Here is a 56,501-nt window from a genome sequence, read left to right on the forward strand (position 1 = left end):
TCGCTTCGGCACCAAACAGGTTTTCCGTACACTTAGTGGGATGCTCATGACCCAGGCCGACGCGAAGGCATCTCGCCGACGCGGATTCCACGCGTACCTTGATGTTGCGGTCGTCGTTCTGGTGCTCGTCGGTACCAACCTGATCGCGCACTTCACCACGGTGTGGGCCAGCATCGCAACGGTACCCATCGCGGCCGTCGTCCTCGTCGCACTGACCCGACGCCGCGGACTCGGCTGGGCCGAACTGGGCCTGTCACCGAAGCAATGGAAGACTGGTTCGATCTACGCTCTCGGTGCCGTCGGACTCGTCGTCACCGTCGTTGCGATCGGAGCTCTGCTGCCGATGACCAGGCCGTTCTTCATGGCGGATCGGTACGCCACCATCTCGGCCGCGCTCGTCGCGTCGATGATCGTCATCCCGTTGCAAACGGTCATCCCCGAGGAGTTGGCCTTCCGCGGCGTACTGCACGGCACGCTCGGACGCATCTATGGTGCCCGTGGCATCTTCGCCGCCGGATCACTGCTCTTCGGCCTCTGGCATATCGCGTCGTCACTCGGACTGACCGCGGGCAATGCGGGGCTGAGCAATTTCCTCGGCGGCGGGGTGTTCGGTCAGATCGCAGGCATCGTGGCCGCGGTCATCGCGACAGCCGCCGCAGGCTTCGTCTTCACCTGGCTGCGACGCCGCAGCGGCAGTCTGATCGCCCCGATCGCGTTGCACTGGTCACTCAACGGCATCGGCGCACTCGCCGCTGCGTTGGTGTGGCAAGCGTCGATGTCCTGAAATCAGCGCACTGCGGCCACTCCGGTCGCACGTATCCCATCCAGCGGAAATTCGACTCGACCACACCCCAGAGCCTGGCACCGTGGACCGATATGACGATCAACGCGAGCGACGCACTCGACAAACTGCTGGCGATCGAGAAGATCAAGCAGCTCTTCGCCGCCCGCCTGCGATGCATGGACAACAAGGAATGGGACCGCTACGCGGGCTTCCATACCGACGACGTAGTCAGCGATTCATGGGCAAGTCCCGACGCTGCCCCGCAGACCGACGCCTCCAAAATCGGCCAACAGGTGACCGGTTCGCAGGCGTTGGCCGCGGCTATTCGGAGCACGCTCGACGGCGCGGTCACGGTCACCAGCGTGCACCACGGCCACACCCCGGAGATCACGCTGACTTCGCCGACCACCGCCACGGGTATCTGGGCGATGGAGGACAAACTGTGGTGGATCAACACGGCCACCGGCACGACCGAGCACCTTCATGGATACGGCCACTACCACGAGGAATACCGTCTGGAGGACGGTCGGTGGCTGATCAGCTACCGGAATCTGACCCGCCTACGCGTCGATTCGACCCCAGGGTTCCACGACCGCTAGAGCCGAAAGACAGCGCCTGACGGCATGTGCGCGGGTCAGCGCACATGCCGCAGGTAGCGTGCTCAGGCTCTACTTGGACTTCTTCGCTTCCCGCGCAGCATTTCTCGCTGCAAGATCCTCGGCATCGAGCTTGTCTGCCTGCTCCAACGTGGGCGCACTACCTCCGAGACGAGCCGGAACCCAATACTCGCCCGGCTCGTGGTCGTAGTCTTCCTGCAAAGCCAGCAGCATCTCCTGCATCACCGAATGGAGCTTCTCGGTGAGCTCACTCGGTGGACCGACCGGCTCGATCGGCTTGCCGACCGCAATCGAGATGGGAGTGTTGGTGCGTCCCAATCGCTTCGGGAAGCCTTTGGTCCAGACTCGCTGCGCACCCCAGATGACCGTCGGAATGATCGGCACGCCGGCCTCGATCGCCATTCTCGCTGCTCCGGACTTGAATTCCTTGATTTCGAAGCTGCGACTGATGGTGGCCTCCGGGTACACCCCGACCAGCTCGCCATTGCGCAGATCCGCCACGGCGGCCTTATAGGAATCCGCACCTGCTCCACGATCCACCGGAATGTGCTTCAGCGATCGCATGATCGGACCCGAAATCTTGTTGTCGAACACTTCCTTCTTGGCCATGAAGCGGATGTACCGCTTCACCCTGCGCGGCGGTATTCCGGCGTAGGTGAAGTCCAGGTATCCGGTGTGGTTGACGGCTATGACCGCGCCACCGGTGGCAGGGATGTTCTCCTCACCCACAACCTTGAATTTCAGGCCCTCCAGCGCGAAGACCACACGAGCAATGCCGATGACAGATCGATAGACGGGTTCCACAGTCGGCTAGCGTAGTCGCTGGAAGACCCAGGGGAGAAGACGCAGTCGGAAGGTCAGCTGTAGATGAGTTCGCGTAGAGGCATCGTTTTCGCAAGTGTGGGACTGTTCGGGGCAGTTCTCACGCTCACCGCATGTGGGGGTGACGGCCAACAGGGCATTCCCACCGAGACACGCTCGGCAACGGCTACGACAACGCCGCCCGCCACCACACCACCCTCGACCACACCTTCACCGGTGGGCCCGGCCGTCGGCGAAGTTTCCACGAACCCCGAGGCCGCCGGAGCCTTACGGGCATTCCTCACCGACCTCGATGCAGGCGGCGTCCCTGCGGTAACGGCGAAGTGCTGGACTGTCCCGCCGTCAGAGGTCCCAGCCCGCTACAGCGACGTCGCATCGATCCTCGACGCCGCCGCAGTCCCCGGCGTCGACGGGCAATACGCGGTCACCTGGAGTAGCCCAGCCATCACACTCAGCGTCAAACGCAGCGAGATCGCCTCCGGGTATGCGTGTCCGGCGGTATTTCCGGGGGGCTCGTCCGGCGCTTACACGGACACCGAAGCCGAATACACCGTCGAGCGGTATCTCGGCCGCTTCACGGGCACCCCGGTGAACCCCGCCGACCTAGAAGGCGACTACCCGCTCGTATGCGACACCCGGGCCATTTGGGACCCGCAGCGCACGGGCGCGGCGACCACTGCGCCATTGGCAAACAATCCCGGCCGGCTGACCGGATCGGCGTCGTACAAACCGGACAGCGTCTATGTTGCCGCCAACGACGGCGAGTACACCACGGTCTATGCCGACGTCACCGACGTTTCCGGAGTCGAACAGAACCGGATCTTCACCCTGACGGTCGGGTCCAACGGGTACTGCATCGGTGACGTCGTGTGAGGGTATTGCCGCCCGCCCGTGCCCTCGCCCGCCCGCTTGAATGGTCCATTCATACGATCAGATAGTTTCAGGGCGCCGTTCATGCGGTCGGATGCACGCATATCTGCGCGACGGGGAGGAAATCTGTGACAACTCTGGGCATCGACACCAAGGTTCTGCTGCTGCTTTCGGGACTGATTCTGCTCTGGGCGTTGGCGCTGGGGGTCTGGAAATTCCGGCAGATGGCGACATCGCCGACGGCTCTGGCACACCCGTACGTCGACATCGCGCACCGTGCGGCACTGATGTACTCGTTCGCGACGCTCGTCCTCGCCGCACTCACCGAATTCAGCTCGTTCCCGACGGCGGTGAACCTCACGGCCGGCCTCGTCGCCGTCTTCTTCTTCGTCGCGGCCATCGGAAGCTACATGGTGCACGGATTTTTGAAGGACACCGACAATCAGTTCGAACATCCGGTCCGCGGGACGCACGCATTCATGTGGGCGCTGATCGGTGGCGAAATCGGCGGTACGACCGTTCTGCTCGCCGGTTTCGTTGTGGGACAGTTTTTCTGACCGCTTCAATGGTCCATTCATACGATCAGATAATTTGAAAGCACCATTCAAGCGCACGACGCAACTACTGTGGAACCCATGACACACGTGGTGGTCGCTGGTGCCGGTCTGGGCGGGATTGCCTGCGCACACGAACTGGCGCACAAAGGTGTTTCCGTCACCATCGTCGACCGCAACGATTACCACCAGTTCCAACCGTTGCTCTATCAGGTTGCGACGGCGCAGTTGCCTGCCGCCGACGTCGCACGACCGCTCGCAGCGATCTTCGAAGGCTTCGAGAACGTCCGAGTGGTTCAGGCAGAGATCAGCACCCTGGATTTTGCCTCACTGTCACTCACCGCCGCAGGCGAAAAGATCTCGGGCGACTATCTCGTCGTCGCGGCTGGAGCACGCGCCAACTTCTTCGGAACGCCCGGCGCAGAGGAATTTTCGTTCCCGCTGTACTCCGTTGCCGACGCCGAGAAGCTTCGTCACCACGTCAGCGAGGTGTTGCGTGGTGAACACGATCCACTCGACGTCGTCATTGTCGGAGGCGGCCCGACCGGCGTCGAGACCGCGGGCGCATTCGCCGAACTGTTCATGGCCCTGCGCAAGATGAATCATCCAGGCGGTCGCGGGGAGGCCTGGCTCATCAACCACGGGCCGGCGTTGCTGGCGCCGTTCAGTGAACGCTCGCATGTCTACGCACACGACAAGCTGGTCGAACACGGCGCGAAAGTTCGCCTCGGGGTCGGCGTCACCGCAGTCGATGCCGGCGGCGTCGTGCTCAGTGACTCCACCCGTATCGACTCGCGGACAGTCATCTGGGCCGGTGGCGAATCGGCGTCGCCGGTGGCCGCGACCGGCGACGCGAAACCCGGTCCCGGCGGGCGACTGGACGTGCTGGCCGATCTCACGGTCCCGAAATTCGACAATGTCTACGCCGTCGGCGACGTGGCAAACATTACCGACGTAGATGGAAAGACGTTGCCCCAGTTGGGTTCGGTCGCTCAGCAAGCAGGAACCTGGGCGGCCCACAACATCGAGCTCACCATCGCTGGAAAACGTCGGAAGGTCTTCCAGTACAAGGACAAGGGCATCATGGCGATGATCGGTCGCGGGGCCGCCGTCGCAGAGGTCGGCGCGCACCGACATCAAGTCGAGGGACCGCTCGCTTTCGCGGCGTGGCTCGGCGTCCATGCCGCACTACTGAGCGGCGCGCACAGCAAAGTCGACGCTTTCCTGTCCTGGGCGTGGGACTACTTCGACAGCGATCACGCCGCGATCGTCGAGTGCCACGGCAATCCGAAGCGGATCGCCTGGGCCGACGACGTGAAGCCGACCATCTGACACGTCTCTAGCGCAGAACATCCGTTCCGACGAACGGCACCAAAGCTTCCGGCACCCGAACGGTCCCGTCTGCCTGCTGGTGATTCTCGAGGATCGCGACGATCCACCGCGTCGTGGCCAATGTTCCGTTCAGCGTCGCAGCAATCTGCGGCTTGCCGTTGTCGTCGCGGTACCGAACACCCAGGCGTCGAGCCTGGAAGGTCGTGCAGTTTGAGGTCGAGGTCAGCTCGCGGTAGGCATTCTGCGTCGGCACCCAAGCCTCGCAGTCGAACTTGCGCGCCGCCGAGGACCCGAGATCGCCACCGGCGACGTCGATGATTCGGTACGGAAGTTCCACTGCCGCAAGCATTTCGCGCTCGAATTCGAGAAGCTTGCGATGCTCGGCCGCTGCGTCCTCTGGCTTGATGTAGGAAAACATCTCGATCTTGTCGAACTGGTGGACGCGGATGATCCCGCGAGTGTCCTTGCCATACGAACCCGCTTCGCGACGAAAGCACGTCGACCAGCCGGCATAGCGCTTCGGGCCGTCGGACAGGTCGAGGATCTCGCCTGCGTGGTACCCGGCCAGCGCAACTTCCGACGTGCCGACGAGATACAGATCGTCGGCTTCGAGTCGGTAGATCTCATCGGCGTGCGCCCCCAGGAATCCGGTTCCCGCCATGATCTCCGGCCGCACCACCACCGGCGGGATCATCATGGTGAACCCGTTCTTGACGGCCTTCTGCGCCGCCAGCTGCAACATCCCCTGCTGCAGCAGCGCACCGTACCCGGTCATGAAGTAGAACCGCGAACCCGACACCTTCGCGCCGCGTTCCATGTCGATCAGCTTCAGTGACTCACCGAGCTCGAGGTGGTCCTTCGGCTCGAAGTCGAATGTCGGGATTTCACCGACGGTTTCCATCAACACGAAGTCGTCTTCGCCGCCGGCGGGAGCTCCCTCTTCGACGACGTTCGACAAGGCACGTTGCGCGCTGTCCACCGCGGCATCTGCCTCGTTCTGACGCGCCTCCGCAGCCTTGACCTTCGCCGCGAGCTCGGACGACCCTGCCAGTAACGCAGGACGCTCCTCCGCTGACGCCTTCCCGACGCGTTTGCCGAGGGCCTTCTGCTCGGCGCGGAGCTGATCGCCGGCAAGCACTGCGGCCCGTCGGGATGCATCGGCGCCGAGTAGCACGTCGACTAGCGCGGGATCTTCTCCACGGGTGCGCTGTGAGGCACGGACGACATCGGGATTCTCACGAAGAAACTTCAGGTCGATCACGAGGAAAACCTTACTTGCCGAGCAAGTCCAGGTAGTCCTCGCGTCCGAACATGCGCGCCGCGTCGATCGCCGACGGATGACCACCATGCGGATCCGCTCCGCCCTCGACCAGCTCTCGCACCACCTCGTCCTCCCCCTTGAAGACCGCGCCTGCGAGGGGAGTCTGGCCCTTCTCGTTCGGCCGATTCACATCGGCACCCTTGCCTACCAGCATGCGAACAGTGCGCGCGTGACCGTGATAGGCCGCCAACATGACCAGGGTGTCCCCCGCCTCGTTGTTGAGGTCGACCGGTACACCGGCGTCCAAATATGCCTTCAAGGACTCGGCATCACCGTCGCGGGCCATCGTGAACAGTCGGCCCGCAAGCTCGGCGATGTCAGCACTGGTCTCCTCGGGGTCTGTCATAGGAACCGAAGGTACTCGGGCATGATGGAGTTGATGTCCATCAGCGATCCGGCCCGGCCGGGGAAACCCACAACGACACGCAACCCGCGCACAGTCTCGGCGCACGTTGCGCGTCGAGGACTCGTCTTTGTCGCTGTGGGGGCTGTCGCGGCTGCTGCGATCACGCTCTCCGTGTCCGGCGGCTTCTCGCAACCGGAGAAGATCGCCACCCACTCGGCCAGCAGTCCTGCGACGTCAGGTGCCGTCACGGCCAAGACGTTCGGCTCGGCCGATCCAGGCACGTGCCTGCAGTGGACGCCGACCGATGACCCCGCGACCGACCGACAGGACCTCGCCGAAGTTTCCTGCGCCGATCCGCATCGATTCGAAGTAGCAGCCGACGTCGATCTGAGTGCCTATCCCGGGCTCGAGTTCGCTCCGAACTCGATGTATCCGGGTGCACAACGCTTCGGGCAGCTACGCGACGAACATTGCGTCGATGCCGTCGACGACTACCTGGGCGCCAAGTTCGATCCGAGCGGCAAGTTCAGTGTCGGGCTGATGTTCCCCAGCGAAGCAGGATGGGCATCGGGCGAACGGACGTTGCGGTGTGGAATCCAGAAGTCCACCAACACGGGAATTCCGCAGGAGATGACCGGCTCGGTACTCGACCTGGATCAGTCGAACGTGTGGGAGCCCGGCACCTGCATCGGCATCCTGCAGAACGTGCCCGCCGATCCGGTCGACTGCAGCGCGCCCCATGCCTTCGAGGTGGTCTCGGTCGCAGACCTGAGCCAACAGTTTCCGACCGGAATCCCCAACGAGGCCGACCAGGACGCCTACCTCACGACGGTCTGCACCGACGCCGTGAATGCATACCTCGGCTCCCCAACCGCGCTGCGGGACAAGACGCTGACGCTGTTCTGGGACAACATCGACGTCACCAGTTGGCTGGCCGGTAGCCGTCAGGTCAGCTGCTCGATAGGCAGTGAGCTCGACACGGGTGGCTTCGCGACGCTCGTCGGATCCGCACAGGGCGACATCCTCATCAACGGTCAACCGCCGGCACCGCCGCCGTCGGCACCGGACGGTCGGGCACTCCCCACGCCGCTGCCCGGTGCGGCCCCGATCACGTCGGGAGGATGACATCCCTACCGATATGAGCCGCGCCGACTTCGAAAACGCCGTCGGCGACGCCCTGGACACGCTTCCGCCGGACATCACCGACCGCATGGACAACGTCGTCATTCTCGTCGAGGAAGAGCACCCCACCGAGGACATCCTCGGCCTGTACGAGGGGGTCGCGCTCACCGACCGCTACGAGTACAGCGGACACCTACCGGACGTGATCACCATTTACCGTCGTCCGATTCTCGACATGGTCGACGACGCCGAAACTGCCCGACGCGAGATCGCGATCACCGTCGCCCACGAGGTGGGGCATCATTTCGGCATCGACGACGAGCGCTTGCACGAACTGGGTTTCGGGTAGTTGCCCGCCGCTTGAATGGTCGATTTCAAGACATCTGATCGTATGAATGGACCATTCAAGCGGGCCGGGGTGGGCCATAACCAACTGGGCGCTGAAGCGGGCCGGGGTGAGCTGAACACGACGCCTACGCCGCGACCGACTCCCGAGCCTTGCTGACGGCCCGATCGGTGAGGAACGCGAACGCCAGGCCGAGCGCGATCCACAGCGTTGCCTGCGTCGCCAGTGAGGACAGTCGGAACTCCCACAGCAGCGTTGCCGGGAAATCCACGCCGACTTCGTTGATCGTGGGCAGCAGTACGTATCCCAGGCCTACCACGACGAGGAACGCCGCCAGCGGAGCCGCGATCCGAACAGCAAGCGAACTGTGCGACGCCACTGTTTTGGCGACATACAGTCCGATTGCTACCGCCAACAACCCGAGAACGACCGAAGCGAGCCACAGCCAGGTGCGCTGGTTGATTGTGTCGGGGTCGCCCACGGCAGGTGGATTGGCCGGATATTTGAAGAACGGCACAGCTTCGATTGCCAGCCAACCGAGCGCGCCTGCAGCGATAGCGAGCGTCGACCCGGACAGTGAGGTGAACCGTCGTGCGTAGTGCAACACCGTCGCGAAGATCGCACCGAGCGCGAGTCCTGCAAGACCGGTTGCCAGGAACAGCCCCGCACGCTGGCCGTCCCGGCTGACGAGCGCATCTTCCTCGTCGTGCGAATGTGCGCCCGGGGTGGCTTCGACGTGCCCGGCTACACCTGCCGCCTCCTCGATGGCGATGGCCGAATCCACGTGCGGCTCACCGATGACGAACGCGACGGTACCCGCGAGCAGACCCGCGATGAGACCCGCCAGGAGTCCGCGGACGAGCAACTGGAGATAGGTCCCCTGCAAGGTGGTCACACGCGGGGACGACGTGGTCAGTGACACGGGAGACCCAGCAGGTGGCGTCCGTCGTGCATCAGTTCGTGCATGTACATTCCACTACGTGAAATGGCGCCCTGGTCGAAACCGACCAGGTAGAGCACGACGAATGCGAGGAGCACCACCGCCGCGACGACGACTGCGAGGGCAGCCGACTCCGTGGCGCTGCTGGGATTGTGAACGATGGCCATGATGGAATGCCTCCTGGGATTGTGCGTCCCCTTCGAACCGAAGCGATGTGTCAGTTTTCTGGCTCTCGGAACCGCTGAGGTCCGATCACAGTGGCGCAACCGCTCCGGATTCACACCGGAATTGCCTGCACACATCGCGCTTACCCGCGAACTCTGGCACCGATCTCAGCCCGGTGTCAATCGGAACCAGGGTGCGATGAGCCCATGATTGGAGAGGAGCGCTCGATGCCGTCGACAGTGACGCGGCTCTCGCTGGTCAGCCATGGCACGACCGAGGCGATGCGTCGCGCCAGGTTCCATTCGGACGAACCGGTCGATTCGGGCGGACTGAAGCGGCTGGAGGGACTCACGTTCGACTCGGATGCCGAGATGATCATGATCGCCCCGGAGCGGCGAACTCGACAGACTGCGGCGATACTCGGCCTACAGGGAGCCATCGTCGCCGACCTCGCCGACCTCGATATCGGCGAGTGGACCGGCCGAACGATGGATGACCTCGACGAGTCAGAGCTGGTGGGGTGGCTCACCGACACCTCCACCGTCCCACCGGGTGGTGAATCGATCGACGCACTGTTCGACCGCGTCGGGCAATGGATGAACAGGGTGGCGACCGAGCGGCGTCGACTGCTGGCGGTCACGCATCCTGCTGTCGTCCGCGCCGTCGTCGTCAGAGCACTCGACGCGCCGTCGGCCTCGTTCTGGCGTGTGGACATCCCACCCGCGACGGTGACGAATCTGAACTTCCGAGGTGGGCGATGGACCCTTCGGTCTGCGGCAGAAAAAATCACCTGAGCTTTTTTGCGCGGAGTGGAACCGATTGCGCAGTGCCGTCGTCAAAGTTCTACGAGAGCGAAATTTTCGCTGCGTGACGAAGGAGTGGGGTTATGCCAGGAAATGTGCGCGTCGACCCGGTTGCCCTCGAGACCGCCGCTGCCGAGTTGGATGCCCTGGCAGCTCGGCTCCAGACGAGTCTGACGGCCGTGTCGGTGCCCATCGAGATCACACCTGCCGGCAGCGAGGAAGTCTCACTGCTCGCCAATCGCTACTTCCTTCGCGCTGCGGGTTCGTTCACTCCGGCCGCCACCGACGCGATCAGCGAACTGATCGAGGCCGCTTCCGCACTGCGAGCACAGGCGTCCGCGTACCGAGATGTCGACTTCGAACACGGTCGGGCACTGACAATCTGAAGAGCTGACTATCCACGAGCACTGACGGGGCTGGGTAAATGACGGGGGAGATGTTGTGACACTGGGAGTAACGGGGGTCGTGTGGCTACCACGCACCGCGACAGTCAATTCAGCGGCGTTGCTGCTGGGAACCGGTCCGGCCCCACTGATCGGTGCCGCGGGCGCGTGGGGGTCGGTTGCGGCTGCCTATACCGACGCATCGATCACAGTGGGTCGGGTCATGGCTGTTCTCGCGGCCGGCTGGGAAGGCGAGGCGGCCAATGCCGCCCAGGCTCGCTTCGGCGGATTTTTGGCGTGGACGCAAGGTACTGCCACGCGTGCCACCGAGATCAGCGGACACGCTCTCGCCGAGGCTGCGGCCTATACGACTGCGGTCGCTGCGATGCCGAATCCGGTCGAGATAGCTGCTGTGAAATCCGCCAAGGTTGCCGCGTACAGCTCTGGTGGCGCATTGAACGGCAGCGCCGAAGCGCTCGAGATGACGGACCGCACGCTCGACGTTCGGGCTGCGCTCGTCATGGACGCCTACGAAGCTGCGACGACGCCGCTGGCCATGACGGTCTCGTTCGATCGGCCGCCCGAGATCGTCAATGACACTTCTGGTGGTTCCTCCGGGCCCGACGGCAGTATCGCCAGGGGCACCTCGTACGAGGAAACGACAGCCTTCGGGTTCAGCGCCCACACCTCACCCGCGCAGGCGGTCATCGCAGCAGCCACAGCAGCAGTTCAGAATCCTGCGTTGGCGGCTGCCGCGGGTCAGGTGGCCAGCTCTGCAGGCTCGATCGCCGGCTCGAGTGTCACCACCGTTGCTTCCGCGGCCACAAACGTCGGCGGATCCGCGGTGTCGACGTTCATGAACTCACAGAACCCTTCGCAGGGCTCGGCGGGATCACCGCTCGCGGCTGCAGGCAGAGCCGATGCTGGAGCACTGGGTTCGGCGGCAACGCGAGCAATGTCCTTCGGGTCCATCGGTTCCACCGGATCAGCGGGCACCGGCGGGGTCGGTTTCGGCCGGGTGTCGGGCGGTCTCGGTAGCACCGCTTTCGGGGCTCCCAACGGACCGGGGGGCGCGTCCTCGGTGGCAGGCAGTGAGCGCGTTCTGGCAGGCGCCAATGGCTCGGGTGTGTTCGGGGCGGGCGCGAACGATGCTGCAGCCACGGCCCGTGGTGCCGGTGGGCCGGCATCGACGGCCGGGGCCCAGGGTGACGAAGACGAAGAGCACCGGACGCCTGGTTATCTGAAGCAATTCGAGCACTTCGGTGACGGCCGCACGGTTGCACCGTCGGTCATCGGCGCGGAACCGACATGGAACGATCGTTGATCGACTTGGGGACTCGACCTCTCGGCCACACCGTTCCCTCCGCCGAGCTCGATGCCGATCGGATGGACTACCTCGTCGAGGCCCTCGGAATCGTCGAGCTACCGGTAGTGCTGGACGTATTCCCGCGGTTCGATGGGGCTGCTGAGCGAGCGGCCGCACTTCGGCGTGGGTTCGACTGCCTCGATCACGACGGATTGTTGCCCGACGGGCGCGTTCATCCCGACCTCGAGATGTGGTTGCGTGTTCTGGATCGGCCGCGGTGGTTCATCGCTGCGCGACTGATCAACAGACCCTTCACCAGCGATTCTTCGATGACCCGGATCGCTTTGGCGTCCAACGAGAGCGGTTCGGTTCTCGCTGTGGCTTCGGGTGGGTGGCTCCGCCTACGTGCTTCGGTCGGGGATCCGGCGCAGGAACTGCTCAATGCACTCGGAGTGAGAAGGCCGTTCGAGTTTCACGGAATCGCCGCGGAGACAGATCTTCTGGCGGAGGCGCTCGACGGCGCACCGACCGATCGCGTCGCCACCTCGGCGAGACTCTCCCACATCGGAATCGAGGACTCGGCAGCTGCCGACGTCGCCGCAGCCATGAGCACATGCTCGGCCCACGCCGAGATCACCTCGGTCACAGTCGGTTCCGGAACCCGGACCGTCGGGAAGAATCCGGTCGCATTCTTCGACACTCGGCGTGGCCGGATCGTGGCAACATCGTCCATGGCGGCAGACGGTCGACAGTGGACGTCGTTGTCGCCTGGTTCGGATGGACGCGTGCGATCTGCGATCGAGGAGCTCATCACAGGCGCGGCCGGCTGATCGGCGCGGTCAGCTGATCGGATCGTCGAGCGTGTGGCTGCCTTTGCCTTGAAATGGCAGAACGAAGGTCCCCCAGCGGACACATGCCCAGCCGCCGCTGGCAAGTGGTACGAGCTCGACGGTCCCGGTGTTGTCGAGGTGGTTGTCCGCGGCGAATGCGCCGTCCACGCCGCCCAATACGCCACCGACCAGCCTGATGGCGGCACCGTGACCGACCACCACCACATCGCGTGGATCATCCTCGAACAGGTACTGCTCGCGTAGTTGCTCGAGGACCGGCACGTAGCGGTCGAGAACGCTGCGGCCGGTCTCGCCGCCCGGCACCTGTGCGTCGAGATCGCCGCGGTGCCATGCGCCGTAGACGGCGGTGAACCCGTCGTGCGCTTCCTTGTCGGTGCGATCTTCCCAATCGCCTGCGGACGCTTCCTGCAGGCCATCACGCTCGAGCATCATCGAAGACGTGGCAAGCGCTATATGTTCGGCGGTTTGCCGTGCGCGAAGCGCAACAGAGGACACGAGCACCGCGGGCGGCCTCCCGGCTATGGACTGCCCGTATTTCCTCGCCTGCTCATGACCGACATCAGTGAGGGCGGCCCCGGGCGGCCGCGTGTCCAACCTCTTGGCTACGTTGCCGAAGGTCTGGCCATGTCGGACGAGGATCAGCTTGCCCGTCATCTGTCCCCTTTTCCGGCGCGCAATCCCGCCAACCACTCGATCTCTCTATCCAACGACGGGGGCGTCCTTCCTGTTCCCGTCGCGACAGGCCAAGATCCGAGGTATCGAAGTTCCATCTTGCGATGCAGCGCTCCGAGAGCTTCGGACACGGCAGGATCGTCGATGTGACCGACGCAATCGACGTAGAACCGGTAGGTCCCGAATTCGGTTCGGGTGGGCCGTGATTCGATTCTTGTGAGGTCGATGTCGCGGATCCCGAACTCGGACAGTGCACCGAGCAGAGCACCAGGCTGATTGTCCGGCATCAACACCACCGCGGTGCGGTCCGCTCCGGTGGGGGCGAGCGCAGGACGTGGGGCTCCGACGAGGACGAACCGAGTGCGCGCATTGCCGACATCGGCGACACCGTGGGCCAATGCCGGAAGTCCGAGGCGCTCACCCGCGAGGACCGTCGACACTGCGGCATCCGCGAGTCCTGCAGCGACGTCCTCGGCGGCGCCGGCGTTGGACGAGGCGAAGTGCACCTCCACGCCAGGGAGGTTCGCGTCGAGCCATTGCCGAATCTGGTTTGCAGCAATGGGATACGCGCGGATTGTTCGAACCTCGGCCAGCGTCATGCCGGGTGCACCGAGGATCGAGAAGGCTACCTCGATCTCGGTCTCGGCGAGAATCTGCAATCTCGTTCCGACGGCGAGGGCGTCCAGAGTCGGCGGAACCGACCCCTCGACCGAGCTCTCGATCGGCACGACGGCTGCCACCACACCGCCGTCGCGAACCGCCTGCAACGTCGATGGCGGGCTCGTCATCGGAACTCGTTGGACCTCTCCGGTGAGTCCGAGTTCGTCGAGAACGCCGAGTGATGTGAATTGACCGAGGGCCATCTCGGTGAATGTTCCCGATGGACCGAAGTACGCGATTGCAGGCACGGTCCGAGGCTACTGGGTCCGCTGAAACGCGTCAGACCAATCAGTCTGCAAGAAGGCCGGCGGCGAGAAGGACTGCGTGCGCGCCGACCGCGTCGTCCACTTCGATGCCGAGCAACACCGTTCGCACTGCTTCGGCCGCCTCCGGTCGTAGCGCGATCAGAGCACCGACGTCGGGTTCGGCCAGAGCTCGCAGTATGTCGTCGCCCCGAAGTGCGGCGACGGTGGCCGCGAGGATCGCGAGCACCTCTTCGCCCGATTGTGCGCGAGCGGAGAATCCGACTTCGGCGTGCGCGACCACCGCCAGGACATCCGCGATCCGACGCGGAGATTCCCACGCTCCGAACCCAGGAGTGCGATGCGCGTCGACGATTGCTGTCACCGTCTCCATGACGTCGCCCTCGGTCACATCAGGAAACACCACCAGCGGCGACGGCAGCCGCAGCGACGTGGCTTCCGCGAGCGTGTCCTCGCGCACGTTCACGTGGTACCTGACCACCTCGTACGACGCATGTCGGTTCTTCCGAAGATCGTCCGGATCGATGTCGAGTTCGACGACGATCCGACCGAAGTTCTGCTCGGTTCGCACCGAAGCCAGGACCGAGGCGTCGATGACCGGGGGTCCGGTGGTGACGGCGTCGGGACAGCCCGAGGCTTCAGCGGCGGTGCGGCATCGCTGCTGCAGCAGCCCGGCGACGAGCGCCTGCGGATCGGGCCGGTGGGGCGCACCCAGGGTGAGTGGAATGGACACCGTTACACGGTAGACCGGGGAAATTCGCGCCGAACACTTGCGATCAAGGCAAGCGTCAACTAACTTAGGTTTGCCTCACCTACTAGGCATCGCATCGGAGGAAGTCATGATCGGCGCAACCACCACCGGACCGTCTACCGCTGAACGAGTCCGCAGCGCCTGCGCGCGTGCGGAAGGTGCAAGGCTGGCGATCGAGGGAAGCGAACCTGTAGTCACCCTGCTTCATCACTTGCGCTCGAACGGCGAAGTGATAGTTGCGGTAACGGAGGATTCGGAAGTAGCCACACTCGCCTGCCGACCTTCCGGCGCCGGAGTGCCCGCAGTCCTCGAGCTGACCGATCATGCACCGCTGGAGCTCCGCGAATCGGTCCGGTCACTGGTGTGGCTACGCGGGGAGCTTCGACCCGTGCCCGCCTCGCTCATGCGGCCGATGGCCGGCGCCGTAGCCGCCGAACACCCGCACCCGGCCTTGCTCGACATCGGCCACGGAACGATCCTTCTCCGCCTGATCCTGTCGTCTTCGGTGGTCGCCGACAACACCGGTGCCGAACCCGTCGACGTCGAACACCTCCTCGCCGCCGAGCCCGACCCCTTCTGGGAGATGGAGACGAGCTGGCTGCAGCACCTCGACATCGACCATCCCGAGCTCATCGATCAGCTGGCCAGAAGACTGCCGCCATCGCTCCGTCGGGGCCGAATCCGGCCGCTCGGGATCGATCGGTACGGGATCAGCCTGCGCATCGAGAGCGACCACGGCGACAACGACGTTCGGTTGCCTTTCGGCCAGCCCGTCGACGACAGCATGGCGTTGAGCCGTGCTCTCCGAGTACTCGCCGGATGCCCATTTCTGAACGGGCTGCGAGCTCGTAGCTGAGAACACCGGTCGGCAGGGCACACTCGTTATGTGATCGCCCTCAAAGGCTGGCTGTCGCCACCCACGCCTGACACCGGCCCACCACCGGACCCGACCGAGCGACGAGCAATCAAGATCGAGATTGCGATCGTTCTACTGGTCACGTTCGGGCTCAGCGGACTGAGCAGCATCCTCTCGCTCGTCGAGGACGCAATGGTCGCGGGCAGCCTGTCGGAACAAACCGTCGCGCTGAACACCTCGAGTTCGAGCCTCGGGATCATCGATCTGCTCTACCAGCTTCTACGTATCCTCCGGCTCTGTGCCTGGGGCGCTCTCGGGATGTATCTGCTGTGGCGTGCGGGCCTGGGGCCTCGGCTCATCGGACTTGCGAAGCCACGGTGGAAAAGCGATGCCTTACCCGGCCTCGGTCTGGCCGCGCTGATCGGCATCCCCGGACTGCTGCTCTACCTCGTCGCCAACGCCCTCGGGCTCAATCTCACTGTCGTGCCGAGCACCATAGACGATCATTGGTGGCGAATCCCCGCTCTCGTCGCTTACGCATTCGCCAACTCGGCCGCCGAAGAAATCATCGTGGTCGCGTATCTGATCTCCCGGCTGCGACGCCTCGGATTCAGCGAGAATTCGTCATTGCTCGCATCGGCGCTACTACGCGGGTCCTATCACCTCTACCAGGGCCTCGGGGGCGGCATCGGCAACCTGGCCATGGGCCTCGTCTTCGGAAGGTACTGGCAGAAGACCAGCCGACTATGGCCGCTGCTCATCGCGCATGCACTCATCGACATCGTCGCGTTCGTCGGTTACACCGCCTTGCGTGGCCACCTCACGTGGCTGCCGTAGGTAGAGTCGATCCGTGAACGACGACCAGCGAAACAGAGGGGCCCCTCGACAAGGCCCCCCTCCCGGCCACCGGCCGCCTCCCCCTGGTTATCGGCCACCACCCCAGAACCGGCAGCCGCCGCCCCAGAAGCGGCAGCCGCCACCGCCTCCACCCGAGGGCACGCAAGTCATCCGCCGGGACGGTCGGAAACAACAGCAGGCCTGGTCCCAGGCGCCCGAGCCCGGCACGGCGTCACGCCCACCGAATCCGACGCAGCATTCTCCGCGCGATCCAGGCTGGGCACCTCGCCAGACTCCACAGCCCTATACCGAACAGGGCTACGGCGCGGAACCACCACGACGAAGGACCCCGCCTCCCCCACAACGCTCACCCCGGCGTCCGGAGCCGGCAAAACCTCCACGTGTGCGCAAGAAGCGTCACCGGGGTCGACGGTTCGGCCTTGTCTTTCTCGTGTTGGCACTGCTGCTCGGCGGACTCGTCCACTTCGTCGACAGCTCACTGACCCGCGTGGACGCCCTGAGCAATTACGACGGCCGCGTCGCCGATACCCCAGGAACCAATTGGCTGCTCGTCGGGTCCGACAGCCGCGCCGGCATGACGCCCGAGCAGGAAGCTGCATTGGCGACGGGCGGTGAAGTAGGGCCGAGTCGGACCGACACGATCATTCTGATTCATATTTCCGAAGGCAGCGGCGCCACCACGATGGTCAGCTTGCCCCGTGACTCCTACGTCTCGGTACCGGGCAATGGACAGGACAAGCTCAACGCATCGTTCGCTTTGGGGGGCCCTCCGCTGCTGGTTCAGACCGTCGAGGGTGCCACCGGGGTACGCATCGACCACTACGCGGAGATCGGGTTCGGTGGTTTTGCTGGGATCGTCGACGCACTCGGCGGTGTCGACGTCTGTCTCCAGTCCGCCATCGACGATCCTCTGGCCGGCATCAGCCTGTCTGCAGGCTGCCAGGAGTTGGCCGGATCCGACGCTCTCGGCTTCGTGCGTTCACGCGCAACCGCACTCGCCGACATCGATCGAATGAACAATCAGCGTCAGTTCATGTCGGCGCTGCTCGCGAAGGCCACCAGTCCAGCTACCTATCTCAATCCACTGCGCATCTGGCCGTTGATGAAGGACACCGCCTCCTCGCTCAGCGTGGACGAGGGCGACCATTTCTGGAATCTGGCGTCGTTGGCATGGGCCATGCGCGGCGATCTCGTCACTACGACAGTTCCCGTCGCCGGGTTCGAAGACTCCGACGTCGGCAACGTCCTACTGTGGGACAACGATCGCGCATCCCAATTCTTCGACGCACTGGCACAGGACCGTCAGATCCCGCAGGACTTGCTGACAAGCGGTCCCTGACCACCTGGATCGACGGCGTACGCACGCCGACAAATCCCCGAAAAACCTCGAAAATCATGCAGTCGAAAGTAAAGAGTTAGGTAAATCTAATGTAGGCAACCGTGGCCTCAATAAGGCTGAGCTTGCATGACAATGCCCTCTGACCAGCCTATTCTCTACGACATGAGCGCTGACATCAAAGACACCACACATTCGAAATTCCACGCACTTCTGCGTGACCAGATCCGCAACGAATTCAACGCCTCGCACCAATACATTGCCACGGCAGTGTATTTCGACAATGCTGATCTCCCGCAGTTGGCCAAACACTTTTACGCACAGGCCGTAGAAGAGCGTAACCACGCGATGATGATCGTCCAGTACTTCCTCGACCGCGACATCACCGTCGAGCTCACCGGCGTGGATCCGTCGAAGTCCGTCTTCACCGATGCACGCGAGCCCATCGCGCTGGCCCTCGCACAGGAGGAGACCGTCACCGAGCAGATCATCCAGCTCGCGAGTACGGCCCGCGAAGAGGGCGACTACGTGGGCGAGCAGTTCATGCAGTGGTTCCTCAAGGAGCAGGTCGAAGAGGTTGCGAGCATGAAGACGCTGCTCAACATCGCTGACCGCGCAGGCCATAACCTGTTCGATCTGGAAGAATTCGTCGCCCGCGAGATGAGCAGTCCAACAGGACCGGACACCAGCGCGCCGCGATCTGCAGGCGGCTCGCTATAGAAACCTTCGACGCGCTCGACTGAATGTGGAAGCTATGCCCAACGGCATAGCTTCCACATTCAGTTTCAGCGCAATGGTTCGAGCGCGAAGTCAGCGCAGAGTTACCTGACGGCCACGAAGCCCATCGCGCGAGCGCAGCTGCTCGGACGTCAGAGGGCCGTCCACCGTGAGAGCCTCGTTCAACTTCTCACCGAATGTCACGGCCGGCAAAGACCACTCGGTCGGATGCATTTCAGGATCGAGATCGAACACCGGAACCAACAGGCCGTGCGCACGGAACGAACCGGCGTACCGCGAGCCTTCACCCAACGTGAGATCCCCTGCCGCATGCAGGCGGGCGAGCGCTAGCATCAGATCGTCCTCGCTCTCCGGACGAACCCACCGCAGATGCGCCTTGGCTCCCGCATCGACCCACCACGCAGCGACGAGACCGTCGCCCTCCAGACGCGCAGAAGGCATGATCGCCTGATTGGCGCGTTCCACCGTCGCAGCCACATCGGGCGCAGGCTCGAGGCCCTCCGGCAGCCACCAATTGAAATCCTGATACACGGTGATGTCCAGCTGCGCCGACGGGTCGAGAACCTCGGAGAGTGCAGGCGTGTTGCCGTCCGGTATCGACGCATCCAACGACTCACCCGGTGCGGCCTGCCGTGCCCACTCCAGAGCGCTCGCCAAATCGGCCGCAATATTGGGCGAATGTGCCTGTACCTGCAGTCCGACGAAACCATTCACCGCCGAATCCGATTCCCGGACCAACGCAGCAACCGCACCGGGGAGCACGGTCGCAATGGTGATCGTCCGACCGGACGCATCCACCGGCGCCACCGCCGTCGCAGACGGAACGAACTCACGCATCGCGACGAGATCGCACTCCGCGGCCACACCCTGGAACGGCCGAACCGGCGCCGCCTCCAGACTTGCGCGCTCGGCTTCGCGTGCAGCTATCAGCGCTGCACGATTACTGCCCTGTTTCGGGCCACTGTTTCTTTTGCTCTTACCCACGCCCGAAACCTACACGCCGAACCACTCTCGAGGTCACTCCGCAGGCTCCGCTCCTGAGCCATCGGGTCACTCCGCAGGCTCCGCTCCTGTTCTCACCTGGTCACTCCGCAGGCTCCGCTCCTGCCCCAGGGGTCACTCCGCAGGCTCCGCTCCTAGTAGGCGTCGAGCCACGCCCTCGTACGGCCAGGATTGTTCGTCGCGATCCAGCTGACACCCAGATCGCGGCACAGTTGAACGTCTTCCTTCTCCTCGACGGTCCAGCAGTACGTCGCGCGGCCGGATGCTGCAGCTCGATCGACGATCCACGGGCGCTCGCGCAAGCTCCTGATCGACGGCCCGATAGCCGTCGCGCCGACAGTCGTCGCTGCGCCGCCGCCGAGATAGAACGAGGACTCACCCAGCAGGACTGTGGGCAACATTGGCGCGAATCGGCGTACTCGCCATACCGCGGTAGGAGCGAACGACATGATGACCGCACGCGAGAAGTCCGCGGACGCTGGTTGGGCCAATCCGTAGCGATGCAACTCGGCGAGGACCTTGTTCTCGATGAGGCTGCCGTACCGCACTGGATGCTTCGTCTCGATGAACAGTTTGGTCGGCTTGCTCGTCCAGTCGAGGACCAGTTCGATCAGGTCGCTGAGAGTCAACAGCTCCGCCGACTCCGCGCCGTCGCCATAGTCGAATGCTTTGAGCGCCTCGAGGTGTAGTTCGCTGACCCGGCCCGATCCGGTGGATGTCCGGTCGACGCGGCGATCGTGGACGCAGACGATGTGGCCGTCACGAGTGAGCCTGACGTCGCACTCGAGGCCGTCGGCGCCTTCACGCAGGGCGAGGTCGTAGGCGGCGAGCGTGTGCTCCTTCTTCTCCGCCGACGCACCGCGATGCGCGACGACGAACGGGTCTCGACGGCTTTGACTCACCCGGTCGTCACTTTTTCATCACTTACCGCAGATTCGGATCCGGAGGGGCTGGGCGCAGGTTCCGTGCGGCCAACGGAGATGACCCATCGGGTCGGGGCTGCGCGGTCGGCCCCGCGGAGCCCCTGGCTGTCTATACCGCGGATGAGAAGCAGGGTCGAGAACGCTACGGCTGCGGCGACGACTGCCCCCACCGCGGACAGCAACACTCCGTCGGCCTCGGCTTGCAGGGTGTCGCGGAACCGCCACAGCGTAACGGTGAGTACGAGAACCCAATCGAGGACCCAGACTGCCCACCAGATGCGAACGAGCGTCAGAAGTTTCGTCCGTTCGATTCCGCCTCGAACCTCGACCAGTTCGGTCAGGTAGACGCCCGGCATCGCCAGGGACAGAATGGGGACGAGCGATCCCAGATACATCGTCGTCGCTCTTCGGGGGTCGCGGCTTCCCGCGCGGGCGAAATGTTCTCGACGGCGCACCACCAGCCAGGACACAACGGCGACCGCGGCCGAGACTCCGATGATTATCGAGGCAACTTCGGCGAACACCACCAGTGCGTCCGAGGCCACGAGGACTCTGGGGTTCACCAACCGTGTTCGGTTGTAGAGCAGGATTCCGTATCGAAACAATTCGGCGACGCATGCCAGTGCCAACAGGGCCATCGTCAGCGTCAGCAATCCGGCCGCCGATTCCGCCAATCGCTCACGCCGCGAGGGAACGTCCGACTTCTTCGGCACCGGATTGTCGATCAGCCCCCACCGGGGAATCTGCTCGTACCGGGGGGTAGCGGAGGCCGGAGACGCGACGGGCCTATGTACACGAGGAGATTTGCTTCTCGGCCGGCGCGCTACCCAGCGAAAATTTCGAACACCCTGAGCGGGGGCCTGCGTCGACACCGGAGAGAGCAGGACTCCGTGGCATCGAGGACACCACACCGCAGGTAGCGTCCCGACAGGCCATCGAGTGGCACATCGTGCGCAGACCTGAAATGCAGGCACTAGAGGATTCTCGCCTCGGCGCCGTCGTCGCGTACGACTGGGCGTCCCGCGGCGTGCCACGCGTCCATTCCACCATCGAGGTTGACCGCCTCGTAGCCGATGCGCGCAAGGTATTGGACCACCTGCATGGAGCGTCCACCTACCTTGCAGACGACGTACAGGTCGGCATTCTGATCGATCTCACCGAGCCGTGACGGGACTTGGTTCATGGGAATGTGAAGCGCTCCCGGTGCGTGACCGTGTTGCCATTCATCGTCTTCGCGGACATCGAGTAGCACGACCGAACCGGTCGTTTCCACTGGAAGTTCGGCGGCGGGCACAGAGGACAGATCCGAGGCTGACACTCTCCGATCTTGTCACGGGTCCCGCGAACACTGCCACCCCCGTGGATTCTTCGGGCCCGCAGCGCAGGTTATCCACAGTTTCCACAGGCTCATCCACAGAACAGCGGCCCGGTGCCGGTTTTTATACACAGACACCAACCTTCGGTCGGTAACACTCATTAGACGCCCGCGGCTTCTAGCATTGGGGCATGGCCACACCGACAGTTGAACTCCGCGTCTTCACCGAGCCACAGCAAGGTGCGTCGTACGACGACCTTCTCCGTGTGGCGCAAGCTTCGGAGAGCGCAGGATTCGGCGCCTTCTTCCGCTCGGACCACTACATGGCGATGAACTCCGACGGCCTCCCCGGACCGACGGATGCATGGATCACGTTGGCGGGAATTGCCCGAGAAACGTCGACGATCAGGCTCGGAACGCTGGTGACGTCGGCGACATTTCGCTACCCAGGTCCGTTGGCGATCAGCGTCGCCCAGGTAGATGCCATGAGCGGCGGGCGCGTCGACTTCGGTTTGGGTGCGGGGTGGTTCGAGGAGGAGCACAAGGCGTACGGCATTCCGTTTCCCTCACTCGGTGAGCGTTTCGACAAGCTCGAGGAGTCTCTGGCCGTCATCACCGGGCTGTGGGAAACGCCGTCGGGAGAGACGTTCTCGCACGACGGAAAGTACTACCCGATAGTCGATTCGCCTGCGCTACCGAAGCCGGTGCAGTCCCCCCGGCCGCCCATTCTCATCGGCGGGGGTGGCAAGAAGCGGACCCCGGCACTTGCCGCGAAGTATGCCGACGAGTTCAACATTCCGTTTGCTTCCCTCGCGGACACCGACGCGCAGTTCGGTCGGGTACGCGATGCTGCGTCGGCTGCGGGTCGGGACCCGAGTTCTTTGATCTATTCCAGCGCTCTCGTCCTGTGCTGCGGACGGACCGAAGTCGAGATCACACGACGTGCGGGGGTCATCGGGCGCGAGGTACCGGAGCTGCGGGAGAACGGCCTGGCGGGCAGCCCTGCCGAACTCGTCGACAAGATCGGTCGGTACCGCGAGCTCGGCGCCGGACGGGTATATCTCCAGATGCTGGATCTGAGCGATATCGACCACCTGGAGCTGGTGGCATCGGAGGTCATCCCACAGCTTTGACCGGAGCCCCACTGTTGATGCCGCTGCGGAAGCGCATGTTCAGCCATCGCGCCGCAGGAACCTCGACCCACCGGTAGACCCCTTCCGAAACGACGGCTGTCACGCCCAGAAAGACGATGACCGCGCCGGTGGGTCCGGTGAGCGGGACGACGTTCTCGTACACGCGATACAGGATCAGAGTGTGCACCAGATATATGGCGTAACTGCGCGTGCTCGTCCACCGCACGAGTTCCCAACGTGCGATTCGGCCGTCGTAGCGCCCGAGTAGAAGGACCGTGCCTGTCACCACGACGATGGTCCAGAGGTATTGATCCCCTGCCCAGTACGCGTGAATATCGGTCGCCAATCGCACCACCTCGGCCTGTGCGATAACGGCCACGACGACCCATCGCCACCCGATGATCTTCGCCCAACCCAGATAGATGATCTGCCCGAGGAACAGCGTCGGCAGAGTGGCCGCAATCTTGGACAACATCGGTACCGACCATGGCTGTGGGATGTAGAGGTTGTAGATCAGTACCACCGCGCACAGCACGGCTCCGGCAATCGGAACGACGACCGGCCGCGCCCGCAGGACATCTCTGGCCAGGACGCAATAGAGGTAGAACAGCAGCTGAACAGTCAGCGTCCAGGTGACCCCCAGCACCGCGACCTCGGGTTTCAGAAAGAAACCACCGAGAACGAAGCTGAGGACGGCTTCACCGTCGGTGATGCCGTCCTGACCACTGAACATTCCGTTGATTCCGAGCCGGACCAGAACGATCGCTGCCGCGACGGCCAACCACAACGCCGGTACCAGGCGCGCGAGCCGACTGACCATGAAGTCCCGACGGGATTGGCGCATCGCCGATCGGGTGACCAGCAGACCTGTCAACATCATGAAAGCGGCGACGCCGACGAAGGACAGGTGCTGGTTGAGCCCGGCCTCATCGATTGCCACGCGGGTGACGACGTCGATGACCCACCAGCCCTCGCCGCGGTCGTCGATCAGGTAGAACGAGACGTGGGAGTACAACACCGCCAGAACGGCCAGGAACCGAATCAGGTTCGCGCCGGTGAGTTCGACGCGCGGTGCGCGTACCTGTTCGGCGGTGGTGAGGGTGTCGGCATGCTTGCTCGACCTGCGCAAGGAGACCACGCGGGCAATCTTAGGTTCCCGTTCATCTGCTGGACGAATCGTGGAGCAAACCCGTGACCTCGCCGTGACCTGGAACTGTTGGCGCACACACCGGAATTTATTCCGAAAAGGGGTCCGCGATTACAACGGTTGCGCTAGGGGTACTAATGAGATTGGGTTGAAGCCTACGAATGATCCGAAGTAGGACGAGCGCGCCTGAACCACGGAAGGCGCGGCGTCGTTAGAGAAGGGAAACACGTGTCCGAGTACACACTGCCCGACCTTGATTTCGATTACTCCGCCCTCGAGCCCCATATCTCGGGCGAGATCAACGAATTGCACCACTCCAAGCACCACGCCGCGTACGTCGCAGGCGCCAACACCGCGATCGAGAAGTTGGCCGCGGCTCGTGAAGCCGAAGACCACGGCTCCATCTTCTTGTTCGAGAAGAACCTCGCGTTCCACCTCGGTGGCCACGTCAACCACTCCATCTGGTGGAAGAACCTGTCCCCTAACGGTGGCGACAAGCCCGAGGGCGAACTGGCCGCAGCACTGGACGACAAGTTCGGCTCGTTCGACAAGTTCCGCGCACAGTTCACCGCGGCAGCCAACGGCTTGCAGGGCTCCGGCTGGGCCGTCCTGGGGTACGACTCCCTCGGGAAGAACCTGCTCACCTTCCAGCTGTACGACCAGCAGGCCAACGTCCCGCTGGGCATCATCCCCCTGCTGCAGGTCGACATGTGGGAGCACGCCTTCTACTTGCAGTACAAGAACGTCAAGGCCGACTACGTCAAGGCCTTCTGGAACGTCGTGAACTGGGCCGACGTCCAGGCACGCTTCGAGGCAGCGACGTCGAAGACTCCGGGGCTTATTTTCCCGTAATTTTCGCCCGACCAAGTTTCCGCATGACTGGGCCATTCTCACCGATATCGCGGTGAGAATGGCCCAGTCGTGTTTTCCGGCAGTCCCGAGATCATTAGCACTCGCACCGTCTTGTGTGCCAGTGCGTTGGTGATCCATGCTTCTCCTACCCAACGTGGTGTACCTGGGCCCGCTCTGCCGAGCAGAGCGGCTGGAACGACCTTAGGGAGCTACGTGATGGACGATCGAGTGCTCATCGGTGTGTCTCCCTTTCATGCCGGCGGAGAGCTCCGCGGGTTCGTCGTCTCGGGCCGGTGGCCGGACACCACGAAGGAATGGGCTCAATTTCTCGTACTCGCGGTTCGTGTCGCCTCCATGCCCGGTCTGCTCGGAACGTCCACGGTCTTCGGCGTCCGCGAGGAGCTTCCAGACGACCCGGAGCCGGGAAGCATAGGTCTCGTCGTTGCCGAGGGACCGGTCATCGGCGAGATGGCCGTCACACCCGGCAGGTTTGCGCTGCACCAACCGTCGGCGCTTTTCATGCTGCACCCGCCGTCGGAAACCACTCCGACGCTTCCCGAATGCGCTGGAGCCGCGTCGGGTTGTGTGCTTCTTCCCGGCCTCCCACACCTCGGCCTCGAGCATCGCGCGGCCTGGGCCGAAGCAGAGTCCGACGGGACTGTCACCTCATTGGTGAGCAGGATCGGTCTCGACCCGATCAGCGATCCCGACACTGCAGTTTTGGCAATGCTTCTCGCCTCCTGACTACACCCACACAGAAGTCTTCGGGCGTCCAAACTTAGTGCAGCAATGGACATTTGACGCTCACTCTCCTAACCTTGTCCCAGCGAAGGGGAGTAGCCCCCAATCGCTGTGTCGACATACTGGTTTCACGCCCCGGCGGTGTGGCCCGGCACAGTGAACCGCCTCGGACAACCCGGCGGTGGGCGAGACCTTCGGTCATGCAACCGACCGAGGAGTCCTGCTACATGCCGTCCGCCCTGCTTCTCAGTTTTGTGGTGATATTCATCGCCGAGCTCGGCGACAAGTCTCAGCTCATGGCCATGACGTTCGCACTGCGCTACCGCTGGTACGTAGTCATCGGTGGAATCACCGTCGCCACTACCGTCGTCCATCTGCTCTCCGTTGCCGTCGGCCACTTCCTCGGCCTGTCCATCCCGACGAATCTCATCGCGGTGATCGGTGGCATCGCATTCGTGATCTTCGGACTCTGGACGTTGCGCGGTGACTCGTTGTCCGACAACGAAGGCCAGAAAGCCGGTCGCGTCACGCGTTCCGCATTCCTGGCCATTGCGTCGGCATTTCTCCTCGCCGAATTAGGCGACAAGACCATGCTCGCGACGGTCACCCTCGCCACGGAGAACAATTGGATCGGCGTCTGGATCGGGTCGACCGTAGGCATGGTTGCCGCCGATGCGCTCGCAATCGTCCTCGGCGCAGTACTCGGAAAACACCTGCCCGAGAACGCCATTAGAATCGGCGCATCGGTGCTGTTCTTCGTCTTCGGGGTGTCGCTGCTGCTCGACGGGCTGTTCCCCGGTACCGCTGCCGCATCGATCGGTGCGGTCGCTGTGATCGGAATTTCTACAACGGTCATTACTGCGGTGATTCTGATGCGTCGCCGTCGAGCACGGGTGTCGCTGATATCGGAACAGGTTACTGGTGTGAACGAGAGGTGAATGCCCATACACTCCCGAATGGAGGGTGTATGGAAAACACAGGAGTGGAGCCTGCGGAACGACCAGGCTCAGCAGGAGTGGAGCCTGCGGAACGACCAGGCTCAGCAGGAGTGGAGCCTGCGGAACGACCAGGCTCAGCAGGAGTGGAGCCTGCGGAACGACCAGGCTCAGCAGGAGTGGAGCATCGGTCGCTGGATCGGTTGCTGCGCATGTTCGGACGGTTCGTCGGTACGGGATATGTCATATATTTTGCGCTGCTGTTCTCCGAGTTGGTGCGGACGGCGAATCTGACGGCATGGTGGTGGCCTCCGTTCGCCGGTGTCACGGTGTTCGGTTCCGGTGTCTTACTGGGTCTGGCAACGTTTTTGACCGATATCCGCTGGACTCGGGTCGCGGCTAGTGTGGCTGCGATTTCGTACCTGGTCGCTGTCTGTACATGGGTTGTGGCGTGGGACGGGATCTCGTTCGATGTGGCCGGGCACTATCTGTCGACGTTTCCTGGTCTTGCAACTCTCGCTGCTGCGCTTGTGTGGCGTCCGGGTGTGGTGGCTGCGTATCTGGTTACCGTGGTGTTCGTCATTCAGTGGTCCAATGCACGTGTCCGGCAACCGTTCGTCGAACCGACTTTGTTCGCGGACATTGCTTTCGCCGTCATGTTCTGCACCATTTTCGTTGCCGCTTTGCTCGGTGCGTTGCGCACGGCAAGGATTCTCGATGACACCATCGCTGCAACTCAGGCCAATGCTGCGAGCGCCGCTGCTGCGGCGGCCCGTGACGTCGAACGGGAGCGGTTCGACGCGCTCATTCACGACGGGGTGATGTCTTCGCTGCTGTCGGTGGCTCGCCAGGGCCGTACCGAGTCCGTGGCGAGGCAGGCCAGGGCGACGCTCGACCAGATGGATGCATTGCGTAGCTACTCCGTCGACAGTCGGTTCGACAGGGTGAATGCGATCGCGCATCTGCGCGCGGCAGCTACGGACGCCGACGAGTCCGTGTCGATCGAGGTCGGTGGGACGTCCGACCCGGGCACGACGTATCCGGCGGAGGCTGTTCGCGCCACTGGGGCAGCGCTGGCCGAGGCAGTCCGCAACAGCGTCAAGCATGCAGGCGAGGGGGCCTCCCGGATGGTGTCGGTGACTGCCGAGTCGGGTCGGCTTGCAGTGTCGGTGTCCGATGACGGCGCCGGGTTCGATCCCGATTCCATCCCACCGCATCGGCTGGGTGTCGCGGTGAGCATTCACGGTCGGATGCGGCAGCTCGACGGGGGGTCTGCCGTGGTCTTCAGTGCGGTCGGTGCTGGGACGACGGTGCATCTTCAGTGGGAAGCGCTCGCGTGAAGTTTCTCCGATGGCCTTCTCATGACGCGGAACGTCAGGACGTTCGCGACCTGCTCGGGATGCGGTCGCGCACTGCATATTTCATTGCCCTCCTGTTCTCTGCAGCGTGCCTGATCAGCGCCGTGACGACGGCGCCACCTGGGGCGAATTTCATTCCGCTGGCGTTGGCTGTCCTCATCAATGTGACCAGTTCACTGGTCTTGCTTACTGCACCGGGAGATCCACTCCCACTGCGCTATTCGTACCCATTGATGCTTTCCGGCCCGGTCGCGCTGTGGCTGGTCTTCGCGGTGATACCCGTCCCGGCGACCAATCCGCTGCAGACGTGGCCGCTCGGCGCATCAGTGGCGATTTACACGTTCATGTGCGTTCGGGGCAGGACATTGCTGGCCTGGATCGGTCTCGTCTCGCTCATCGGGTCCTCGGTACTGTGGGCCGTGGTCCGTGGCCAGGGCGCGGCGTACGGGTTGTCCTTCAGCCTGATCAACGCGGCACCGTTGCTGATGTCGACGTTCTTCGCATTCACCATTCGTCCGCTTGCACGGTCAATTTTCGAACTACGCCGCCAATCCACGATGAGGATCGCGACCGAGGCCGCTGCGTCGGCGGTCCTCGAGGAGCGCGACGCGCAACTGGAACGTCTGGACGAGCTTGCTCGGCCCCTGCTCGAGCGGACGGCGGCCGGTCCCGACCTCGGGCCCGATGAAGAACTTGCGTGCATAGTGCTCGAAGCCGATCTGCGAGATTCTCTTCGTGCTCGCGGGCTCCTCGACTCTCGGCTCCAGGAGTCTGTTCGAGCGGCGCGGATCCGTGGTGTCACGGTGGTGCTCCTCGACGATCGATCCGACGCCTTCCTCGCGTCGGATATTCGTACGGTCATGATGACGTCGGCGGTGGAGCACATCGACCGAATCGAGAGTGGCACTGCGACAGTGCGATTGCTTCCTGCCGGCCGTGAGGTCTTGGCGACCATTCTCGTCGATGGCGAACAGACGTATCGAGTCGAGTACGCGCCTGATGGTTCGTCGACGACACCTGACGAGGGTGCGCTTCGCTGACTCGGGTACCTCCTATCTCCGCGTCACGAACGCTCGACGGTTATGGTGCTCACGAGGCACGGGCCACATCGGGCCGCCAACAGCGAAGGGATTCGTCAGTGGAGATTTCGGGAACAGCAGCGCTGGTCACAGGAGGCGCGTCGGGCCTCGGGGCTGCGACGGCCAAGCGTCTCGCCGATGCGGGCGCCACGGTATTCGGCCTCGATCTGGCACAGTCCATCGAGCGTGCGGGTGACAGCGTCCCGGCGGGGGTGACGTTGATCCCTGCCGACGTCACGAGCGAGGCCGAGGTCGAGGCGGCTCTGGACAAGATCGCCGAAGCGGGCGTACCGCTCCGCATCGTGGTGAACTGCGCCGGCGTCGGCTGGGCAGGACGCATTTTGTCCAAGAAGGGCCCGCACGACCTGGAGCTCTTCCGCACGGTCATCACCATCAACCTGCTCGGCACGTTCAATGTCATGCGTCTGGCTGCCAATCGGATCCAGTCGCTGTCCACGGTCGACGATTCGGGTCAGCGCGGTGTGATCGTCAACACCGCATCGGTGGCAGCGTTCGAAGGCCAGATCGGACAGATCGCGTACACCGCTTCCAAGGGTGGCGTACACGCGATGACGATCACTGCCGCACGCGACCTGGCTCAGTTCGGTATTCGTGTCAACACGATTGCACCGGGCATCGTCGACACTCCGATGCTCGCGGGCGTCACCGAGGAGTACCGCAAGGGCCTCGAGGCGAGCGTTCCGTTCCCGTCGCGCCTCGCTCAGCCGTCCGAATACGCACAGTTGGTGCAGATGATCGCCGAGCACGATTACCTCAACGGCGAGACCATCCGCATGGACGGCGCGATTCGTATGGCTCCGCGCTAATTCGATCGCTTCAATGGTCCACTCATACGATTAGATAGCTACAGGGTGACATTCAAGCGGTGGGCGGAACTTTCACCCATCGCTTGAATGGTCCACTCATACGATCAGGGCGCCATTCAAGCGTCCGAGCCCGCGGTCAGACTGCCGCGCGCAACGATTCGAGTGTCGGGATCTCGATCTCGGCTCGATCGCTCATCCATTCGCGGAGCACCTTCGTTGCCCGGACGTCGTCCTCGTTGTAGACCAACAGGCGTTCGCGCTGTGTCGCATCGGGTTCGGCGTCGTAGCCGACCGCCTCGCGGTACCACCCCATCGATGCCTCACCGCCGGCCTCGGCGTCACGCCATTCGAAGCCTGCCACGGGTGCAATCTTCTTCAGGCCCTTGCCATTCGGGCAGATGAACTGATCACTGACGGCCTGATAGATATCGACCCACTGCTCGCTGTCGATGAACTCGCGAATCTCCGCCTCGGACGGTACTCCACTGATGTCGCCGAAGCGTCGTGCCGAATCCAGTAGCCACTTGTCCTCGGCCGCCCGCGAATAGCAGTACGCCGCGAATGTCTTGCCGCGCGCAGCAGCGTCGGCCCGTTTACCCATGAGCCAGGCCCAGAATTCGGCGAAGGAACGCCCCTCGTCCACGGTCGGAAGGGGATCCCACGTGACGAAGCCGCGGTACTCCGCCGGCGGCCCGCCCTTCTCCGTCAGCAACGTGCCCCACATGTAGGCGCCGTGTTCCTGGTAGCTCTCCATGTCCACGTCGACCTCGACGTCGGCGCGGTGAACCGACACCGTGTCCGTGCGACGCAACAGGGGCACTCCGGCTCGCCAGGCAGTCGCGGCTGCTACGGCATCGGTGAAACTGCCGAACGGCCAGTTGTCGGGCTCGGGGCCGGAGAAGTCGGCCAGTTCGTCGATTGTGGACACACCCTGCTCACGCAGGGCATCGGCCCGCATGCCCGATGCCACCAGGCTGACATCGCGATTGGCGACCAGTTGCGGACGGCAGTCCGTCCACCACGGGCACGATCGACACTCACTGACTTGCGAGGGCACAGTGAAGCTCTCCCCCCGAGCGACGGAGAGCCGGTCGAGGAATCGGGCGTCGTATACGTCGAACACGGTGGTCAGGTCATGAACGAGGATGCATTCTGCGCGGTAGCCGATTGCACCACCTTCGGCGTTCGGGCTGGCGATGCCCTCGAAGTCGAGCATGCGGTAGAGGTGCGCGAGACGCAGTTGATCGCGGAGTTGGCTACGGACCTTCCTAGTCTCGTCCACCACGGGCGCCCATTCGATCAACGGTGACGTGCGCGCCCCGCGACCGGGGTCGGTGACCTTGTGATTGACCACGATGATCGGGATGTATCCGCCGTCGACGGGATCGAGCATCAAAATCTCGCTACGCCCGCGTCGTCCGGTCGTCCGTTCGATCGGTAGGACGGCATTCCAGATCCATGGGACGCGGCGTCGGCACGCGGCCATCGTCAGTTCCGATGCGGTGCGGGCATCGGGCGCCTCGATCTCGGTCCACCCGTCCAAAGCCTCCGACAAATTGGATCTGATGGCGTCGCGCTGCGCGCGGGCTGCTTCACGGCGTTGACGAACCGCTGGATTCTCCGGTTCCTGCCGCAGCAACGCCGAGTAGGCCGTGTCCAGATACAACCGGTGTCTGCATCGCGTCAGCGACCCGGCATCGATGAGCACCGATGCCCCTCGTTCCACTGCGCGTTGGCTCGTCACGACCCGAGCCTATGTCCCCGTACCGACAGCAATGACACCGAGCGACGACGAAGCTGCGCGAAGTGCGGGGCGCAGATGTTCTCGGAGCCATCCGTACCGATAGGCTGTGTCAAGCAATTGTGCGCGCGCCGCGCCGAACCGCCGAAGTTGACGTAAGGGGCCTTGTCGATGGGTTTGTTCCGTAAGCGCAAGGGTCGTGCCACTCGTAAGGCCGAAGCCAAGGCGCTCAAGCACAAAGCGACGTTGGAAGCGAAGTTCGGCGCCAAGAACGAACGCAAGCAGCTGAAGTCGATCGCGAAGGCACAGGGCAAGCTGAACGCGGTGGAGGCCAAGTCCTCGAAGAACGTCGAGAAGGCTCAGGTTGCGGCCTTGAAGGCGCAGCAGAAAGCTGCGATGCAGGGCAAGTTCTCGGCGGCTCAGGTCCGCAAGTACATCGGTATTGCGCGGGTGCTGATTCCGGTACTGACGCCCATCGTCTACCGAGGTGCAGCCCTCGTACGCGGCAAGCTCGACGAACGCAAAGCCTCTCAGCTCGGCATCAATCCTGCCGAGCTCGGCCAGTACACCGGTTACGGTGCCAAGCTCAGCGCCCGTATCGCCGGTGCCGAGAAATCGCTGGAGAAGGTCACCTCAGGCTCCGGTGATGCCGAGACGACCAAGTTCGCCGACGCTATCTCCCAGCGACTCACCGACCTCGGAACCGCTGTGCGCACGTCCGAGCAGATGCCGGTCCCGCGTCGCAAAGCTGCCCACAATGCGATCTCGGCCGAACTCGACGGCATCGAAGCAGACCTGCTCGCCCGCCTCGGCGTCCGCTAGCACCCGAATTCACCGATCCCGATGACCACACCGGCAGCCTCACTTCGCGGCGGAGCTGTCGGTGCCCTGACGGTCACACTCGCCGTCGCGGCCCACGGCAGCGCGGGCGGCGGTTATCCGAGCGGGTCGGCATTGATGTTCCTGTTGGTCGTCGGTGTGGGTGTGGGTGCGCTCGCGACGATGCCCGCGCCGGGAATGGTCCGTCTTCTCGGTGGGCTGATGATCGGGCAATTCGCCGCTCACTTGGCGCTCGCGGCCGGAAGCCCGCAGGAGATGACGCACAACCACTCGGTGCTCCCAAGTGCGTCGATGATTGCCTTCCACCTTGCGGCCTCGACCGTTGCGGCAGTTCTCGTCTGCACTGCCGAGAGGTTGTACGGGCCGATCACCTCGATCGTGCGCGCGGTTCTCGACCCGCCACTCCCCCTTCCCGACGCGTCAGCCGGCGGGTACGTCGGGGCGGTCGGGTTCGAGCTGTCTCCGCAACACCGATTCACGACGTCGATCTCGAGGCGTGGGCCACCCGATTCGCTGCGGTAAGCGAGTCGAAGAGATAGGCCCACACACCCTTTCGAGAAGGAATCCTCCATGAACAGCTTCATTCGTCGTGCCTCGATCATTGCGGGCGCCGCTTCGTTGGCACTGGTAGTCGGGACAGGCGCGGCTTCCGCGCACGTTTCGGTTGTTGCGCCGGGCGCCGAGCAGGGCGGTTACACAGTTCTGACGTTCCGTGTTCCGACCGAATCCGACACTGCTGCAACGACGTCGGTGAAGGTGGAGCTGCCGGGTCTGAACTCGGCACGCACACAGCCCATTCCGGGATGGACGTCGACGGTCGACAAGAACCCTGAAGGTCTCGCCACTGCCGTGACCTGGACGGCAAGTCCCGGCTCCGAGGTCGGTCCGGGACAGTTCCAGCAGTTCCTGCTCTCTGCGGGCCCACTGCCGGAGCAGGAGACGGTCAGTTTCCCGGCGACGCAGACCTACACCGACGGCAAGGCCGTTGCCTGGAACGAGGAGCCTGCTGCCGACGGCAGTGAGCCGGAGTACCCGGCGCCGTCGGTGACTCTCGCGGCCGCTGATGCCTCCGGCGACGGGCACGGGCAGGCAAGCGCGGCGGAGACCAGCTCGGACACCGCGGAAGCAAGCACCGAGTCGGGGTCGGACAACACGGCCCGTTGGCTGGCAGGTGTCGCACTCGTTCTCGGTGCGCTCGGCGCGGCGCTCGGAATCGGTGCAGCAGTGCGGGGACGCCGGTCATGAGGAAGCTCGTCGTTGCCTTGCTCGCGGTGTCGGCACTGATTCTCGGCGCACCGATCGCGTCGGCGCATTCGATCGTCACCGGATCGAGCCCTGAGGAAGGTGCCGACATCGCAGCAGGACCTGCTCAGGTGTCCGTCACCTTCAACGAGACGCCGCAGTCCCAGTTCGCGACGCTCAATGTGGTTGGGCCCGATGGCAACTTGTGGTCCAAGGGCGATCCGCGGATCGAGGCACAAAGCATCGTCGTCGACGTCGGCGAGCTTGGTCCGGTAGGCCAGTACACGGTGGCATACCGGGTGACCTCGGCCGATGGTCATCCCATCAGTGGGACGCGTACGTTCACCCTCACCCAGGAGGGATCGGGCACACCTGGTGCGGCCGCAGACGCCGATGCGGGTGCCGATGCATCTTCGGAGTCCGACGGAGTTCCGCTGTGGCCGTTCTTGATTGTCGGTGGGCTGGTGTTCGGCGGTGCTCTCGCCTACGCACTGCGTAAGCCGAAGGACGAGCGTAAGCCGAAGGACGAGCGTAAGCCGAAGGACGAGCGTAAGCCGAAGGACGAGCGGAAGCCGAAGGACGAGCGGAAGCCGAAGGACGAGCGGAAGCCGAAGGACGAGCGGAAGCCGAAGGAAGACAGCTGAGCGTAGTGCGCGAGTTCCGCCGGAGGTGGATGCTCGCAGCGGCGGTGTCGGGGATCCTCGGGGTGGGTGCGGCCTGGTTGCTCGCCCATCCCGAGGGCCCCGATCCGTCGGCAGTGGTCCGGGTGCTCGCCGATTGCCTCGGAGCCACTGCGTTGGGTCTCGCGCTGCTGCGCACCGAACTGTTCCCGGTGCGCAGCAGGCCCACGGTATGGCGGCAGGTCGCTGCCGTCGGGGGTCTGTGGACCGTCGCGGAAGTCGCATTGTTGGTCGATGCCGCCGCCGAGTCTTTCGGCGGCGGCATCACTGGGCTTCCGATGGCCCAGTTCGGTACTTATCTCACCGATATCACCGTCGGTCGTCTTGGAGTCGTGACGGTGTTGTGCACCGCGATCGTGTCCGGTTACGCGCTGCTCGCCTATCGACGCGGGAGTGATGTATCCCCGATACCCATCGTGGTGTTCACCGTGATCGCGCTCGTCGCGCGGCCGATCACCGGTCATATGTCACAGCAGTTGTTCGGCGGATTGTTCGCCGCGGTGCACACGGTTGCTGCCGCGGTATGGCTCGGGGTTCTGGCGGCAATGGCGTCGACTCTTCGGGCGAAGGGTGCATGGGCGACGACGCTTCCGGTCTACTCGCGGCTCGCCTGGTGGTCGGTATGGATATTGGCGGTGAGTGGGACGGTGAATGCAGCGGTGAGGATCGGCGGGTTCGGCGCCCTGTTGGACACCGGCTACGGACGCATCGTGTTGGCGAAGACCGTCGTCCTGATTCTTCTCGTAGTGCTCGCACGCCGAATTCGGTTGACCTGGCTCGTTTCTGCCGCAGCGCATCGAACGAAGGCAGAAGAGTCGATCGTCCGCGCGGCTGTGCACGTGTGCGTCATTGCCGTCGTGTTCGGTCTCGCGGCGGCTCTCGCCACGACAGCATGACCATGGCTTCGGGATTACACGAAAAGTTTTACAGCACCGGCAATCTCGCCGGTTCCGTTGCTCACATAGCTGCTTGATCGCGGAGCTGGAGTGCAACTGACGGGCTAGGCTCGAAGTGTCCGAAAGCCCATATATCGGGGTCGAGGAACAGCGGTGTCGGTGACACCTGGTCCAGTCGGGGGCTGGGACTCGGCGCCGAGTGAAGCTATGAAGGAGCGAAAACCTTATGAGCACTGTGTTGCCTGTGGTTGCTGGAGTCGACGGGTCGCCTGCCTCGCTGGACGCGGCGGTGTGGGCATCGAACGCCGCGAAGCGCCGTGGCTTGCCGCTACTTCTCGTGTCGGTCACGCCTGTCTCGCCCGGTGTTCTCAGTGTTCTGGTGCCATTGCCGCAGGAGTTTTACGACGACCAGCGCCAGTTGACGACAAACGTATTGCACGAGGCTCTCACGCGGGTGCGCGCAGAACTCGGTGACGACGCGCTGGTGATCGACACGAAGGCAGTCACCGGAATGCCGGCGGCGGAGTTGCTGGCGTGTTCGAAGCAGGCCGCAACGATCGTCACGGGCACACGTGGGCTCGGAGAGCTGACCGCTGGGTTGGCCGGCTCGGTGAGCTCGGCGCTGATCGGGCATGCGGGGTGTCCGGTAGTGGTCATCCACGGCGGCAAGCCACAGTCGAACGCCAGCACAGGCCCGGTAGTGGTCGGAGTCGATGGCACTGACAACAGTGTCCCGGCAGTGGCGGCCGCGTTCGAGGAAGCGTCACTGCGCTCGGTGGACTTGGTTGCAGTGCATGCCTTTTCGGACGTGCTGTTGGCGTCGTGGTTCGAGGACGATTGGGTGTCGATCGAAGAGGCGGAGCGTGCGGTGCTCTCCGAGCAGCTCGCCGGCTACGCCGATCGGTATCCGGATGTGAAGGTACGTGCGGTGGTGTCGAAGGACCGTCCGGTGAACTCTCTGCTCGAGCACGCCGACCAAGCGTCGTTGATCGTGGTCGGTAGCCGCGGGAGGGGTGGATACATGGGCATGCTGTTGGGTTCGACCAGCCGCGCGATCGTGCATACCGCCGAAGTGCCGGTCATGATCGTCCGGCACTGACTACAAGTGTTGGCGACGAAGGTGTTCGAGAAACTCTCGACGTGAGTCGCGGCCGGCCTGTCGTTGTCGAGCAGAGGCGTCGAGGTGGGCGCGTAATTCGATGTGCCAGCGGCGGGTTGCAATGTTGATGCGATCGGCCAATGTCGTCAATTGGGTAAGGGTCGCGGTGATGGCGGCGTCGACGTCGTCACCGCGGAGATGATCGCCCGAGATCGTCAGGACGAACAGCGGCCCAGCACGGAACAGATGGTGCGAGAGGACGCCGTGAACACTCGCATGAAAGGGCGGTGAGTCTGTGGGGCGGTAGTTCCACAGAAAATGCGGGCCGGTGACAGCGATGTCGACGACCACCCGGGGTCGGTGGTGGGATTCGCCGTCAGCTGTCTGGACGAGGGCATCACCCGGTCGGGCTTCGGAGAGCTCACTGCGACGGGGTACGCCCAGGGGTTCGAGGGCGAACTCGGTGCTTACATGGTCGATGGCGGCGGCGGGGTCGGCCATGAAGCGGGCCTCGTCGATGTTCTCCAATGCCGCGTGGGCAGATGCGAGGCGTTCCCTCAGGAACTGCTCGAGATCGTTGTTTTGAAGTCCGCCCACGCACTGATCATGCCTCGAGTTCGCACCATCACTCTTCGAGGCTCCGCAGTTTGGTCGACGGGGGCGTCGTCGACGCCGGCCACCTTCTGTCTTCCGACGCGTACTCACAGTCGTGGGGGTAGTAGAGGGTGTCGCCACCTGCGTGTTTGGCTGCATACATCGCGGTGTCCGCGCGGGTGTAGACCGTGTCGAACGTGGCGACGAGATCAGACGCGTCGGTGTGCGCCACTCCGATACTCACGGTAACTCCCGGATGCAATTCTGGCGCCAAGCGTGCCTGCAACTCGTCGGCCTGCGCGATCACGTCGGCCGGGTCGATGTGAGTGACCACGGCGAATTCCTCACCACCGGTTCGGGCAGTGACAGCCGGAGGACCGAACGCCGCGTAAATCGCATTCGCGACGGTGCGCAGTACGGCGTCACCGTGAGCATGGCCATGTCGATCGTTGACGGCTTTGAAGTCGTCGAGATCGATGACCATCACCGTCACCACCCCCACCCGATCGCCGATCTCCGTGATCGCAGCGGCGAGCCCTCGCCTGTTGCGGAGTCCGGTCAATGGATCGAAGAGCGCTTTCGACGCTTCCCGGCGCAGCACCAGCAACAGGACATAGGAGAACGTGGGCGCAGAGAACAACAACAAGATCAACAAAACGAGATATGCGCACGCTACGACGGCGTCCCCACCGGGTTCGGCCAGTGCCCGCGCAAACAGGACACCTACTACTACTGCAGACCCAACCTGGTGGGCGACGATCATCTTGGGACTGTGGAAGACGGCGATATAGCCACCGTTCACGGCAAGTCCCGCCGCGCACGGCAACGCAACGAACGGGTCGGCGAGCATCAGCAGCGCTGCGGCAATTCCCACTTCGATGACGGCTACGAACACACGTGAGTAGGTTTGGGTTGGCCAGGGTCCGCGCACCCACAATGCGCCGAGCACTATCCCGATGGCCGCGAGGCAGTAGGCCAGGCCCCGCCCCAACCCGTCGGGCACTCCTGCTGGAGTGAAAGTCGCCAGAACGCACAACACGGTATAAAGCCAGCACCAGGTTCCCAGCGCGATGCGGGCGTGCCGCAGAAGCGGATTGGAGCGCCGGGATTCCACTGTCCAAGTGTGGTCGGCGGGTTGAGACCACCATCGGGTGAACGAGCGCATACTCGGGAGGGCCTTTCGTACGAGAGGGTTCCGTTACTACAGCCCGAAATGTGTGGGCCGACCCCCTCGTCCGCAGCAACGTACCTCATTGTGACAGAGACAAGGACGAACGGTCCGATAGCGGTGGGCCGTCTCGGTCCGGTGCGCAACCGGACACTTTCACGCAACTGTGACGAACAATATTGGTAAAACAGTTGTTTACCTCAAGTACTTATCTATATGGTTGCGTACAGCAAGTAATTGACATTGAACCGTTGGAGCACTTATGGCAGTAGCCACCACCACAGCAGAAGCGCTCGTCGAAGAGGTTTTCCTATTCGCTCGCACTCTGCGACGGGCCGTGACCACCGGAGATGAAAGCTCGCCTCTGCCGCAAGCCTTGACTGGAGTACTCACCATTCTCGCGACAGAAGGTGAGTGCCGCCAGACCGACCTCGCCAACAGACTGTGTGTCAGCCAGTCGGCGCTCAGCCGACAGATCGCAGATCTCGTCGAGCTAGGACTTATCGACAGAAAGCCCGACCCCGACGACAAACGCGCCTCACGTGTGTGTGTTTCGGCAGAAGGCCGGCAGAAGTTGACGGCGATCTGGGACGGCCGCGCCCGGCGACTACGGGAGTTGCTGTGCGATTGGAGTGAGGGTCAAGCACTCGACGCACTCCATTCGATCCGCCGGCTCAACAACACCTTTACCGAAGACGCGCTCGTCCAGCATGACGCAGCGCACTTGAAATTGATTGCGAGATGACCCTATGACCACAGGTACCGACGCTCCGCCAACCAAGGCCGCGGCCGATCCGGACGCGATGACCCACCGGCAGATCCTCGAAGCCCTCACCGGTCTACTTGCCGCGTTGTTCACCGCACTGCTGAGTACGACCATCGTCGCGACTGCACTGCCCACTATTATCGGTGACCTCGAAGGTTCGCAGACTGCGTACGCGTGGGTCATCACTACCGCACTACTTGCCAACGCCGCGTCGACCCCCATCTGGGGCAAGCTCGCCGACCTCTTCAACAAGAAGGTGCTCGTCCAGTCGGCGATCATCATCTTCGTCCTCGGCTCGATCATGGCCGGTTTCTCACACAACGTCCCGGTCTTGTTGGCTGCCCGCGTAGTTCAGGGCATCGGCATGGGCGGGTTGACGGCACTCGTCATCGCCATCATCGGAACCATCGTCTCCCCACGTGACCGTGGCCGGTATTCCGGCTACACGGGTGCTGTCATGGCAGTGGCCATGTCCGGCGGCCCGATCCTGGGCGGCATCATCGTCGACAGCCCCCTCGGCTGGCGCTGGTGCTTCTTCGTCTGCGTACCTTTGGCTGTCGTTGCCCTCGTCTTGGTGCAGAGGACCCTGCACATCCAGACCGTCCGCAAGCAGAACGTCTCCATCGACTGGCTCGGCGCACTCCTCCTCACAGCAGGTGTATCCGTTCTCCTGGTATGGGTTTCGTTCGCAGGCAAGGCCGACTACTACGCTTGGTTCTCGCGTGAGACCGCAATGCTCGTCGGTGGTGGCCTACTACTCCTCGTGCTGACAGTTTTTGTCGAATCACGACACTCGTCACCGATCATCCCGCTCAAGATCGTTACCGAGCGCACCACCGGGCTGGCAATCATCGCGTCCATCGCAGTCGGCGTCGGCCTCTTCGGAGCTACCACGTTCCTCGGACAGTACTTCCAGACCGCACGCGGCTACTCCCCTACCGATGCCGGATTGCTCTCTATCCCAATGGTGTTCGGCATGCTCGTCGCCTCGGTCGGATCCGGGCAGTTGATCACCAAGTTCGGGAAGTGGAAGCCCTTCATCATCGCCGGTTCGGTACTGCTGGTCATCGGATTCTTTCTCCTCGGCACCATCGACCATCAAACCAGTTTGTGGACAGTCGGTATCTTCACCACCATCGTCGGCCTCGGTACCGGCATGCTGATGCAGAACCTCGTTCTCGCCGTCCAGAACACGGTCAGCGTGCAGAATATCGGGGCTGCCTCGTCGACCGTGGCGTTCTTCCGAACCTTCGGTGGCGCAATCGGCGTCTCCGTTCTCGGATCGCTCCTGGCGACCCGCGTCGCCGAGAAGTCCGCGTCCGGTCTGGCCGAACTGGGGGTCGACACCTCGGGCGGCGGATCGTCGTTGGATCTCGACGTCCTGCCACCACCGGTCGCATTGGTCATTCGTACCGCCTACGGTGACGCGACAGGACGCATCTTCCTCATCGCCGCATTCGTTGCACTCATCACGTTGATCGCAGTGCTGCTGATCCCGAATCGTCCGCTACGTCAGACGATCGACATCGCACAGGCTCCTGAACCCGGTGAGCAGACCGCCGAGATCCCGTCGTTCGGTACGGCTCGCGAATACTTGGCACCAGAGGTCGACGAGCACGACGTCACTGGCCGCCACGAGGCGCCGGCAGGATCGGTACCGTTCGCAGGTCTGAGCGTCGATGCCCGCGATCGTCTACTGAACCTGCTGCTCCCCGAGCCCAAGGGCACCTTGGAGGCTCTCGACGAGGCAGAGACCATTCGCGCTCAGGTCGTTACGCTGCAACAGGAACTCGACGCCAAAATGCTCGATTTCGATGCGGTGTGCGAGCGACTCCGTCGCCTCGGTCTCAGCGAGGACCAGATTGCACGGGTACTCGGTGACAGTCACATCCCCGACCCTCACCAGAATTACGTGAGTTCGGCACCGAACGGCTACCGCGTCAACTAGTTCACGAAAGAGTAAGGGCCCCACACCATCCAGCGTGGGGCCCTTACTCGTACGGCATCAGGAGTCACGCCCGAACCTCGCACCCTTTTTACCGACCTGCGTGCCACATTCGCGTCCGAGCGGGGGCGCGCGGTTCACAAAAAGGGTGTGAGGTCAGCACAAAGTACTACCGACCCGGGATGTACTGCAGAGCCTTCACGAACGCAGGCATGATCTTCGCCCAGAGCTTCGGGGAAATCCCGCGCGGCCCACCGAGGTTGAGCAGCCGCGTCGTCGCGACCGTCTGAGACTCGGTGTACTTGAGCAGCCCGTCCGGTCCGTGACGGCGTCCCATGCCGGAGACTCCCATGCCGCCCATCGGCGCGCCGGTTGTTCCCCAAGCGGGGGCGTAACCTTCGTCGACATTGACAGTTCCCGAGTGCAGACGCACGGCGATCGCTTCACCCTGCGCTTTGGTCTTGGCCCAGACACTGCCGTTCAAACCGTAATCGGTGTCGTTGGCCTTGGCGATGGCTTCCTCGACGTCGGCGACTGGGTAGATGGACACGAGTGGGCCGAAAGTTTCGTTCGCGGCGCACTCCATTTCGTCGGTGACGCCGGTGAGTACGGTCGGCTCGTAGAACAGCGGGCCGACGTCGGGCCGCGCCTTGCCGCCGGCAATCACTGTGGCGCCCTTCGCTTTGGCATCGTCGACGTGCGCCGAGACGGTCTTGATCTGGTCCTCGGAGACGAGGCTCCCCATTTCGATACCGAACTCGTAGTCGGCGCCGAGTGACATGTTGCGGACGCGCTCACCGAATGTGGCGGTGAACTCGGCGGCGATCGACTTCTCGACGTAGATCCGCTCGATCGCGATACACAGCTGGCCCGAGTTGGAGAAGCAGGCGCGCACTGCCGCGTCGGATACGGTCCGAAGGTTGGCGCCCTGGGCGACGATCATGGCGTTCTTGCCGCCGAGTTCGGCGGAGAAACCGATGAGCCGACGCCCCGCCTGCTCGGCAAGCAATTTGCCCGTCGCAGAGGATCCGGTGAACATGAGGTACTCGGTGTTCTCGACGAGGGCAGTACCGACGACCGAGCCGGGCCCGGGAACAACGGCGAGCAGGTCACGCGGCAGGCCTGCCTTGTAGAGCAGTTCGACGACGGCGAGGGCGCAGTAGGGCGTCTGGGAGTCGGGCTTGAGTACGACTCCGTTGCCTGCCAGCAGGGCTGCGATGGCATCGGATACCGCAAGAGTCATCGGGTAGTTCCACGGCGAGATGACGCCGACGATGCCCTTGGGCTGGTAGTGGACGGTGGTCTTCGTCAACACAGGGAGCATGCCGGTGACGCGCTTGGGCGCCAGGAGCTTGGCTGCCACACGGGCGTAGTGCCGTGACGTCATCGCGATGTCCAGCACTTCTTCTTGAGCGGCGGCGCGGGATTTGCCGGTCTCGGCCTGAGCCATATCCATCAGCTCGTCACGATGCGCCAACACCAGGTCACGGTACCTGTGGAAGATTTCCGCTCGCTCGGACACCGGGCGTTTCGCCCACGCCTTCTGCGCGATGCGAGCCCGCGCGATGGCGTCGGTGGCGTCGGCGGCGGTACCTACCGGGATGGTCGCCAGTTCCTTGCCGGTGAACACCTCGGTGATCGACTTCGTCGGGCGGTCGGCGGCATTCGGAATTGCGATCAGTTCAGCGAGCCTGGAGAAGGTCGCAGTGGACGGAGCTGGCATATCGATACCCCTACTGGTGAGTAGTTCTTGGAGTTACACCTAACGTACCTGGTCGATGGCTCGTAGCACCTAGGGCAGTGGGCGTGGTGTTCCAGTTGCTTTCTTGTTGGGGATGGGACCCCGCCCACACTGCGTGCAAGTGGAAACTTTGCTCACCCTCGGGGTTGCGCCGCGATGTATGGCACCATGGGGAACGGTCTTTCCTAGGCGTCGGGGCGCTCGAAGACGATCAGGGTGGGGACTTCATGCGTAGGACTTTCGTTCTGGCAGGCGCAGCAGCACTGATGCTCGCTTTCACACCGATGGCGACAGCAGATCCCGTCGGCGACATCATCGCTCCCCCCGCCGATCCGTCCGCATACTTGCCCACGCCGCTCGAAGATCTATGGTTCACCCCGCCCGCCGGTTACGAAACCATTGAGCCCGGGGCGATCCTGAGAACCAGAAGCGTTGCAGTGCAACCGGGTACGATATCAACGCAGGTGCTGTTCCGATCCATCGACTCGAAGAACAATCCGATCGCCGCTGCAACGACGGTCATCATCCCGGACGGCCCGTGGACCGGCGACGGCCCGCGTCCGGTCGTTGCATACAACGAGGCGACCGATTCACTCGGCAACGCGTGCGCGCCCTCCTACACACTCCCGCGAGGTACGAACAAGGAGCTCGATCGAATACAAGAGCTGCTCGCGCGCAACTACGCCGTCGTGGTCACCGACTACCAGGGCCCGCGGCAGGCTTACTCCGCCGGACTCGTCGCCGGCCACACAGTGCTCGACGGTCTCCGCGCATCGCACAGCGTGGGCGTCGAGTCCGATGCTCCGGTTGCCATCACCGGCTACTCGGGTGGAGCAATAGCGTCGGGGTGGGCCGCTCAGTTGGCGCCGAAATACGCGCCTGAGCTCAATATCGTCGGAATCGCATTCGGTGGGCCGCCGACCGACTACAAGATTCTGCAGCGTTCGCTCAATGGCGGAATCGGGTCCGGCCTGTTCACCGCGGCGACCATCGGGCTTTCCAGGGAGTACCCGGAGATGCGCACGCTGGCCAACGACAACGGCAAGCGATTGGCACTGGTGCAGAAAGACCAGTGCGTCGATGTGCTGTCCTACAGCGGCTTGCTGCTGTTCGATCAGCAGAACCTGTCCAACGTTCCCGACGTGTTCAACCATCCGATCACCCGGACAGTGATCGAGGAGAATCGCATGGGCCAGATCGCGCCCGAGGCGCCTGTGTACATCTACCAGGGCTTGCAGGACGATTTGATCCCCAAGGAGGGCGCGGAAGCCGTCCAGGACCAATGGTGTGCGGCAGGCGCGTCGGTGCATCTCGAGGAGATCCCCGGCGATCACTCGGCAGCCGAGGGTGGCGGACGGCCAGGCGCATTCGACTGGATCGCGCAGCGGTTCGCGGGCGTTGCGACCGGTGGATGCGAAAGAGTGATTCGCTGAGGACTTGACCCTCACGTCACGGGAGGCTGCACAGTGTCCTTTGTGAGCGATTCAGAAACAATGAAGGTGGGTGAGGTCGCCCGCCTCGTCGGGATCAGCGTCCGAACACTGCATCACTACGACGAGATCGGACTAGTGGTGCCGTCCGGACGCACTCCCAAGGGCTATCGCAGCTACTCGGCGGTCGACGTCGAACGGTTGCATCAGGTGTTGACCTACCGCGAACTCGGGTTCGTGCTCGACGACATCTCTGCCCTTCTGGACGATCCGACGGTCGACGCGATGGCACATCTACGACGTCAACGCACATTGTTGGACCAGCGGATCGAACGCTTGCACCAGATGGCTGCGGCCGTGGACAAAATGATGGAGGCGAAGAAAGTGGGAATTCAATTGACACCGCAGGAACAGCGCGAGGTCTTCGGCGACGACTGGCTCGGTGACGGATACGCCGTCGAAGCCGAGGAACGCTGGGGAGAAACAGAGCAGTGGAAGCAGTCCCAGTCACGTACCGCGCAGTTCACCAAGGACGATTGGAAACTGATCAAGGACGAGACCGACGCGATGGAGCTCGATCTTGCGGCGGCCCTCGCAGCCGGTACCGCACCGGGATCGGCGGACGCCGATGTGCTGGCAGAGCGGCATCGCGCGAGTATCGCACGCTACTACGACTGCGGATACGAAATGCAGGTCAATCTAGCCGAAATGTACTTGGCGGACGAAAGATTCACCAAGCATTACGACGACATCGCACCGGGGCTGGCCCAGTATCTGCGTGACGTGATAGTCGCCAACGCCGACGGAAAATAGAAGATTCACCCCCAGAATGTGCGTCCGAGGCGTTGGCATTGCGCCCAGCGCGCACATTCGGGGCACCGAAGACGCTAAAACCAACATGAATCCACCGACATTCACTGGTCTCGGTGGCACACATGGGCGGATACTCCAGTGATGACACTGACGGTTCGCTCGGCGATGCTGTCCGCCGCCATCGGCAAGGCGAGTGGTTTCCGCAGCTCGGTAGGAATCAGCGCCGGTCTGCTGACCTTGTTCGGCGGGACCGAATACAGACGCCTGGCCGTCGGCGCGTCCGTATTCTCGATTGCCGGTGAGATCGTGATGGACAAGTTGCCGTCGACGCCGTCGAGACTGAGCCCACCCGCTCTCGGGGGGCGGATCGTTGCCGGTAGCGGGGCGGCATTCGCGATCGCACGACGTCGCGACGAGGACACGATTCCGGCTGCGATCATCGGCGGGTTGTCTGCTGTCGCCGGTTCGTATGCAGGTCACGCGTATCGGGGGTGGGTGTCGACGCGGATTCCGCCGCTGGCTGCGGCCGTTGCCGAGGACCTGGTGGCATTGACCATCGGGGCCGCGGTTGCCGAACAAGTGCTGGCGTAAGGTCGAGAATTGTGAAGCCGAATCTCTGGCAGTACCTGGGTTACCAGCTGGGCCGAGTGCTTCCGCCGCCGATGCACGATTGGGTTCGCGAGGACCTCGTCGGAAATGGCGCTCAGGCCCGCTATCTGATCCGGTTCTCGCTGCCGATCATCCCGCTGCTGTGTCTGTTTCTGCTTTTGCCCGGCCCGTTGTGGATCGGCCTGGCGATGATGGCTTTGCTGTTCATTCCGCTGGTCTATTTCGCGATCGCGTTGATGAACGTCTACCGGCGCCACCGGTTGTTGGTGCACGATCTGGATCCACAGCTTCTCAACGCAAATACTCAACGTAAAATCGATCACACACGGGAGGACTACGAAAGGCGTCACGGCCGACTGGACTAGGCTACTTGCCATGACTTCCGTCGAATTCAAGGCAACTGCAGACCTGGCCGACGAGATCGGGCCCGAAATCCGTAGCTGCGACACGCAATTCATCCACTTCGGCAAGCATTCGGAGTTCGCCGGCCCCATCACCACCATCAAGTGTTTCCAGGATAATCTGCTCGTCAAGCAGACCCTCGGCGAACCCGGCAACGGCGGTGTTCTGGTGGTCGACGGCGATGCCGGCATTCACACCGCTCTTGTCGGTGACATCATCGCCGGTCGGGGTGTCACCAACGGGTGGGCAGGGATAATCGTCAACGGGGCGATCCGCGATTCGGCGATCCTCCGCACCCTCGATATCGGCGTCAAAGCGCTGGGCACCAACCCGCGCAAGAGCACGCAAACCGGATCCGGGGAGAAAAACGTACCGGTCGAAATCGGTGGCATCACATTCAATCCGGGTGAAATTGTGTACAGCGACTCCGACGGCGTGGTCGTCGTCTAGCGTCGCGGCTGTGTACTCCCCGATTTGGGATTCGAACCGCCTGCAGGGGGTTCGAATCCCTACAAGGAGAGTGAACTGCTCAGCGTCGATGCTCGACGCGTTCGTCGATCGCGAAGAGCAGCAACGCCACCACCAACATCCCTGCCGCCACCCAGACTGCTCTGTTCTCCAGTACTTCCGACATCCCAGCACCGAAGACGGCGCCTGCGACGAAGCCCAGGATCACCGAGCCGAAGTTGATCGCTCTGGTCCCGGCTACCCTGTCGCCGTTGGCTATTCGCTGAAATGTCGCCTGCGATAGGCTGCGAAGATTTCCGGTCGTCATCGTGGTGTTGTACGCCGAGTCGACAAGGACCCGAAACGTTGTGACCTGCACAGCTGCAACGAATGAAATAGGCACTGTGACAAACGCGTTTGGAACCGAATTCGGCAAGAACCCGATGATCGCGATCACCAGAATCTCGATGATGAGGACGGCCCGGACCGGACGGCGAACAATGCGTGCGACTACCGGCCCGGAAATGAACTCGGCGGTGAACACCCCGAGCACGAACGCCACCAACGGAGGAAGATAGCCGAGCGCGGACCGCCACTGCCCCGACGCCATGTCGATCCCGGACAGGATGACGTTCGCAGTCTGCGCGTTGGCGAACACACCGTCACGAGTGACGAACGTGTAGGCGTCCAGAAACCCGCCGACCGCGGCGAGGAGCACACCGAGGCGCACGGACTCGGACGTCACCACAGTTGCCTTCGGAACCTTGGAATCGGCCATCGAACCCTTCTACAGTTCTGCTCGCACGGACTCGGCCAGGTTACGTATCTGCTCTTCACTGCGCTTGTAGTGCGTCCATTGCCCGACGCGGGTGCTCGTCACGAGACCCGCGGCCTGCAATGTCGCCATGTACTGCGACGCTGTGGACTGCGATACGCTGGCTCTGGCCTGAATGTGCTTCAGGCACACTCCTACCTCCTCGGCATGCTCGAGTTGTGGCGGAAAATCTGTCGGGTCCTTGAGCCATCGGAGTATTGCGACCCTCGTGGGATTCGAGAGCGCTTTGAACACCAAGGCGAGTTCGTCTTCGGTCAGGATGGCGGGCACTCGCCCATTGTACCGAAATATCGCAATTTCCCGATATCTATGGTTGACTCAGCTCATCGTAAAATTGCGATATAGCGATAGGAGAAATTCATGAGGAATGGCAAGAGGGTCGCGGTAGTTGTCGGCGCGAGTGGAGTAATCGGCGGGCACCTTGTCGAGCATCTCCGACGAACGGGAGAGTGGGAGGTGATCGGGTTGTCACGACGGGGTGGCCAGGACGAACCAGACCTGCGTCACATTGCCGTCGACCTGCTCGATTCGGAGGATGCTCGCAACCAACTAGGCCCCCTGAGTGCGACGACGCACATCTTCTACGCTGCGTACCAGGATCGCCCCACCTGGGCAGGACTCGTCGAGCCGAATGTAGCCATGCTCGCGAACGTCATCGACGTCATCGAATCCATCGCGCCGAACCTCGAGCACATCAGTCTCATGCAGGGATACAAGGTGTATGGAGCGCATCTCGGTCCGTTCAAAACACCTGCACGAGAGAATGATCCAAACCACATGCCACCCGAATTCAACGTCGACCAACAACGACTTCTCGAGGATCGCCGACGGGGGAAATCGTGGTCTTGGACTGCGATCCGGCCGTCGGTGGTGTGCGGCTTCGGGCTGGGCAGCCCGATGAACCTCGCAACGGTCATTGCGATCTACGCGTCGATGTCCAAGGAACTCGGAGTTCCGCTTCGCTTTCCCGGAGCACCGGGTGCTTATACGAGCCTGATCGAGATGACCGATGCCGATCTACTGGCCGAGGCAACCATCTGGGCTGCAACAACTCCCGAGTGCGCAGATGAGGCATTCAACATCAACAACGGCGATCTGTTCCGATGGGAGAACATGTGGCCGAAAGTTGCAGAGTTCTTCGATCTTCCCGTCGCGCCACCGCTTCGGATGTCACTCACCGACACGATGGCAGACAAGGAGGGTCTATGGAAGAAGATGATCGAGAGTCATGATTTGCTACCGACACCGTACCGAGACGTCTCGTCATGGCAGTTCGGCGACTTCGTGTTCGGCTGGGATTACGACTTCTTCGCCGACGGTTCCAAGGCCCGCCGCTTCGGGTTCTCCCGGCACGTCGAGACCGAGAAGATGTTCACCGACATCTTCTCGGACCTTCGACGGCGCAGAATAATTCCGGCGACTACTTCACAAAGTCGAGAAGCGCTTCGCTGACGGTGCTCGCGACGCCGGTGTTCCAGTTCCCGCGGACGGCGCCTCGCTGATCCTGCTACCGAGGTTTTCTTCGTAGTAGACGTCGGTCGGTGCGCTATTCTCGGTCCCGGCATTGATGAAGGCCGTGGTGCAGGCCTTCCGCGAAGGATCGGTCCGCGGGAGAACGTACGTTCCCCCGTCGTCGACTACTGTAGAGAACGTTGGTTCTCAGCGCTAGGAGATGGTCACGATGGAACCGGACAGTGGACGGACCGCCGTCCTGCACGCAGCCGACGAATTGTTCTATGCACGCGGCGTCAATGCCGTCGGCATGGATGAACTGCGAGCCGCGGCCGGAATCTCCCTGAAACGCATGTACGCGTTGTTTCCGTCGAAAGCCGAGATCGTCGCTCAGGTGCTCGCGGGCCGAACACACATGTGGAACGCGGGAATCGCCGCTGAGGCAGCCAAGCACGAATCTGCACGCGGCAAAGTGCTTTCCATCTTCGACTTCCTCGACGCCTGGTTTCGTGAGGACAACTTTCGAGGCTGCGCGTTCATCAACTCGTTCGGCGAGCTGGGGACCGTTATGCCCGCGGTAGCCGATGCGGCGCACCGTCACAAGCGTGAATTCGTCGAATACGTCACCGATTTGGTCGTCGAAGCCTGCGGCCCGAAAACCCTCGGTCTACAGATCGCACTACTCGTCGAGGGTGCGCAGACGACCGCAGCCATCTCGGAGTCGCCCGAATCTGCTCTCGCCGCAAAGGCAGCCGCCGCAGTGCTCCTCGATTCGGGTACTCGGACACAACGCTGACGACGCACCCTATGTGGGACTTCAGAACAACCCGCCCATCCCCTTGCCGATCAGTACCGCCGAGATCACTAGAATCAGCACGCTCATGACGGCCGTATTGTTCGCTTGCAACCACTCTTTGAGGGAGGCAAGCGGTGCCTCGAGTCGTTGTGCCGCAATCTGATAGGCGATCACCGGAACCGCAACCGTCGAGGCCGACAGAACCGAGAACACGGCAACAGCCACCACGGTCTGTCCGGAATCGAGGGTGGCACCTCCGATAGTGACGCCTGCGGCGATACACATCAGCAAGTTCTTCGGATTGATCGCGGCCAGCGCGAAGCCGACTCCGAATGCTTTGACTGCGGTCATATCGTCGATGGCCGACATCCACTTCGGTGTCACGTGTTCCCCGCCACGAGCGCGCCACTGACGGATACCGACCCCGAGTAACAACACACCGATGACGAGCTTGATCCACGACGATGTGGTGGACGGCCCGTCCTCGGATCCGGTCGCCGCGCCCCCCAGCAAAACGAAGATCGTCGTTGCCAGAACGATTCCGGCGATCCACCCGATCGCAAAGCTGATGCTGGCGATGCCCGCGCGTTTACCCAGCAGCATCAGGATCGCTGCGATGATGGGGACCGGGGAGACTGCTATACCGATCACCAGTGGCAGTAGGTCGCCGAGAACTGTTCCCATAGTCGATTCCGTAAGAGTAGAAGTGATAGCCGTTCACTTCGACGCTATGGATGTCCGGGGCCTACCGCATCATCTGTAACGGGTGAGGCGCGATCTCCGAGCGGAGGAGTAACCGTCAGAGAACGGTGACCCAGCCATGAACAGCATCGCCGACGAGCGCGTCGTGATGGCGTTTGCGCAACATCGCCGAGAGCGGCCCGATGTCCATCGACGCTCCCACCGTCCGGCCGTCGATGTGAAAGACGGGTGCAACCCCAGCCGACGTACCGCAGACGAATACTTCGTCTGCGATATAGAGCTCGGTAAGATCGACCACCCTCTCCTGCACCGGAATCCCCTCCTCGCGAGCGAGAGTCAGAATCGTACGACGGTTGATCCCGTCGAGAATGTCCGAGGTCACGTCCGGTGTGATCAGCGTGCCCCCGCGAACGAGGAAGATATTCGCGGCGCTGAGCTCACACACGTGGCCGTTGATGTCGAGGAATATGCAATCGTCGAAGCCGCTGTCGATCGCATCCTGTTTGGCCAGAACCGAATTTACATAGGCTCCGTTGACTTTTGCGCGCGAGGGAATCGCGTTGTCCGGTATACGACGCCAAACACTCGTTTTCAGACGCATACCGTCCTGCGGGACGATCGGGACCGCGTCGTACAGAAAGATCGACACCGTGGTGTGCAGACCGCGCACCCGTGTTCCCGGTATCTGCTCGTCGACGTGGACCGTTGCGCGTACATAGACCTCGCGGTCCGGCGCGTTCACGGCGATCAGCTCACGCGTCACAGCAAGGAAACGGTCGAAATCCCACTCGTCCGCGAACCGATCGATACCGATGATCTTGCACGACTCGAGGAGTCGCTGGAAGTGATCGCGTAGTCGAAAAGCCGTCCGCGTTTCGCCGTCGACCTGGACCGGGAAGACGGTGTAAACGCTCAATCCGTACAGAACTGCCGAGGTGGCTACTCCGAGGGTCGCGTCCTGCGCGTCGATGATGCGGTCGCCGAAGTACACCTTGGAATGTGGAGTTGCCATAGGCCGATGCTAGTGCGCGACAGGTTCGCCGGTCCACGCGTTTACGGGCAGCCCTCGGAACACACCCCACTTCTCCCGGCCGTGTCGTAGGCCGGTGATACCAATAGAGAACACCGACGAAAGGAGCACCGACCATGTTCTGCAGAGACTGCACTGCGGCTGTCGACCATTGCCACGGCACGCTGGTGATCCACTCCTCGGGCCTCGCGGAATGCACCGAGCCTGGCTGCATCGATCTCGAGTACGTGCGTCACTACCTGGTTCTGGACTGCTCCGAGGTCAGCGGCGGGTGCCAGTGCGTCGCGGAGATGGAACTGCGTCAGGCATCCTGATTCCGATGTCCCCGCAGTCGTGGGTCCCCCAGTTCGGTACCCGCTGCCCGAGGCGTATCGATCGGGATAAATCGCTTGGGTCGGGGAGTAACCTCGCGTGTAGATACAGGCAGTAGGGCCGCGCCGGCGACGATGGGCCGAACCGGTGACCGCCACGAAGGTAGATACGGCCCGAGTGCGGAGCTCTGCCCGATGATGCGAATTCTGTTGGTCGGCGTACCGATCCTGCTTGCCATCGGGTCGGTGGTTGTGGCGGTGTTCGGCTCACTCTGGTGGATCACTGCAGCGGTCGTCTTCACCGTGATTGTTGCGATCGGCATCTACGATCTGGTCCAGAAACGCCACTCGGTGCTGCGTAACTACCCGATCCTCGGCCACCTGCGGTACCTGCTCGAGATGGTCCGCCCAGAACTGCAGCAATACTTCATCGAGCGCAACTTCGACGGGCGTCCTTTCGATCGTGACAAGAGGTCACTGATCTACGAGCGCGCCAAGGGAACTGCCGCCGAGCTCTCTTTCGGAACCGAGCGCGATATCGACGCTGCCGGATACGAGCACCTCGTCCACTCCACAGCTCCCGTCGAGGTTCCGGACACTCCACCGCGCGTACGCATCGGCGGTCCGGACTGCAGACACCCCTACGACATGGCGTTGTTGAACGTATCGGCGATGAGTTTCGGTGCGCTGTCTGCCAATGCGCTGAAGGCGCTCAACGCCGGTGCAGAACGCGGTGGGTTCGCTCATGACACCGGCGAGGGTGGCCTCACGCCATACCATCTCGGAGGCGCCGCTGTCGTCTGGGAGATCGGTTCGGGCTACTTCGGTTGCCGTACCGAGGACGGCCGCTTCGATCCCGATCAGTTCTCCCGCAAGGCCGCTGACGATCGGGTGAAATGCTTGTCGCTCAAGCTGAGTCAAGGTGCGAAGCCGGGGATCGGTGGAGTGCTGCCTGCGGCGAAGGTCAGCGCCGAGATTGCCGAGTATCGGGGTGTCCCGCAAGGGGAGAAATGCGTCAGTCCAGCGGCGCACAAGGAATTCTCCACCCCTCGTGGTCTGATCCGGTTCATCGGGCGCATGCGTGATCTCGCCGATGGTAAGCCTGTCGGGTTCAAGCTCTGCGTGGGCTCGCGAGTAGATGTTCTGGCACTCTGCAAAGCGATGCTCGAGGAGGGCATCGCCCCGGATTTCATCATTGTCGACGGGGCCGAGGGAGGTACCGCCGCGGCCCCGCTGGAGTACGAGGATCATGTCGGTCTTCCGCTGACCGACGGGTTGATGACACTGCACAATGCACTGGTGGGTTGCGGCCTGCGTCAGCAGATTCGGGTCGGGGCAAGCGGGAAGGTCGCCACCGGAGCAGACATCGTCAAGCGGCTCATCCAAGGCGCCGATTACACCAACTCTGCCCGCGCGATGATGATGGCTGTCGGCTGCATTCAGTCGCAGCGGTGTCACACCAACAAATGCCCGGTGGGAGTTGCAACTCAGGACCCCAAGCGCGCACGGGCGCTCGACGTCGACGACAAAAGCACTCGAGTTCTCCGATACCAGCAGGCCACCGTCGCCCAAGCGTCGAAGATCATGGCATCGATGGGCGTCAGTGAGCCCTCCGGTCTCACGCCGTACATGTTGCGCAAGCGAATTGGACCGATCAGCCAGCAGTCGTACGCGGAGATCTACGAATGGCTCGCACCAGCGGTGCTGCTTAACGACCCGCCGGCCTCATGGGCAGCGGACTGGGAAATGGCCGATCCCGACAGCTTCACCCCCGCCCCATGGCATCAGTCCGCTCGAGGATAAGGGTCACGTCCAGATTGTGAATTGTGTGGCCGAGGATACGAGGACGTGGCCACCCCCGGGTCCCACCTGCACCACTCGAGGGTCGGCGCCGTCCGGTAGCGGGAGCGACCACATGATTGCACCGTCCCGGACTCGGAGCGCATGGGTTCCGGTGTAGTCCCCGAACACGAAGTACTCGCCATCGGTGAGGCCCCCTCTCACCCAGTAGGCGTCCTGCCAGGGGGTGAGCCAACGCTGTTCGCCGGTGTCGACGTCGAGGCCGACGATGGTGCGACCTTCTGGGTCGGCCACGACCACTGTGCGTCCCACCACCGCGACGACGGCGGACTCCTTCGCGAACGTCCCCTCGACCATGAGGGGGTTTCGCCACAGTTCCGCGCCGGTCACCGCGTCGTACGCACCGTCACCAGCGAACGCTGGAACTGGTGTGGACGGCAGGCTCGGGTATCCGCCGACCACCGCCGAGGGGATCGGGATCGCGCGGATCAGCTCGCCATGTCCATCGAGGAGATTCTGTGTGCCTGCCGAACCGGATTGGATGCCGACGGTGGAGACGAACAGGTCTTTGCTCAGCGCTTGCAATGAGTCACCCTCGTACACGAAGCGTTCTGCGTCGGTATCGAGGTCGTGCACGGTCGAGGTGTACTGCGCGCCTCCGCTTCCTCGATACGTGGTCATTGCGATGCCGAACTCCGGGAGTGGGGCTACGTAAGCAAGGTCGTCGGACGCTGGAAAGGTACGGAGATAGTCAGCTGAGATGTCCGTCGCCGTTCCACGCGTCAGTATCGGACTCCGGTCGGAATTTCCCACCACGTAGACGTTGTCGTCCACGAAGCGAACATTCATCACATCGAATTCGGTTCCGATGTCGGACAGGAGCGTTCCGTCCGAGGTATCGACGAACACAATTCGACGGTCGGACCAACACGCGATGACCACCGACTCGACCGTGTCGCTACAGGCGGACACCCTGCCCACGATCGTCTTCCACAGTGGCGACCCATCCGCCGTATCCACACCGACGAGAGTTACCGGCCCGACGCCTGTGCCGGAGCCGAGATCCGCTGTCGGCAGCGGATATCCGGTAGCGGCGACCACCACGTCGTTTCCGCCCAGAACCCCGCCGTAGCCGTAGTACATGTCGAGTTTGTAGGGCATGGCGAGCAGCACGTCGCTACCGTTGTCGGACAACACGTGCGGATCCAGGTGTATCGCTTGCTCGGGCCGCTCGGCAAGGGAAGTATCGATCGCCGAGCGCTCAGGAGGCCCACCCGCAGATGCGGTCTCGTCGAGGGCTACCCGCACAGTGATGAAGACGATCCCCACTACAACAGCAACCCCGAGTGCGCCGAGCTTCGAGCGCTCGCGTCGTGTCAGCTCCACGTGAGCAACCGTATCCCGAGGCGATCACCGTGGGCTCCTCGGAACCATTTGTGCGTCTTGAAAACTGCGCAGGGTGAAGTCGACGACGGCGGGGTTCGCGCGTGAGGTACCGAGCTCGACGTGGACGGTGAGCAGGTCTGCGCCAAGAACGCGGACGTGAGGATCGACGCTACCGGTAACGCGACGTATTCACTGGCGACCAATTGCCCACGATTGCTGCGCACACGTGATGCTGCACTTCAAGTCGAGCAGGCGCGTCTAACCGACATCGCACTCGCCTCAAACAAACTGGGGAGTGACTACAAGTCGAGGTGCAACGTCGTTGATGTCGCTAATCCGAAACACATGATCGTTGCTGTCGCTCTATAGGTCCCTGGCTTCAGCCGAGCCAGGTCGGTGTTGAATGTTACCGGCAGTTCGAGATAGTCCCCCGGTGCGATGGTCGGGAGCGGACGTAATGAGTACGCTGCCCATCTTTGGCCGGGCACGGGTGAGCCGTCGGACCTGTCTAGATGGCCTCTGACGTAGTCGGAATCCGTTCTGTGGCCAACGTAGGTTGCGTCCGTTGCGTTCGTCAGCATGACGTAGAGCTCTTGGTCAGCGCCAGTTAGGTGAACTTCTGTTGCCGGCCACCGCAAAACAAGGTTTCGACTCCGAACCGACCGTGGAATTTCCTCCGCTATTGGACGGTCGGACGCACCCGCACTCCATTCGCCGCCTACATTAGTCAGGGTCAGAAGCCACCAGGCAGTGGCGTTATCCGACGGTGCTGCGAAAGTCCGCACTTCGGTGATCGCGTGTAGCGGACCTTTTGTATCGACCATCCGCCAGCCAGCTTTCGGCAGGCGATCGAACTCCCAGTCTTTCAGAGGGCTCGTGATGGGAAGTTGGCTCAGCAACTGGAGAAGGTCGACAGGGGGCGCGCGCAGCGCCCTCACTGGCACCTCGAGCACACCAAGCTGTATCAACTCGGAGTTCTCGTTCACGGGCGGTTCAGTCACGTACTTTGCACCTTCACTGTCTGAGTGATGGACGGTGGTCAAGGTCGTGTCGTCGCTTGGCGTTACCCGCCTCGGCGCACGGCCGAGGCGGGTAACGCTAGAGCGCGATCGAGGAACGAACGCGCGCGATCAGAAGAATGATCCATGCCCCTGCGCGTCGATCCTCCAGTCGAATGACTCCCACGTAAACGCGAACTGTTCGGCTGCGCTGATTGGACGGAACCTCAGTTCGTAACGGAAGTAATACTTTTCGCCCTCAGAAACTGGGGAAATATCGACGTTCGAGTCCCAGGCGCTGACGTTGTTCGTATTGTAGGCGGATCGGCAACCCGAGAAAAAGCCTTCCGTCTCGTCGATCAAGAAGGGCGGCCTGTTTCGTACTACGGAGCAGACGTTGTCGAGTATGTCTACGCGCACACCTCCTGCGGTCTTTAGGTTTCCGTACAGAAGCGCTCAAGAAGCGCCGGTCTGTCGGCCAAGCGTGCCGAAAGGTACGTAACTAGACCAAACGATTCCGCGCCGTCGTGATAACTGCCTACGCTACGGCTAATGTGGCCGTGTCGATTCTGCGCAATCTCATCGATGAACCGTCTCCCCTCGAGCGTCGAGGAAATCGATGGGGTTGCGCTCGATCATCGCAGCAACTTGTACTGGGTCTACGCCGGCAGCCTCGAGCGCTGGTATCACTTCGGTGTGTATGAAGGTGAAATCGGCTCCGACGGGTAGCCGGTCCGCCTTGAAATCGTCCCAGGAGCCGAACACTGCGA

61 protein-coding genes and 1 pseudogene (1 of these 62 only partly in view) are annotated in these 56,501 nt (G+C 62.9%); 39 read left to right on the top strand and 23 right to left on the bottom strand.

Going from position 1 to position 56,501, the window contains the following annotated elements; genetic code table 11:
- Positions 1 to 40: 40 nt before the first annotated feature.
- Both QMK32_RS05865 and QMK32_RS05870 read left to right on the top strand, forming a co-directional pair.
- On the top strand, positions 41 to 784 hold the full coding sequence (locus tag QMK32_RS05865) for a CPBP family intramembrane glutamic endopeptidase (protein ID WP_283473639.1): 744 nt from the start codon (positions 41 to 43) through the stop codon (positions 782 to 784).
- Positions 785 to 876: 92 nt separating this feature from the next.
- Positions 877 to 1,383, top strand: coding sequence for a nuclear transport factor 2 family protein (locus QMK32_RS05870; protein WP_283473641.1), 507 nt, complete (start codon positions 877 to 879; stop codon positions 1,381 to 1,383).
- 69 nt (positions 1,384 to 1,452) lie between these two features.
- On the opposite strand, the gene QMK32_RS05875 is transcribed toward QMK32_RS05870, so the two are convergent.
- Positions 1,453 to 2,205 (bottom strand): lysophospholipid acyltransferase family protein, encoded by a 753-nt coding sequence (locus QMK32_RS05875; RefSeq protein WP_283473644.1) that lies wholly within the window; start codon positions 2,203 to 2,205, stop codon positions 1,453 to 1,455.
- A gap of 63 nt (positions 2,206 to 2,268) precedes the next feature.
- On the opposite strand from QMK32_RS05875, the gene QMK32_RS05880 reads away from it, so the two are divergent.
- The 3 genes from QMK32_RS05880 (at position 2,269) to QMK32_RS05890 (ending at position 4,979) form a co-directional block, all read left to right on the top strand.
- A complete protein-coding gene (locus tag QMK32_RS05880) occupies positions 2,269 to 3,096 on the top strand; it encodes a hypothetical protein (RefSeq protein WP_283473645.1) in 828 nt (275 codons plus the stop codon).
- Between the two features lie 125 nt (positions 3,097 to 3,221).
- On the top strand, positions 3,222 to 3,650 hold the full coding sequence (locus QMK32_RS05885) for a hypothetical protein (protein WP_283473646.1): 429 nt from the start codon (positions 3,222 to 3,224) through the stop codon (positions 3,648 to 3,650).
- Between the two features lie 78 nt (positions 3,651 to 3,728).
- On the top strand, positions 3,729 to 4,979 hold the full coding sequence (locus QMK32_RS05890) for an NAD(P)/FAD-dependent oxidoreductase (RefSeq protein WP_283473648.1): 1,251 nt from the start codon (positions 3,729 to 3,731) through the stop codon (positions 4,977 to 4,979).
- A 7-nt stretch (positions 4,980 to 4,986) separates the two neighbouring features.
- Here QMK32_RS05890 and serS read toward each other — a convergent pair whose 3' ends face one another.
- Positions 4,987 to 6,240 (bottom strand): serine--tRNA ligase, encoded by a 1,254-nt coding sequence (gene serS / locus QMK32_RS05895; RefSeq protein WP_283473649.1) that lies wholly within the window; start codon positions 6,238 to 6,240, stop codon positions 4,987 to 4,989.
- A 10-nt stretch (positions 6,241 to 6,250) separates the two neighbouring features.
- The gene (locus tag QMK32_RS05900) at positions 6,251 to 6,646 is read right to left on the bottom strand and encodes an ankyrin repeat domain-containing protein (protein WP_269301876.1); all 396 of its coding nucleotides are present in this window, start codon (positions 6,644 to 6,646) and stop codon (positions 6,251 to 6,253) included.
- A gap of 21 nt (positions 6,647 to 6,667) precedes the next feature.
- Between QMK32_RS05900 and QMK32_RS05905 the strand changes: the two genes are divergently transcribed.
- Positions 6,668 to 7,771, top strand: coding sequence for a septum formation family protein (locus QMK32_RS05905; protein WP_283473651.1), 1,104 nt, complete (start codon positions 6,668 to 6,670; stop codon positions 7,769 to 7,771).
- A gap of 13 nt (positions 7,772 to 7,784) precedes the next feature.
- A complete protein-coding gene (locus tag QMK32_RS05910) occupies positions 7,785 to 8,117 on the top strand; it encodes a metallopeptidase family protein (protein WP_269301878.1) in 333 nt (110 codons plus the stop codon).
- Positions 8,118 to 8,241: 124 nt separating this feature from the next.
- Here the strand turns inward: QMK32_RS05910 and QMK32_RS05915 are convergent, their stop codons facing one another.
- The gene (locus tag QMK32_RS05915; RefSeq protein WP_502943535.1) at positions 8,242 to 9,009 is read right to left on the bottom strand and encodes a CbtA family protein; all 768 of its coding nucleotides are present in this window, start codon (positions 9,007 to 9,009) and stop codon (positions 8,242 to 8,244) included.
- A gap of 17 nt (positions 9,010 to 9,026) precedes the next feature.
- A complete protein-coding gene (locus tag QMK32_RS05920; RefSeq protein WP_283473653.1) occupies positions 9,027 to 9,221 on the bottom strand; it encodes a CbtB domain-containing protein in 195 nt (64 codons plus the stop codon).
- Between the two features lie 225 nt (positions 9,222 to 9,446).
- On the opposite strand from QMK32_RS05920, the gene QMK32_RS05925 reads away from it, so the two are divergent.
- From QMK32_RS05925 to QMK32_RS05940, 4 genes are all read left to right on the top strand, one after another.
- Entirely contained in the window at positions 9,447 to 10,013 is a 567-nt protein-coding gene (locus QMK32_RS05925) for a histidine phosphatase family protein (protein WP_283473655.1), read from the top strand.
- A gap of 92 nt (positions 10,014 to 10,105) precedes the next feature.
- Positions 10,106 to 10,408, top strand: coding sequence for a PE domain-containing protein (locus QMK32_RS05930; RefSeq protein WP_269301881.1), 303 nt, complete (start codon positions 10,106 to 10,108; stop codon positions 10,406 to 10,408).
- 55 nt (positions 10,409 to 10,463) lie between these two features.
- Positions 10,464 to 11,729, top strand: coding sequence for a PPE domain-containing protein (locus QMK32_RS05935; RefSeq protein ID WP_283473657.1), 1,266 nt, complete (start codon positions 10,464 to 10,466; stop codon positions 11,727 to 11,729).
- Complete coding sequence (locus QMK32_RS05940) at positions 11,714 to 12,541, top strand: ESX secretion-associated protein EspG (protein WP_283473660.1); 828 nt, start codon at positions 11,714 to 11,716, stop codon at positions 12,539 to 12,541. The genes QMK32_RS05935 and QMK32_RS05940 overlap by 16 nt, the downstream gene beginning before the upstream one ends.
- A gap of 9 nt (positions 12,542 to 12,550) precedes the next feature.
- On the opposite strand, the gene QMK32_RS05945 is transcribed toward QMK32_RS05940, so the two are convergent.
- From QMK32_RS05945 to QMK32_RS05955, 3 genes are read right to left on the bottom strand one after another with little or no spacing between them, the layout of a single operon-like run.
- Positions 12,551 to 13,216, bottom strand: a complete 666-nt coding sequence (locus tag QMK32_RS05945) for a histidine phosphatase family protein (protein ID WP_269301884.1) — start codon at positions 13,214 to 13,216, stop codon at positions 12,551 to 12,553.
- Positions 13,213 to 14,142: a prephenate dehydratase gene (gene pheA, locus QMK32_RS05950; RefSeq protein WP_283473662.1), complete on the bottom strand. Its 930-nt coding sequence runs from the start codon at positions 14,140 to 14,142 to the stop codon at positions 13,213 to 13,215. The genes QMK32_RS05945 and pheA overlap by 4 nt, the downstream gene beginning before the upstream one ends.
- Before the next feature lie 40 nt (positions 14,143 to 14,182).
- On the bottom strand, positions 14,183 to 14,890 hold the full coding sequence (locus tag QMK32_RS05955; protein WP_283473663.1) for a hypothetical protein: 708 nt from the start codon (positions 14,888 to 14,890) through the stop codon (positions 14,183 to 14,185).
- 106 nt (positions 14,891 to 14,996) lie between these two features.
- Between QMK32_RS05955 and QMK32_RS05960 the strand changes: the two genes are divergently transcribed.
- From QMK32_RS05960 to QMK32_RS05975, 4 genes are all read left to right on the top strand, one after another.
- Complete coding sequence (locus QMK32_RS05960) at positions 14,997 to 15,764, top strand: DUF2470 domain-containing protein (protein ID WP_283473664.1); 768 nt, start codon at positions 14,997 to 14,999, stop codon at positions 15,762 to 15,764.
- A gap of 30 nt (positions 15,765 to 15,794) precedes the next feature.
- Positions 15,795 to 16,601: a CPBP family intramembrane glutamic endopeptidase gene (locus QMK32_RS05965; RefSeq protein ID WP_502943536.1), complete on the top strand. Its 807-nt coding sequence runs from the start codon at positions 15,795 to 15,797 to the stop codon at positions 16,599 to 16,601.
- A 169-nt stretch (positions 16,602 to 16,770) separates the two neighbouring features.
- Complete coding sequence (locus tag QMK32_RS05970) at positions 16,771 to 17,961, top strand: LCP family protein (RefSeq protein ID WP_283473986.1); 1,191 nt, start codon at positions 16,771 to 16,773, stop codon at positions 17,959 to 17,961.
- A gap of 162 nt (positions 17,962 to 18,123) precedes the next feature.
- Positions 18,124 to 18,678 (top strand): ferritin, encoded by a 555-nt coding sequence (locus QMK32_RS05975; protein WP_283473665.1) that lies wholly within the window; start codon positions 18,124 to 18,126, stop codon positions 18,676 to 18,678.
- A 90-nt stretch (positions 18,679 to 18,768) separates the two neighbouring features.
- Here QMK32_RS05975 and QMK32_RS05980 read toward each other — a convergent pair whose 3' ends face one another.
- From QMK32_RS05980 to QMK32_RS05995, 4 genes are all read right to left on the bottom strand, one after another.
- Entirely contained in the window at positions 18,769 to 19,680 is a 912-nt protein-coding gene (locus tag QMK32_RS05980; protein ID WP_283473666.1) for a DUF5926 family protein, read from the bottom strand.
- A 152-nt stretch (positions 19,681 to 19,832) separates the two neighbouring features.
- Positions 19,833 to 20,600 (bottom strand): glycerophosphodiester phosphodiesterase, encoded by a 768-nt coding sequence (locus QMK32_RS05985; protein WP_269301890.1) that lies wholly within the window; start codon positions 20,598 to 20,600, stop codon positions 19,833 to 19,835.
- Positions 20,597 to 21,334: a DUF4328 domain-containing protein gene (locus QMK32_RS05990; RefSeq protein ID WP_283473667.1), complete on the bottom strand. Its 738-nt coding sequence runs from the start codon at positions 21,332 to 21,334 to the stop codon at positions 20,597 to 20,599. Before QMK32_RS05990 ends, QMK32_RS05985 begins: the two co-directional genes overlap by 4 nt.
- A gap of 260 nt (positions 21,335 to 21,594) precedes the next feature.
- Positions 21,595 to 21,939, bottom strand: coding sequence for a rhodanese-like domain-containing protein (locus tag QMK32_RS05995; protein ID WP_283473668.1), 345 nt, complete (start codon positions 21,937 to 21,939; stop codon positions 21,595 to 21,597).
- Positions 21,940 to 22,127: 188 nt separating this feature from the next.
- Here QMK32_RS05995 and QMK32_RS06000 point away from each other — a divergent pair, with 188 nt between their 5' ends.
- Positions 22,128 to 23,069 (top strand): LLM class F420-dependent oxidoreductase, encoded by a 942-nt coding sequence (locus QMK32_RS06000; protein ID WP_283473669.1) that lies wholly within the window; start codon positions 22,128 to 22,130, stop codon positions 23,067 to 23,069.
- Here QMK32_RS06000 and QMK32_RS06005 read toward each other — a convergent pair.
- Entirely contained in the window at positions 23,053 to 24,114 is a 1,062-nt protein-coding gene (locus QMK32_RS06005) for an acyltransferase family protein (RefSeq protein ID WP_283473987.1), read from the bottom strand. The genes QMK32_RS06000 and QMK32_RS06005 overlap by 17 nt on opposite strands.
- Before the next feature lie 330 nt (positions 24,115 to 24,444).
- On the opposite strand from QMK32_RS06005, the gene QMK32_RS06010 reads away from it, so the two are divergent.
- From QMK32_RS06010 to QMK32_RS06035, 6 genes are all read left to right on the top strand, one after another.
- Positions 24,445 to 25,068 carry a superoxide dismutase gene (locus tag QMK32_RS06010; RefSeq protein ID WP_136170502.1) on the top strand — a complete coding sequence of 208 codons (624 nt, stop codon included), beginning with the start codon at positions 24,445 to 24,447 and terminating at the stop codon, positions 25,066 to 25,068.
- Positions 25,069 to 25,284: 216 nt separating this feature from the next.
- Positions 25,285 to 25,812, top strand: a complete 528-nt coding sequence (locus QMK32_RS06015) for a peptidase (RefSeq protein WP_269301895.1) — start codon at positions 25,285 to 25,287, stop codon at positions 25,810 to 25,812.
- 224 nt (positions 25,813 to 26,036) lie between these two features.
- A complete protein-coding gene (locus tag QMK32_RS06020; protein ID WP_283473671.1) occupies positions 26,037 to 26,747 on the top strand; it encodes a TMEM165/GDT1 family protein in 711 nt (236 codons plus the stop codon).
- 176 nt (positions 26,748 to 26,923) lie between these two features.
- Positions 26,924 to 28,084, top strand: coding sequence for a sensor histidine kinase (locus QMK32_RS06025; protein ID WP_283473672.1), 1,161 nt, complete (start codon positions 26,924 to 26,926; stop codon positions 28,082 to 28,084).
- Positions 28,081 to 29,142, top strand: a complete 1,062-nt coding sequence (locus QMK32_RS06030; RefSeq protein WP_283473674.1) for a DUF8320 family protein — start codon at positions 28,081 to 28,083, stop codon at positions 29,140 to 29,142. Before QMK32_RS06025 ends, QMK32_RS06030 begins: the two co-directional genes overlap by 4 nt.
- Positions 29,143 to 29,240: 98 nt before the next feature.
- A complete protein-coding gene (locus QMK32_RS06035) occupies positions 29,241 to 30,008 on the top strand; it encodes an SDR family NAD(P)-dependent oxidoreductase (RefSeq protein WP_084348186.1) in 768 nt (255 codons plus the stop codon).
- 136 nt (positions 30,009 to 30,144) lie between these two features.
- Here QMK32_RS06035 and QMK32_RS06040 read toward each other — a convergent pair whose 3' ends face one another.
- Positions 30,145 to 31,752: a TM0106 family RecB-like putative nuclease gene (locus tag QMK32_RS06040; protein WP_283473679.1), complete on the bottom strand. Its 1,608-nt coding sequence runs from the start codon at positions 31,750 to 31,752 to the stop codon at positions 30,145 to 30,147.
- A 168-nt stretch (positions 31,753 to 31,920) separates the two neighbouring features.
- Here QMK32_RS06040 and QMK32_RS06045 point away from each other — a divergent pair, with 168 nt between their 5' ends.
- From QMK32_RS06045 to QMK32_RS06070, 6 genes and pseudogenes are all read left to right on the top strand, one after another.
- Entirely contained in the window at positions 31,921 to 32,571 is a 651-nt protein-coding gene (locus QMK32_RS06045; RefSeq protein WP_283473681.1) for a DUF6474 family protein, read from the top strand.
- Between the two features lie 21 nt (positions 32,572 to 32,592).
- Positions 32,593 to 33,111, top strand: a complete 519-nt coding sequence (locus tag QMK32_RS06050) for a hypothetical protein (RefSeq protein WP_283473682.1) — start codon at positions 32,593 to 32,595, stop codon at positions 33,109 to 33,111.
- Between the two features lie 48 nt (positions 33,112 to 33,159).
- The gene (locus QMK32_RS06055) at positions 33,160 to 33,834 is read left to right on the top strand and encodes a YcnI family copper-binding membrane protein (protein ID WP_283473684.1); all 675 of its coding nucleotides are present in this window, start codon (positions 33,160 to 33,162) and stop codon (positions 33,832 to 33,834) included.
- Positions 33,831 to 34,343: pseudogene (locus tag QMK32_RS06060) on the top strand (copper resistance CopC family protein); the annotation flags it as partial. The gene QMK32_RS06055 and the pseudogene QMK32_RS06060, both read left to right, overlap by 4 nt.
- Before the next feature lie 137 nt (positions 34,344 to 34,480).
- Positions 34,481 to 35,407 carry a CopD family protein gene (locus QMK32_RS06065; RefSeq protein ID WP_283473686.1) on the top strand — a complete coding sequence of 309 codons (927 nt, stop codon included), beginning with the start codon at positions 34,481 to 34,483 and terminating at the stop codon, positions 35,405 to 35,407.
- Positions 35,408 to 35,633: 226 nt separating this feature from the next.
- Positions 35,634 to 36,506: a universal stress protein gene (locus tag QMK32_RS06070; protein ID WP_283473688.1), complete on the top strand. Its 873-nt coding sequence runs from the start codon at positions 35,634 to 35,636 to the stop codon at positions 36,504 to 36,506.
- Here QMK32_RS06070 and QMK32_RS06075 read toward each other — a convergent pair whose 3' ends face one another.
- Both QMK32_RS06075 and QMK32_RS06080 read right to left on the bottom strand, forming a co-directional pair.
- On the bottom strand, positions 36,507 to 37,103 hold the full coding sequence (locus QMK32_RS06075) for a hypothetical protein (protein WP_283473691.1): 597 nt from the start codon (positions 37,101 to 37,103) through the stop codon (positions 36,507 to 36,509). It lies immediately after the preceding gene.
- Positions 37,104 to 37,131: 28 nt separating this feature from the next.
- Positions 37,132 to 38,214, bottom strand: coding sequence for a GGDEF domain-containing protein (locus QMK32_RS06080; protein ID WP_283473692.1), 1,083 nt, complete (start codon positions 38,212 to 38,214; stop codon positions 37,132 to 37,134).
- A gap of 316 nt (positions 38,215 to 38,530) precedes the next feature.
- On the opposite strand from QMK32_RS06080, the gene QMK32_RS06085 reads away from it, so the two are divergent.
- Positions 38,531 to 39,013: a MarR family winged helix-turn-helix transcriptional regulator gene (locus QMK32_RS06085; protein ID WP_269301909.1), complete on the top strand. Its 483-nt coding sequence runs from the start codon at positions 38,531 to 38,533 to the stop codon at positions 39,011 to 39,013.
- A gap of 58 nt (positions 39,014 to 39,071) precedes the next feature.
- The gene (locus QMK32_RS06090) at positions 39,072 to 40,982 is read left to right on the top strand and encodes an MDR family MFS transporter (RefSeq protein WP_502943546.1); all 1,911 of its coding nucleotides are present in this window, start codon (positions 39,072 to 39,074) and stop codon (positions 40,980 to 40,982) included.
- 166 nt (positions 40,983 to 41,148) lie between these two features.
- On the opposite strand, the gene QMK32_RS06095 is transcribed toward QMK32_RS06090, so the two are convergent.
- Positions 41,149 to 42,702: a succinic semialdehyde dehydrogenase gene (locus QMK32_RS06095; protein ID WP_269301911.1), complete on the bottom strand. Its 1,554-nt coding sequence runs from the start codon at positions 42,700 to 42,702 to the stop codon at positions 41,149 to 41,151.
- A 245-nt stretch (positions 42,703 to 42,947) separates the two neighbouring features.
- On the opposite strand from QMK32_RS06095, the gene QMK32_RS06100 reads away from it, so the two are divergent.
- From QMK32_RS06100 to rraA, 5 genes are all read left to right on the top strand, one after another.
- Entirely contained in the window at positions 42,948 to 44,153 is a 1,206-nt protein-coding gene (locus tag QMK32_RS06100) for a lipase family protein (protein ID WP_283473695.1), read from the top strand.
- Between the two features lie 60 nt (positions 44,154 to 44,213).
- Complete coding sequence (locus QMK32_RS06105; RefSeq protein WP_283473988.1) at positions 44,214 to 44,963, top strand: MerR family transcriptional regulator; 750 nt, start codon at positions 44,214 to 44,216, stop codon at positions 44,961 to 44,963.
- A 141-nt stretch (positions 44,964 to 45,104) separates the two neighbouring features.
- A complete protein-coding gene (locus tag QMK32_RS06110) occupies positions 45,105 to 45,554 on the top strand; it encodes a hypothetical protein (RefSeq protein ID WP_283473696.1) in 450 nt (149 codons plus the stop codon).
- Positions 45,555 to 45,565: 11 nt separating this feature from the next.
- On the top strand, positions 45,566 to 45,937 hold the full coding sequence (locus QMK32_RS06115; RefSeq protein WP_269301914.1) for a DUF5313 family protein: 372 nt from the start codon (positions 45,566 to 45,568) through the stop codon (positions 45,935 to 45,937).
- 10 nt (positions 45,938 to 45,947) lie between these two features.
- On the top strand, positions 45,948 to 46,424 hold the full coding sequence (gene rraA / locus QMK32_RS06120) for a ribonuclease E activity regulator RraA (RefSeq protein WP_283473698.1): 477 nt from the start codon (positions 45,948 to 45,950) through the stop codon (positions 46,422 to 46,424).
- A 79-nt stretch (positions 46,425 to 46,503) separates the two neighbouring features.
- Here the strand turns inward: rraA and QMK32_RS06125 are convergent, their stop codons facing one another.
- Both QMK32_RS06125 and QMK32_RS06130 read right to left on the bottom strand, forming a co-directional pair.
- Entirely contained in the window at positions 46,504 to 47,199 is a 696-nt protein-coding gene (locus tag QMK32_RS06125; protein WP_283473699.1) for a YoaK family protein, read from the bottom strand.
- A gap of 9 nt (positions 47,200 to 47,208) precedes the next feature.
- The gene (locus tag QMK32_RS06130) at positions 47,209 to 47,526 is read right to left on the bottom strand and encodes an ArsR/SmtB family transcription factor (protein ID WP_283473701.1); all 318 of its coding nucleotides are present in this window, start codon (positions 47,524 to 47,526) and stop codon (positions 47,209 to 47,211) included.
- Positions 47,527 to 47,616: 90 nt separating this feature from the next.
- Between QMK32_RS06130 and QMK32_RS06135 the strand changes: the two genes are divergently transcribed.
- Entirely contained in the window at positions 47,617 to 48,708 is a 1,092-nt protein-coding gene (locus QMK32_RS06135) for an SDR family oxidoreductase (protein WP_283473703.1), read from the top strand.
- A gap of 229 nt (positions 48,709 to 48,937) precedes the next feature.
- Positions 48,938 to 49,504, top strand: coding sequence for a TetR/AcrR family transcriptional regulator (locus QMK32_RS06140; RefSeq protein WP_283473704.1), 567 nt, complete (start codon positions 48,938 to 48,940; stop codon positions 49,502 to 49,504).
- 21 nt (positions 49,505 to 49,525) lie between these two features.
- Here the strand turns inward: QMK32_RS06140 and QMK32_RS06145 are convergent, their stop codons facing one another.
- Positions 49,526 to 50,188 carry a GAP family protein gene (locus QMK32_RS06145; protein ID WP_283473705.1) on the bottom strand — a complete coding sequence of 221 codons (663 nt, stop codon included), beginning with the start codon at positions 50,186 to 50,188 and terminating at the stop codon, positions 49,526 to 49,528.
- 115 nt (positions 50,189 to 50,303) lie between these two features.
- Positions 50,304 to 51,218, bottom strand: a complete 915-nt coding sequence (locus QMK32_RS06150) for an aminotransferase class IV (RefSeq protein WP_283473706.1) — start codon at positions 51,216 to 51,218, stop codon at positions 50,304 to 50,306.
- A 134-nt stretch (positions 51,219 to 51,352) separates the two neighbouring features.
- Between QMK32_RS06150 and QMK32_RS06155 the strand changes: the two genes are divergently transcribed.
- Both QMK32_RS06155 and QMK32_RS06160 read left to right on the top strand, forming a co-directional pair.
- Positions 51,353 to 51,550, top strand: a complete 198-nt coding sequence (locus tag QMK32_RS06155; RefSeq protein WP_283473707.1) for a hypothetical protein — start codon at positions 51,353 to 51,355, stop codon at positions 51,548 to 51,550.
- Positions 51,551 to 51,742: 192 nt separating this feature from the next.
- Complete coding sequence (locus QMK32_RS06160; protein WP_283473709.1) at positions 51,743 to 53,350, top strand: FMN-binding glutamate synthase family protein; 1,608 nt, start codon at positions 51,743 to 51,745, stop codon at positions 53,348 to 53,350.
- 3 nt (positions 53,351 to 53,353) lie between these two features.
- Here QMK32_RS06160 and QMK32_RS06165 read toward each other — a convergent pair whose 3' ends face one another.
- Together QMK32_RS06165 and QMK32_RS06170 are read right to left on the bottom strand one after the other, a co-directional pair.
- Positions 53,354 to 54,733, bottom strand: a complete 1,380-nt coding sequence (locus QMK32_RS06165) for an outer membrane protein assembly factor BamB family protein (RefSeq protein WP_283473710.1) — start codon at positions 54,731 to 54,733, stop codon at positions 53,354 to 53,356.
- Between the two features lie 1,577 nt (positions 54,734 to 56,310).
- Positions 56,311 to 56,501: the 3' end of a phosphotriesterase family protein gene (locus QMK32_RS06170; RefSeq protein ID WP_283473713.1), read on the bottom strand. 778 nt of this gene lie beyond the right edge of the window; the window shows 191 of its 969 coding nt (coding positions 779–969); its start codon lies beyond the right edge, outside the window — the gene reads right to left on this strand; its stop codon occupies positions 56,311 to 56,313.

The organism is Rhodococcus sp. H29-C3, from assembly GCF_030063405.1.
In the GTDB taxonomy this organism is placed as follows: domain Bacteria; phylum Actinomycetota; class Actinomycetes; order Mycobacteriales; family Mycobacteriaceae; genus Rhodococcoides.

Coding starts and splice junctions, on each gene's coding strand:
- QMK32_RS05865 (WP_283473639.1), top strand. CDS start 41: ATGCTCATGACCCAGGCCGACGCGAAGGCATCTCGCCGACGCGGATTC.
- QMK32_RS05870 (WP_283473641.1), top strand. CDS start 877: ATGACGATCAACGCGAGCGACGCACTCGACAAACTGCTGGCGATCGAG.
- QMK32_RS05880 (WP_283473645.1), top strand. CDS start 2,269: ATGAGTTCGCGTAGAGGCATCGTTTTCGCAAGTGTGGGACTGTTCGGG.
- QMK32_RS05890 (WP_283473648.1), top strand. CDS start 3,729: ATGACACACGTGGTGGTCGCTGGTGCCGGTCTGGGCGGGATTGCCTGC.
- QMK32_RS05900 (WP_269301876.1), bottom strand. CDS start 6,646: ATGACAGACCCCGAGGAGACCAGTGCTGACATCGCCGAGCTTGCGGGC.
- QMK32_RS05905 (WP_283473651.1), top strand. CDS start 6,668: ATGATGGAGTTGATGTCCATCAGCGATCCGGCCCGGCCGGGGAAACCC.
- QMK32_RS05910 (WP_269301878.1), top strand. CDS start 7,785: ATGAGCCGCGCCGACTTCGAAAACGCCGTCGGCGACGCCCTGGACACG.
- QMK32_RS05920 (WP_283473653.1), bottom strand. CDS start 9,221: ATGGCCATCGTTCACAATCCCAGCAGCGCCACGGAGTCGGCTGCCCTC.
- QMK32_RS05925 (WP_283473655.1), top strand. CDS start 9,447: ATGCCGTCGACAGTGACGCGGCTCTCGCTGGTCAGCCATGGCACGACC.
- QMK32_RS05930 (WP_269301881.1), top strand. CDS start 10,106: ATGCCAGGAAATGTGCGCGTCGACCCGGTTGCCCTCGAGACCGCCGCT.
- QMK32_RS05940 (WP_283473660.1), top strand. CDS start 11,714: ATGGAACGATCGTTGATCGACTTGGGGACTCGACCTCTCGGCCACACC.
- QMK32_RS05945 (WP_269301884.1), bottom strand. CDS start 13,216: ATGACGGGCAAGCTGATCCTCGTCCGACATGGCCAGACCTTCGGCAAC.
- QMK32_RS05960 (WP_283473664.1), top strand. CDS start 14,997: ATGATCGGCGCAACCACCACCGGACCGTCTACCGCTGAACGAGTCCGC.
- QMK32_RS05975 (WP_283473665.1), top strand. CDS start 18,124: ATGAGCGCTGACATCAAAGACACCACACATTCGAAATTCCACGCACTT.
- QMK32_RS06000 (WP_283473669.1), top strand. CDS start 22,128: ATGGCCACACCGACAGTTGAACTCCGCGTCTTCACCGAGCCACAGCAA.
- QMK32_RS06015 (WP_269301895.1), top strand. CDS start 25,285: ATGGACGATCGAGTGCTCATCGGTGTGTCTCCCTTTCATGCCGGCGGA.
- QMK32_RS06020 (WP_283473671.1), top strand. CDS start 26,037: ATGCCGTCCGCCCTGCTTCTCAGTTTTGTGGTGATATTCATCGCCGAG.
- QMK32_RS06045 (WP_283473681.1), top strand. CDS start 31,921: ATGGGTTTGTTCCGTAAGCGCAAGGGTCGTGCCACTCGTAAGGCCGAA.
- QMK32_RS06050 (WP_283473682.1), top strand. CDS start 32,593: ATGACCACACCGGCAGCCTCACTTCGCGGCGGAGCTGTCGGTGCCCTG.
- QMK32_RS06055 (WP_283473684.1), top strand. CDS start 33,160: ATGAACAGCTTCATTCGTCGTGCCTCGATCATTGCGGGCGCCGCTTCG.
- QMK32_RS06070 (WP_283473688.1), top strand. CDS start 35,634: ATGAGCACTGTGTTGCCTGTGGTTGCTGGAGTCGACGGGTCGCCTGCC.
- QMK32_RS06085 (WP_269301909.1), top strand. CDS start 38,531: ATGGCAGTAGCCACCACCACAGCAGAAGCGCTCGTCGAAGAGGTTTTC.
- QMK32_RS06090 (WP_502943546.1), top strand. CDS start 39,072: ATGACCCACCGGCAGATCCTCGAAGCCCTCACCGGTCTACTTGCCGCG.
- QMK32_RS06095 (WP_269301911.1), bottom strand. CDS start 42,702: ATGCCAGCTCCGTCCACTGCGACCTTCTCCAGGCTCGCTGAACTGATC.
- QMK32_RS06100 (WP_283473695.1), top strand. CDS start 42,948: ATGCGTAGGACTTTCGTTCTGGCAGGCGCAGCAGCACTGATGCTCGCT.
- QMK32_RS06105 (WP_283473988.1), top strand. CDS start 44,214: ATGAAGGTGGGTGAGGTCGCCCGCCTCGTCGGGATCAGCGTCCGAACA.
- QMK32_RS06110 (WP_283473696.1), top strand. CDS start 45,105: ATGACACTGACGGTTCGCTCGGCGATGCTGTCCGCCGCCATCGGCAAG.
- rraA (WP_283473698.1), top strand. CDS start 45,948: ATGACTTCCGTCGAATTCAAGGCAACTGCAGACCTGGCCGACGAGATC.
- QMK32_RS06125 (WP_283473699.1), bottom strand. CDS start 47,199: ATGGCCGATTCCAAGGTTCCGAAGGCAACTGTGGTGACGTCCGAGTCC.
- QMK32_RS06135 (WP_283473703.1), top strand. CDS start 47,617: ATGAGGAATGGCAAGAGGGTCGCGGTAGTTGTCGGCGCGAGTGGAGTA.
- QMK32_RS06140 (WP_283473704.1), top strand. CDS start 48,938: ATGGAACCGGACAGTGGACGGACCGCCGTCCTGCACGCAGCCGACGAA.
- QMK32_RS06145 (WP_283473705.1), bottom strand. CDS start 50,188: ATGGGAACAGTTCTCGGCGACCTACTGCCACTGGTGATCGGTATAGCA.
- QMK32_RS06150 (WP_283473706.1), bottom strand. CDS start 51,218: ATGGCAACTCCACATTCCAAGGTGTACTTCGGCGACCGCATCATCGAC.
- QMK32_RS06155 (WP_283473707.1), top strand. CDS start 51,353: ATGTTCTGCAGAGACTGCACTGCGGCTGTCGACCATTGCCACGGCACG.
- QMK32_RS06160 (WP_283473709.1), top strand. CDS start 51,743: ATGATGCGAATTCTGTTGGTCGGCGTACCGATCCTGCTTGCCATCGGG.